This is a genomic window from Streptomyces sp. NPDC051207 (assembly GCF_040682395.1).
In the GTDB taxonomy this organism is placed as follows: domain Bacteria; phylum Actinomycetota; class Actinomycetes; order Streptomycetales; family Streptomycetaceae; genus Streptomyces.
In genome coordinates this window covers 55525-111934 of record NZ_JBFBAX010000017.1, presented here as the reverse complement: position 1 = coordinate 111934, position 56410 = coordinate 55525, and the positions used below count along the sequence as shown (strand labels likewise).

At 73.5% G+C, this 56410-nt stretch carries 52 protein-coding genes and 1 pseudogene (2 of these 53 running past the window's edge); 24 read left to right on the top strand and 29 right to left on the bottom strand.

What is annotated here, in order from left to right; genetic code table 11:
* Both AB0M97_RS18580 and AB0M97_RS18575 read right to left on the bottom strand, forming a co-directional pair.
* Nucleotides 1–1162, bottom strand: partial view of an aromatic acid exporter family protein gene (locus tag AB0M97_RS18580; RefSeq protein WP_365961947.1) — the 5' portion only. 74 nt of this gene lie to the left of the window's left edge; only the first 1162 of its 1236 coding nucleotides appear in the window; the start codon lies at nt 1160–1162; its stop codon lies off the left edge, out of view.
* Between the two features lie 97 nt (nt 1163–1259).
* Nucleotides 1260–1754, bottom strand: coding sequence for an FBP domain-containing protein (locus AB0M97_RS18575; protein WP_365961946.1), 495 nt, complete (start codon nt 1752–1754; stop codon nt 1260–1262).
* 224 nt (nt 1755–1978) lie between these two features.
* Between AB0M97_RS18575 and AB0M97_RS18570 the strand changes: the two genes are divergently transcribed.
* Both AB0M97_RS18570 and AB0M97_RS18565 read left to right on the top strand, forming a co-directional pair.
* Complete coding sequence (locus AB0M97_RS18570) at nt 1979–3268, top strand: ROK family transcriptional regulator (protein WP_365961945.1); 1290 nt, start codon at nt 1979–1981, stop codon at nt 3266–3268.
* Nucleotides 3269–3327: 59 nt separating this feature from the next.
* A complete protein-coding gene (locus AB0M97_RS18565; RefSeq protein WP_365961944.1) occupies nt 3328–3591 on the top strand; it encodes a hypothetical protein in 264 nt (87 codons plus the stop codon).
* A 64-nt stretch (nt 3592–3655) separates the two neighbouring features.
* Here the strand turns inward: AB0M97_RS18565 and AB0M97_RS18560 are convergent, their stop codons facing one another.
* From AB0M97_RS18560 to AB0M97_RS18545, 4 genes are all read right to left on the bottom strand, one after another.
* Nucleotides 3656–4684 carry an SDR family oxidoreductase gene (locus tag AB0M97_RS18560; RefSeq protein ID WP_365961943.1) on the bottom strand — a complete coding sequence of 343 codons (1029 nt, stop codon included), beginning with the start codon at nt 4682–4684 and terminating at the stop codon, nt 3656–3658.
* Nucleotides 4685–5005: 321 nt separating this feature from the next.
* A complete protein-coding gene (locus AB0M97_RS18555; protein ID WP_365961942.1) occupies nt 5006–6166 on the bottom strand; it encodes an aromatic acid exporter family protein in 1161 nt (386 codons plus the stop codon).
* 31 nt (nt 6167–6197) lie between these two features.
* Nucleotides 6198–6857 carry an HAD family hydrolase gene (locus tag AB0M97_RS18550; protein WP_365961941.1) on the bottom strand — a complete coding sequence of 220 codons (660 nt, stop codon included), beginning with the start codon at nt 6855–6857 and terminating at the stop codon, nt 6198–6200.
* 38 nt (nt 6858–6895) lie between these two features.
* Nucleotides 6896–7933 carry a PHP domain-containing protein gene (locus AB0M97_RS18545; RefSeq protein ID WP_365961986.1) on the bottom strand — a complete coding sequence of 346 codons (1038 nt, stop codon included), beginning with the start codon at nt 7931–7933 and terminating at the stop codon, nt 6896–6898.
* 136 nt (nt 7934–8069) lie between these two features.
* Here AB0M97_RS18545 and AB0M97_RS18540 point away from each other — a divergent pair, with 136 nt between their 5' ends.
* Together AB0M97_RS18540 and AB0M97_RS18535 are read left to right on the top strand one after the other, a co-directional pair.
* Nucleotides 8070–8870 carry an SDR family oxidoreductase gene (locus tag AB0M97_RS18540; RefSeq protein WP_365961940.1) on the top strand — a complete coding sequence of 267 codons (801 nt, stop codon included), beginning with the start codon at nt 8070–8072 and terminating at the stop codon, nt 8868–8870.
* Nucleotides 8871–8954: 84 nt separating this feature from the next.
* Nucleotides 8955–9191 (top strand): hypothetical protein, encoded by a 237-nt coding sequence (locus tag AB0M97_RS18535; protein WP_365961939.1) that lies wholly within the window; start codon nt 8955–8957, stop codon nt 9189–9191.
* Between the two features lie 52 nt (nt 9192–9243).
* Here AB0M97_RS18535 and AB0M97_RS18530 read toward each other — a convergent pair whose 3' ends face one another.
* From AB0M97_RS18530 to AB0M97_RS18515, 4 genes are all read right to left on the bottom strand, one after another.
* On the bottom strand, nt 9244–9801 hold the full coding sequence (locus tag AB0M97_RS18530; RefSeq protein ID WP_365961938.1) for a VanZ family protein: 558 nt from the start codon (nt 9799–9801) through the stop codon (nt 9244–9246).
* Nucleotides 9802–9848: 47 nt separating this feature from the next.
* Entirely contained in the window at nt 9849–10499 is a 651-nt protein-coding gene (locus tag AB0M97_RS18525) for a DUF4230 domain-containing protein (RefSeq protein WP_365961937.1), read from the bottom strand.
* 147 nt (nt 10500–10646) lie between these two features.
* Entirely contained in the window at nt 10647–11027 is a 381-nt protein-coding gene (locus AB0M97_RS18520; RefSeq protein ID WP_365961936.1) for an anti-sigma factor antagonist, read from the bottom strand.
* A 224-nt stretch (nt 11028–11251) separates the two neighbouring features.
* Nucleotides 11252–12202, bottom strand: a complete 951-nt coding sequence (locus AB0M97_RS18515; protein ID WP_365961935.1) for an NADP-dependent oxidoreductase — start codon at nt 12200–12202, stop codon at nt 11252–11254.
* A 94-nt stretch (nt 12203–12296) separates the two neighbouring features.
* Here AB0M97_RS18515 and AB0M97_RS18510 point away from each other — a divergent pair, with 94 nt between their 5' ends.
* On the top strand, nt 12297–13253 hold the full coding sequence (locus tag AB0M97_RS18510) for a helix-turn-helix domain-containing protein (protein ID WP_365961934.1): 957 nt from the start codon (nt 12297–12299) through the stop codon (nt 13251–13253).
* Nucleotides 13254–13474: 221 nt separating this feature from the next.
* Nucleotides 13475–13867, top strand: coding sequence for a VOC family protein (locus AB0M97_RS18505; RefSeq protein WP_365961933.1), 393 nt, complete (start codon nt 13475–13477; stop codon nt 13865–13867).
* A 43-nt stretch (nt 13868–13910) separates the two neighbouring features.
* Here AB0M97_RS18505 and AB0M97_RS18500 read toward each other — a convergent pair whose 3' ends face one another.
* The gene (locus AB0M97_RS18500; RefSeq protein ID WP_365961932.1) at nt 13911–14222 is read right to left on the bottom strand and encodes a DUF4235 domain-containing protein; all 312 of its coding nucleotides are present in this window, start codon (nt 14220–14222) and stop codon (nt 13911–13913) included.
* A 110-nt stretch (nt 14223–14332) separates the two neighbouring features.
* Entirely contained in the window at nt 14333–15382 is a 1050-nt protein-coding gene (locus AB0M97_RS18495; RefSeq protein ID WP_365961931.1) for a glutathione S-transferase C-terminal domain-containing protein, read from the bottom strand.
* A 187-nt stretch (nt 15383–15569) separates the two neighbouring features.
* On the opposite strand from AB0M97_RS18495, the gene AB0M97_RS18490 reads away from it, so the two are divergent.
* Nucleotides 15570–16541 (top strand): cation diffusion facilitator family transporter, encoded by a 972-nt coding sequence (locus AB0M97_RS18490; protein ID WP_365961929.1) that lies wholly within the window; start codon nt 15570–15572, stop codon nt 16539–16541.
* 60 nt (nt 16542–16601) lie between these two features.
* Here the strand turns inward: AB0M97_RS18490 and AB0M97_RS18485 are convergent, their stop codons facing one another.
* Nucleotides 16602–17051 (bottom strand): nitroreductase family deazaflavin-dependent oxidoreductase, encoded by a 450-nt coding sequence (locus AB0M97_RS18485; protein ID WP_365961928.1) that lies wholly within the window; start codon nt 17049–17051, stop codon nt 16602–16604.
* A gap of 245 nt (nt 17052–17296) precedes the next feature.
* On the opposite strand from AB0M97_RS18485, the gene AB0M97_RS18480 reads away from it, so the two are divergent.
* Nucleotides 17297–18265 (top strand): aldo/keto reductase, encoded by a 969-nt coding sequence (locus AB0M97_RS18480; RefSeq protein WP_365961927.1) that lies wholly within the window; start codon nt 17297–17299, stop codon nt 18263–18265.
* Nucleotides 18266–18340: 75 nt separating this feature from the next.
* On the opposite strand, the gene AB0M97_RS18475 is transcribed toward AB0M97_RS18480, so the two are convergent.
* Nucleotides 18341–19168 (bottom strand): phytanoyl-CoA dioxygenase family protein, encoded by an 828-nt coding sequence (locus tag AB0M97_RS18475; RefSeq protein WP_365961926.1) that lies wholly within the window; start codon nt 19166–19168, stop codon nt 18341–18343.
* 63 nt (nt 19169–19231) lie between these two features.
* Here AB0M97_RS18475 and AB0M97_RS18470 point away from each other — a divergent pair, with 63 nt between their 5' ends.
* Complete coding sequence (locus AB0M97_RS18470; RefSeq protein ID WP_365961925.1) at nt 19232–20167, top strand: helix-turn-helix domain-containing protein; 936 nt, start codon at nt 19232–19234, stop codon at nt 20165–20167.
* A 91-nt stretch (nt 20168–20258) separates the two neighbouring features.
* Here AB0M97_RS18470 and AB0M97_RS18465 read toward each other — a convergent pair whose 3' ends face one another.
* Both AB0M97_RS18465 and AB0M97_RS18460 read right to left on the bottom strand, forming a co-directional pair.
* Complete coding sequence (locus AB0M97_RS18465) at nt 20259–20960, bottom strand: DUF4232 domain-containing protein (protein WP_365961924.1); 702 nt, start codon at nt 20958–20960, stop codon at nt 20259–20261.
* A 92-nt stretch (nt 20961–21052) separates the two neighbouring features.
* Nucleotides 21053–23434 carry a SpoIIE family protein phosphatase gene (locus tag AB0M97_RS18460; RefSeq protein ID WP_365961923.1) on the bottom strand — a complete coding sequence of 794 codons (2382 nt, stop codon included), beginning with the start codon at nt 23432–23434 and terminating at the stop codon, nt 21053–21055.
* Between the two features lie 431 nt (nt 23435–23865).
* On the opposite strand from AB0M97_RS18460, the gene AB0M97_RS18455 reads away from it, so the two are divergent.
* The 4 genes from AB0M97_RS18455 (at nt 23866) to AB0M97_RS18440 (ending at nt 28729) form a co-directional block, all read left to right on the top strand.
* Entirely contained in the window at nt 23866–26109 is a 2244-nt protein-coding gene (locus AB0M97_RS18455; RefSeq protein WP_365961922.1) for a glycoside hydrolase family 9 protein, read from the top strand.
* A 152-nt stretch (nt 26110–26261) separates the two neighbouring features.
* The gene (locus AB0M97_RS18450) at nt 26262–26510 is read left to right on the top strand and encodes a hypothetical protein (protein WP_365961921.1); all 249 of its coding nucleotides are present in this window, start codon (nt 26262–26264) and stop codon (nt 26508–26510) included.
* A 3-nt stretch (nt 26511–26513) separates the two neighbouring features.
* On the top strand, nt 26514–26891 hold the full coding sequence (locus tag AB0M97_RS18445) for a toxin Doc (RefSeq protein WP_365961920.1): 378 nt from the start codon (nt 26514–26516) through the stop codon (nt 26889–26891).
* Between the two features lie 227 nt (nt 26892–27118).
* Nucleotides 27119–28729, top strand: a complete 1611-nt coding sequence (locus tag AB0M97_RS18440) for an RICIN domain-containing protein (RefSeq protein WP_365961919.1) — start codon at nt 27119–27121, stop codon at nt 28727–28729.
* 217 nt (nt 28730–28946) lie between these two features.
* On the opposite strand, the gene AB0M97_RS18435 is transcribed toward AB0M97_RS18440, so the two are convergent.
* On the bottom strand, nt 28947–30116 hold the full coding sequence (locus AB0M97_RS18435) for an alpha-hydroxy-acid oxidizing protein (protein WP_365961918.1): 1170 nt from the start codon (nt 30114–30116) through the stop codon (nt 28947–28949).
* A 370-nt stretch (nt 30117–30486) separates the two neighbouring features.
* Between AB0M97_RS18435 and AB0M97_RS18430 the strand changes: the two genes are divergently transcribed.
* A complete protein-coding gene (locus AB0M97_RS18430; RefSeq protein WP_365961917.1) occupies nt 30487–30921 on the top strand; it encodes a subtilase-type protease inhibitor in 435 nt (144 codons plus the stop codon).
* Between the two features lie 264 nt (nt 30922–31185).
* Here the strand turns inward: AB0M97_RS18430 and AB0M97_RS18425 are convergent, their stop codons facing one another.
* The 9 genes from AB0M97_RS18425 to AB0M97_RS18385 all read right to left on the bottom strand — a co-directional run bounded on the left by AB0M97_RS18425 (nt 31186) and on the right by AB0M97_RS18385 (nt 40858).
* Entirely contained in the window at nt 31186–31437 is a 252-nt protein-coding gene (locus AB0M97_RS18425; RefSeq protein WP_365961916.1) for a CDGSH iron-sulfur domain-containing protein, read from the bottom strand.
* A complete protein-coding gene (locus tag AB0M97_RS18420; protein WP_365961915.1) occupies nt 31418–32041 on the bottom strand; it encodes a HemK2/MTQ2 family protein methyltransferase in 624 nt (207 codons plus the stop codon). Before AB0M97_RS18420 ends, AB0M97_RS18425 begins: the two co-directional genes overlap by 20 nt.
* Before the next feature lie 64 nt (nt 32042–32105).
* Entirely contained in the window at nt 32106–33113 is a 1008-nt protein-coding gene (locus AB0M97_RS18415; protein ID WP_365961914.1) for an iron-containing redox enzyme family protein, read from the bottom strand.
* A gap of 80 nt (nt 33114–33193) precedes the next feature.
* Complete coding sequence (locus tag AB0M97_RS18410; RefSeq protein WP_365961913.1) at nt 33194–33379, bottom strand: hypothetical protein; 186 nt, start codon at nt 33377–33379, stop codon at nt 33194–33196.
* A 70-nt stretch (nt 33380–33449) separates the two neighbouring features.
* The gene (locus AB0M97_RS18405) at nt 33450–34457 is read right to left on the bottom strand and encodes a Ppx/GppA family phosphatase (RefSeq protein WP_365961912.1); all 1008 of its coding nucleotides are present in this window, start codon (nt 34455–34457) and stop codon (nt 33450–33452) included.
* A gap of 213 nt (nt 34458–34670) precedes the next feature.
* Nucleotides 34671–37487: an NHLP bacteriocin export ABC transporter permease/ATPase subunit gene (locus AB0M97_RS18400; protein ID WP_365961911.1), complete on the bottom strand. Its 2817-nt coding sequence runs from the start codon at nt 37485–37487 to the stop codon at nt 34671–34673.
* A 1-nt stretch (nt 37488) separates the two neighbouring features.
* The gene (locus AB0M97_RS18395) at nt 37489–39711 is read right to left on the bottom strand and encodes an NHLP family bacteriocin export ABC transporter peptidase/permease/ATPase subunit (RefSeq protein WP_365961910.1); all 2223 of its coding nucleotides are present in this window, start codon (nt 39709–39711) and stop codon (nt 37489–37491) included.
* Nucleotides 39708–40514 carry an HlyD family efflux transporter periplasmic adaptor subunit gene (locus tag AB0M97_RS18390; RefSeq protein ID WP_365961909.1) on the bottom strand — a complete coding sequence of 269 codons (807 nt, stop codon included), beginning with the start codon at nt 40512–40514 and terminating at the stop codon, nt 39708–39710. The genes AB0M97_RS18395 and AB0M97_RS18390 overlap by 4 nt, the downstream gene beginning before the upstream one ends.
* Before the next feature lie 104 nt (nt 40515–40618).
* Nucleotides 40619–40858 (bottom strand): type A2 lantipeptide, encoded by a 240-nt coding sequence (locus tag AB0M97_RS18385; protein WP_365961908.1) that lies wholly within the window; start codon nt 40856–40858, stop codon nt 40619–40621.
* Nucleotides 40859–41390: 532 nt separating this feature from the next.
* Here AB0M97_RS18385 and AB0M97_RS18380 point away from each other — a divergent pair.
* A pseudogene (locus AB0M97_RS18380) lies at nt 41391–41754 on the top strand (alpha-lytic protease prodomain-containing protein); the annotation flags it as partial.
* A gap of 146 nt (nt 41755–41900) precedes the next feature.
* Here AB0M97_RS18380 and AB0M97_RS18375 read toward each other — a convergent pair.
* Nucleotides 41901–44051, bottom strand: coding sequence for a SpoIIE family protein phosphatase (locus AB0M97_RS18375; protein ID WP_365961985.1), 2151 nt, complete (start codon nt 44049–44051; stop codon nt 41901–41903).
* 258 nt (nt 44052–44309) lie between these two features.
* Between AB0M97_RS18375 and AB0M97_RS18370 the strand changes: the two genes are divergently transcribed.
* The 7 genes from AB0M97_RS18370 (at nt 44310) to AB0M97_RS18340 (ending at nt 51354) form a co-directional block, all read left to right on the top strand.
* The gene (locus AB0M97_RS18370) at nt 44310–46712 is read left to right on the top strand and encodes a SpoIIE family protein phosphatase (RefSeq protein WP_365961983.1); all 2403 of its coding nucleotides are present in this window, start codon (nt 44310–44312) and stop codon (nt 46710–46712) included.
* A gap of 127 nt (nt 46713–46839) precedes the next feature.
* A complete protein-coding gene (locus AB0M97_RS18365) occupies nt 46840–47262 on the top strand; it encodes a CBS domain-containing protein (RefSeq protein WP_365961906.1) in 423 nt (140 codons plus the stop codon).
* Between the two features lie 85 nt (nt 47263–47347).
* Nucleotides 47348–47530 (top strand): hypothetical protein, encoded by a 183-nt coding sequence (locus AB0M97_RS18360; RefSeq protein ID WP_365961905.1) that lies wholly within the window; start codon nt 47348–47350, stop codon nt 47528–47530.
* 105 nt (nt 47531–47635) lie between these two features.
* Entirely contained in the window at nt 47636–48703 is a 1068-nt protein-coding gene (locus tag AB0M97_RS18355) for a glucose-1-phosphate thymidylyltransferase (RefSeq protein ID WP_365961904.1), read from the top strand.
* Nucleotides 48700–49680: a dTDP-glucose 4,6-dehydratase gene (rfbB, locus tag AB0M97_RS18350; RefSeq protein ID WP_365961903.1), complete on the top strand. Its 981-nt coding sequence runs from the start codon at nt 48700–48702 to the stop codon at nt 49678–49680. The genes AB0M97_RS18355 and rfbB overlap by 4 nt, the downstream gene beginning before the upstream one ends.
* Nucleotides 49677–50564 carry a dTDP-4-dehydrorhamnose reductase gene (rfbD, locus tag AB0M97_RS18345; protein ID WP_365961902.1) on the top strand — a complete coding sequence of 296 codons (888 nt, stop codon included), beginning with the start codon at nt 49677–49679 and terminating at the stop codon, nt 50562–50564. The genes rfbB and rfbD overlap by 4 nt, the downstream gene beginning before the upstream one ends.
* Nucleotides 50551–51354, top strand: a complete 804-nt coding sequence (locus tag AB0M97_RS18340) for a class I SAM-dependent methyltransferase (protein WP_365961900.1) — start codon at nt 50551–50553, stop codon at nt 51352–51354. The genes rfbD and AB0M97_RS18340 overlap by 14 nt, the downstream gene beginning before the upstream one ends.
* 12 nt (nt 51355–51366) lie before the next feature.
* Here AB0M97_RS18340 and rfbC read toward each other — a convergent pair whose 3' ends face one another.
* Together rfbC and AB0M97_RS18330 are read right to left on the bottom strand one after the other, a co-directional pair.
* On the bottom strand, nt 51367–51975 hold the full coding sequence (gene rfbC / locus AB0M97_RS18335; RefSeq protein WP_365961899.1) for a dTDP-4-dehydrorhamnose 3,5-epimerase: 609 nt from the start codon (nt 51973–51975) through the stop codon (nt 51367–51369).
* A 1-nt stretch (nt 51976) separates the two neighbouring features.
* Nucleotides 51977–53917 carry a glycosyltransferase family 2 protein gene (locus AB0M97_RS18330; protein ID WP_365961898.1) on the bottom strand — a complete coding sequence of 647 codons (1941 nt, stop codon included), beginning with the start codon at nt 53915–53917 and terminating at the stop codon, nt 51977–51979.
* Between the two features lie 187 nt (nt 53918–54104).
* On the opposite strand from AB0M97_RS18330, the gene AB0M97_RS18325 reads away from it, so the two are divergent.
* Complete coding sequence (locus AB0M97_RS18325) at nt 54105–54611, top strand: metallophosphoesterase (RefSeq protein WP_365961897.1); 507 nt, start codon at nt 54105–54107, stop codon at nt 54609–54611.
* A gap of 136 nt (nt 54612–54747) precedes the next feature.
* Nucleotides 54748–56410, top strand: partial view of a translation factor GTPase family protein gene (locus AB0M97_RS18320; RefSeq protein WP_365961896.1) — the 5' portion only. Its footprint extends 317 nt past the window's final position; the window shows 1663 of its 1980 coding nt (coding positions 1–1663); the start codon lies at nt 54748–54750; its stop codon lies off the right edge, out of view.

Below are 56410 nucleotides of genomic sequence, written 5' to 3'. Positions count from 1 at the left end.
TCTCGCGCTGCTCGCGCGCGTTGCGGTCCAGCTCCTCCAGCAGCCGCTGCGACCGGTGCTCGGTGTCCATCTCGTCGAGGATGCGGTTCACCTCGGTCAGCACCGCGCCGTGCAGCTGCCAGTGGCGGGCGTCGCGCCGCACCTCCTCCAGCAGCAGCCGGGCGAGCCTGTCGCGGGTCGCCGCGGCCTGCCGCAGCTCGGTGGCGAGGCGTTCCTCGGCGGACTCCGCGTTCGAGCTGGCGCTGGTGGTGACCAGCACCGCGAAACTCACCACCGCGTCCGCGACCTCGGAGAGCAACTGCTCCACCGCCGCGCCCGTCTCGGGCGGGAACAGCGGGTCGGGTTCGCGTTCCTTGGCGAGGTCGGTGAGGGTGCGGGCCAGCACCCGCAGGACGACCGTGCAGATCTCCAGCGTGTCCAGGCCGGTGCGCAGCACCACCCGGTGCAGCAGGCCCTCACGCACGCGTGGATTGAGCCGCAGGCTGTCCTCGGCCTGCCGGAGGGCGGCGTCCACCTCCACGATGTCGTGGTCGAGGCGGCGTGCCTCGTGCAGCCGCGCCGCCGCCCGGTCCACCGGGGTACGGCCTGCTGCCTCCTCACCCATCCGCAGCATCAGCTGCCGCAGCCGGCGCGCCAGCCCTTCGATGGACGCGCCCGCCTCCTCCACCCACACGGGCGGCGCGAGCAGCAGATTGCAGGCGAGCCCGACGAACGCGCCGATCAGCGTCTCCACCACCCGGGCCCACGCCGTGTCGCCGTGGGCGGTGACGCCGAGGACGAGCATCGCGCTGATCGCCACCTCGGGCACGAACTCGTCCACCCGCACGATCCGCCCGACGACCAGCGAGGCCACGATCAACAGCCCGAGGCTCCACCAGGTCAGACCCACCAGCAGGCTGAAGGCGATCGCCACCAGGACACCGGTGACCACCGAGTTCACGCGGCGGAAGCCGGTGGTGAGCGTGGCGTACAGGGTGACCTGGACGACCAGCAGCGCGGTCAGCGGCGCGGTCAGCGGGGCGGCCTCGGGACTGAGCCGCAGCGCGATCACGTACGAGACCGTCGCCGCGAAGGCCGACCGCAGGGTCTGGTCCACCACGGGGTCGCGACGCCGCTTCACGAACTCCAGGACGCGCGTTGTCCACTCACGTACCACTTGCATCCTGTGGGCTGTTCCCCGCCGACCGGCACGTCGAACGTATTCGGCCAGGACGGCAGCCGTCCGCGCGGGGCCTTCCCCCGGCGGGCGGGCGGAGCGGTCAGGCGGTCAGCTTGTCGAGGAACGCGCACAGGTTGCCGGTCGTGCGGGCGATTCGCTCGTCCAGGGTGAGGCTCTCCTCGAAGCGGGCGCCGGTCTCCGGGACCTTCCGGCCGCGCAGGTACAGCGAACAGGCCAGGTCGGTGCACATGTAGGCGCCGACCGAGTTGCCCTCGCGGCCGGCCGGGCCCGCCTTGCGCGCGGTCATCAGGGCGACGCCGCCGCGCGGATGGGTGGTCAGGCACAGTGAGCACATGCTGCGGTGCAGGAAGCCGCGCTGCGCCGGCTGAAAACGCATGGCCACGCCGACGAGGCGTTCGTCGCGTTCCACGACGAGGTAGCTCCGGTCGGGCGCCCCGGGGTCGCGCCAGCCGAGGAAGTCGAGGTCGTCCCAGGGCAGCTCACCGAGGTCGCGCGGCACGGCGAGACGCCTGGCCTCCCCCTTCGAGCAGTTGATGAAGGAAGTGCGGACGTCCTGCTCGGTGAGGGCTCTCACGGGGTGGCTCCTGAGGATGCGTGAAACGAAACCTAGGGGTCCTAGGTTCCCTTCAGGGTAGAGAGCCCGGACCGGGCGGGCCACTGAATTTCCCCGGCACGCGGCGGCGTGGGAGCAGGGGTCTTCCCTGCTAAGTTCACGTCGTGAATTAAGGGGGTGGAGAAAGTCGCGCCGAGGCGCCCCGCAAGGGTATGTTGCAGGTCGGGCAGGGTGGAAGGAGCCACATGGCGGGGCGGAACGGACGCACGGTACGCGACCTGAGACGGGCCAACCGCACGGTGGTGCTGCAACGGCTCTACTTCGACGGTCCCCTCAGCCGCTTCGAACTGGGCCCGGCCACCGGACTGAGCTCCGGCTCCGTCAGCAACGTCGTCGCCGACCTGGTCGCCGACGGCCTGGTCGAGGAGGCCGGCAGCGTCGACTCGGACGGCGGCCGGCCCCGCACCCTGCTGCGCGTGGCGCCCGGCAGCGGCCACATGATCGGCGTCGACGTCGGCGAGACCCGCGTCCGCGTCGAACTCTTCGACCTGGCCCTCAACGAACTCGCCCGCGCCGAACGCCCCCTCACCCCGCAGCGCTACGACGTCGAGGTCATCGTCGACCACATCCGCGCCGGCATCGCCGAGGTCCTCACCAGCGCGGACATCGCCCCCGACCGGCTCCTCGGCGTCGGCATCGGCGTACCCGGCATCGTGGAGCGCACCGCCGACCGGGGCGCCGTCGTGCACGGCCAGACCATCGGCTGGGACGCCGTGCCGCTGGAGGCGCTGCTGCGCACCGGCTCCCACCTGCCCGGCACCGTCCCGTACTTCATCGACAACGGCGCCAAGACCCTCGGCCAGGCCGAGATGTGGTTCGGCGCCGGGCGCGGCGCCCGCAACGCGCTCGTGGTCCTCTTCGGCTCCGGCGTCGGCGCCTGCCTCGTCACCCCCGAGGCGGAGTACGGCCGGGCCGTCGAATGGGGCCACCTGACGGTGCGGGTCAGGGGCCGGCGCTGCCGGTGCGGCGCGCTCGGCTGCCTGGAGGCGTACGCGGGCGCCGAGTCCCTGCTCGCCCGCTGGGGCGAGGAGGGCGGACGCCCGCCCGCCGACACCGACGAGGAGACCGCGCTCACCGCCATGCTCGCCGCCGCCTACCCGGCCGGGGGAGAGAAGGCCGACCCCGTCGCGCTCGCCGTCCTGGAGGAGACCGCCGAGTACCTCGGCGCCGGACTGTCCGACCTGATCAACCTCTTCCAGCCCGAGCGCATCCTCATAGGCGGCTGGGCGGGCCTCCAGCTCGGCACCCGCTTCCTGCCCGCCGTACGCCGCCACGCCATGTCCTACGCACTGCGGCACCCGGCCGAGAAGGTCACCATCGACCTCGGCCGGCTGGGCCCCGACGCGGTCACCGTCGGCGCCGCCGTCCTGCCGCTCGCCGACTTCTTCGCCCGGGGCGGGCGCCGCGCCGAGCCGGTCCCGGAGGGCCCGCCGCCCGCGTGGCGCACCGCGCTGGCCGAGCGCGCGCCGCAGTGAGGTTTCGCGGCCGGACGCGGCGGTACCCGCCGGTGATCGCACGACGGAAGGAGCGCGCTGTGGCCGACCGCCACGAGACGGCCGCGACCGGTGAGCCCATTCCGCGGGACATGCCGGATCAGCAGGCCGACGCCGACGAGGACCCCTGGGAGGTGCCCGCCGGGCCCCCCGGGCACACCGCCGCCGACAAGGCCGACGAGGGCGAGGAGACGTCCTCCGGGGACGTCCCCGACACCGACGAGGCGGGCACGGGCCGGGAGGGCACCCCGCAGCAGTCGGGAAGCAACCCGGAACAGCCCGTTCCGGACGAGCCCTCGGCCTGACCGCACCACCACTCGCCCGCCGCCCCGCCATCGCCGGGGCGGCGGGCTTCTTCCGCTGTCGCGGTCAGCCGACCTTGCGGCCCCGCAACGGTTCCGTCCGCGCACCCGCGCCCTGCCGCATACCGCGCAGGAACTCCTCCAGCACCTCGGTGGACGTGCGCACCGGACGCCAGCCGAGTTCGGCACGCGCACGCGTGCAGTCCATCAGCGGCAGTCGCAGCACCGCGTCGAACAGGTGGGGCGAGGCCGGCAGCAGATGCAGCCCCCACGCGGCGGCGATCGCCGACCGGGCCGCCGAACGCGGCAGCCGCACCCGGCGCGTGCCCAGCATCTCGCCCAGCAGCTCCGCGTCCACCGGCGGATCGGCCGCCAGATTGAACGCACCCCGCACGTCCGAGTGCACCGCCAGGCGGTACGCGTTCGCGGCGTCGTCGGTGTGCAGCGCCTGCACCCGCAGTCCCGGGATGTCCGGCAGGAACGGCAGCAGCTCGGGACGGGCCAGCGGCCCCGGCAGGAACCGGCCGCCGAAGATCCGCCGCTGCTCGCTCGCCGACTCCCGCTTGAAGAGGAACGCCGGCCGCATCCGCACCACCCGGATCTCGGGGTGCTGCCCTTCGAAGGCGTCCAGGGCACGCTCCAGATACGCCTTCTCCCGGCAGTACGCGGCGTCCGGCCAGCCGTGTGTCGGCCACGACTCGTCGACCGCGTGGTCCTTGGGCCCCGGCGAGTACGCGCCGACCGACGACGCGTGCACCAGCGCCGGCACGCCCGCCTCCGCGACCGCCTCGAACACCCGGATGGACCCGAGGACGTTGGTGCGCCAGGTCGCCGCCGGGTCGTGCGTGGGCTGGAACGCCCACGCCAGATGCACCACGGCGTCCGCGCCCGCGAACTCCGGGGTGAGATCGGCGTGCTGGGAGGAGAGGTCGACCGCCGCCCACTCCGTCTTCGGGGGCGACCAGTCGGGTATCCGCCGGGCCAGGCCCAGGACGGAGCCCACCGCCGGATCCTCCGACAGCAGCCGCACCACACTGGTGCCCACGTTGCCGGTCGCACCCGTGACCACGATCCTGCTGCCCGCTGCGCTGCTCACCTTGCGCTCCTCTCGGCCGCCGACTGCGGGGAGCTGCCCGGGTACCCGCGGGCCGGGATGTCACCCGGCGGACCGTGCGGGCCCGGTCCCGGAAAGAGCCGGTCCCGGAATGAGTCCGGCCCCGGAAAGGAGGAAGCCCCGGCCGTGACGGGGGAATCACGGCCGGGGCGGCTCAGTGGTGGACACGGATGCCGGTCACCGGTGGCGGTCACGGTACCCACGGTTTGTTCAACGTGCAATTACCGACGGGTGTTCCTGGACCTGCCACCGTGCGCGGTGATCCGTGTCACCCGACACCCGCTCGTGATCCGCCGACCCGCCTCAGCCGGGCTGACGCTCCCGCCGCCCCTCCGGCACGGCCTCCGCCCAGATGTTCTCCGCCTGGAGCAGCAGCGTCCCGAGGACGGCCGTGCGGCCGGCCCCCTGACCGGCGTGGTCGCGCAGACTGCGCTGGAGCCGCTCGTGCAGCTCGTCCATCTCCGCCACGGCCACCCGGTCGTCGGCCGGGTCGATCCACGTGTCGGGCAACTGCTCGCTCGCCAGGCGGCAGGCGTCGCCGATCAGCTCCAGCAGCCGGGCGTACGTGCGCAGCGCCTCCTCCTCGGGCGGCGCGGGCGTCCGGCTGTCGTCGGCGGCCACCGCGAGGGTCCGCACCAGTGCCCTGATGTGCCCGGTGATGTGGCTCCACCGCTCGTCCTCGGCCTCGTCCGGCAGTGATGCCGGCGCCCGGTGCACCAGGTGCAGCCAGCGCTTGGTCAGCCGCAGGCTCTCCCGGCTCCAGCCGCGTGCCGAGCGCAGCCCTTCCAGGCGGCGCTCCAGCCGGGCCGCGGCGTGCAGCCAGTCGGCCGCCGTCGACGTGTCCCACTCGCCGTGCCGCAGATCGGCGGCCACCGCGTGCAGCACGTCCCCGGCCTGCCGTGCCAGCCCCTTCAGGTTCTCCCGGACGTCGCGCAGGTGGACCGGCGGCAGCACCAGCGCGTTCACGGCCACCCCGATCACCGCGCCGAGCGCCGCCTGCCCCAGCCGGTGGGCGACCGCGGCGCCGCTCACGGTGCCCGAGGCGAGGGTGAACACGGCGGTGGTCGCGGCGTAGACGCCCTGGTCGCCGAAGCGGGGCCAGTTCGCCAGGAGCATCAGCGCCGGGACGGAGAGCGCCAGCGCGACCAGGGTGTCCCCGGTGAGCAGCTGCGCCCCCGAGGCCAGCAGTGCCCCGACGCACATCGCCGCGAACTGCTGCCCGGCCTGCCGCAGCGAGCTGTAGACGGTGGCCTGGACGAGCACCAGCGCGACCCACGGCGCCATCAGCGCCATCGGGTCGCCCAGCCACTCGTCCGCGATCACCCAGGCGAGCAGGGCCGCCCCGGCCGCCTTGAGGGACTGCACCAGCAGGTCCCGCTCCCGGCCGGGGCCGCGCAGCACGGCACGCCCCGCCTCGATCAGGGTCTCGGTCTCCCTGCGTACCGTTTCCGTCACTCGCGTCATACGGGAGCGGGTAACCGGATCACCGGCCGGCTCACGCCAGCGGGCTGTCGGCCAGGGATTCCAGCAGGTGCGCGGGATCGTCGTAGACGGCGTCGGCGCCGGCCTCCACCAGGTCGGCGCGCGGAATGCCGCCGCACAGCACGGCCACACAGCGCACCCCGGCGCGGCTGCCCGCCCGCATGTCCCACACGGTGTCGCCGACGAACACGGCCCGCTCGGCGGGCACGTCGGCCAGTTCCAGGGCATGCTCGACGGGTTCGGGAGCGGGCTTGCCCTCGGTGACGTCCTCCGCGCTCGCGGTCGCCGTGATCGCGTCGTCCGCGTCGAGGGCGCGCCGCAGCGCCGACAGCTCCGGTCCGCTCGCCGACGTGGCGAGCACGACGCGCCAGCCGTCGCCGGCCAGCCGCTTCAGCAGCCGCCCCGCGTCGTCCAGCGCGGGCAGCCGGTCGAAGTACTGCCCGTAGAGCGTCTTGTGCGCGGCGCTGATCCCGTCGTCGCGGTCCTTGTCCCGGTCCTCGCCGAGCACCCGGGCGATCAGGTCGGTGGAGGGCAGCCCGACCGCGCGGTGGACGGTGTGCATCGGCACCCGGTGCCCGGCCTGCCGGAAGGCCTCCCACCAGGCGGTGACGTGCAGGTGGTTGGTGTCGACGAGGGTGCCGTCGACGTCGAACACGGCGGCGCGTGCGTGCATGTGTTCGTTCTCCTCTCGTGGCGGGGCCGGGTACCACGTCAGGGTCCGGCCACGCCGTCCGGCAGCCGCCGCTCCCGGGCCCAGGCCAGCAGGTCGTCCGCGGACCACGTGGTCACCACGCGCCGCGGGGGCACCCCGCACTCCTCCGCCCGGGCGCATCCGAGGATCTGCCAGTCCAGCTGGCCGGGGGCGTGCGCGTCGGTGTCGACGGAGAACAGCACGCCCGCGTCCACCGCCCGCCGCAGCAGCCGGCGCGGCGGGTCCAGCCGCTCGGGCCTGCTGTTGATCTCCACGGCGGTGCCGGTCTCGGCGCACGCCGCGAACACCTCGTCCGCGTCGAACTGCGACTCGGGCCGCCCCCGCCCGGTCACCAGCCGCCCGGTGCAGTGCCCCAGCACGTCGGAGTGCGGATCGCGTACGGCGGCCACCATGCGGCGGGTCATCGCGCGGGCGTCCATGCGCAGCTTGGAGTGGACCGACACGACCACCACGTCGAGCCGGTCCAGCAGCTCGGGTTCCTGGTCGAGGGAGCCGTCGTCGAGGATGTCGCACTCGATGCCGGTCAGCAGCCGGAACGGCGCCCAGGTCCCGTTCAGCTCCGCCACCACGTCGAGCTGCTCCCGCAGCCGCTCGGCCGACAGGCCCCGGGCGACCGTCAGACGGGGGGAGTGGTCGGTGAGCACCGCCCACTCGTGGCCGAGGCGGGCCGCCGCCCGGCCCATCTCCTCGATGGGGCTGCCGCCGTCGGACCAGTCGGAGTGCAGATGGCAGTCGCCGCGCAGCAGGGCGCGCAGCCCGTCACCGGCCCGGGGGCCCTGCCCGGCCGCCTCGGCCTCCAGCTTCCGCAGGTAGCCGGGCACTTCCCCGGCCAGCGCCTCGCGCACCACCTGCGCGGTCTTCGGGCCGACGCCCTTCAGTGACTCCAGCGACCCGGCCGCGGCCCGCTCCCGGACCTGCTCCTCGCCCAGCGCGGCCAGCGTCCGGGCCGCGGTGCGGAACGCGCGGACGCGGTACGTCGGCGCCAGGGACCGCTCCAGCAGGAAGGCGATCCGGTCCAGCGCCTCCACGGGGTCCATCGCCACGCGGTCACCTCCTGGGTCCAGGGTTGCCCACCGCCTCCGGGGCCGCACGACGGACGGGCCGGTTTGCCGGGTACCCGTCCGGGTACTGCGATGCGCTGTCGCCCGCCGTCCTGCCGACAAGGAGCCCGCCATGACCGTTTCCGCCGGCCGAGTGGCCGTGATCACCGGTGCCGACTCCGGCATCGGCCGCGCCACCGCCGTACGCCTGGCCCGGGAGGGGCTGGACGTCGGCATCACCTGGCACGAGGACCTGGAGGGCGCCGAGGAGACCGCCGAGGAGATCCGTTCCCACGGCCGGCGCGCCGCCGTGGCCCGCATGGACCTCACCCGGCTGCCCGAGGCCGCCGACGCGGTCGACGAGCTGTGCGAGCAACTGGGGCGGCTGGACGTGCTGGTGAACAACGCCGGTACGGGCACCATGACGCCGTTCCTCGACCTGGAGCTGTCCACCGTCCGCGAGGTCCTGGACGTCGACCTGGTCGGACCCTTCCTGTGCGGGCAGCGGGCGGCGCGGCACATGATCCGGCAGGGCGGCGGGGGCCGCATCGTCAACGTGACGTCCGTGCACGAGCACCAGCCGCGGGTCGGCGCGGCGCCGTACTGCGCGGCCAAGGGCGGGCTCGGACTGCTCACCCAGGTCATGGCGCTGGAACTCGCCGAGCACGGCATCACCGTCAACGCGGTGGCGCCCGGCGAGATCGCCACGCCCATGACCGGCCAGGAGGACACCGACGTGCACACCGAGCGCCGTCCGGGCGTGCCGCTGGGACGTCCCGGCGACGCCCGGGAGGTGGCCGCCGTGATCGCCTTCCTCGCCGGCCCCGACGCGTCGTACGTCACGGGCGCCTCGTGGAGCGTGGACGGCGGGATGCTCCGGATGGGGCCGCAGGCCGGTTCGCACCTGACCGGCGACGAGTGGCGCCGTCCCTGACACGGCGCACGGCCCCTCCGGAGACGGACCTTCCGGAAGAATCCGGTCATTCATGGACGAAGGATGCGTTTTACCCTCTATGACATGACCGAGAGCGAGAGCCCCTACATCTCCCACCCGCGGATCATGGTGCACAGGGTGCAGCCCGGCACACCGCCGTTCCGGATCGTGGAGATCGACGGCCAGGTGGTCGGTGAGGCCAAGGCCGTCGTCGACGTCCTCCAGGCCGCCGCCGCGTTCGGGATCACGGTGCACGACCTGGACGACCCGGACGTGGTCCGCTGGGTGGGAGGCGACAAGTTCACCTGGACCCGGCGCTGAGGCCCGCCCCCGTGACGGCCGGTCCACGCCGGGTGGCCGCGCGGCAGGCGGGTCACGCGCGCTTCTCGCGCGCGTGCACGGCCCGGCTCAGCCGGCGTCCCACGAGCAGGTAACCGATCAGCGCGCCCGTGGTGTTGAGGATCACGTCGTCGATGTCGAAGGCGCGCCCGGTCACCACCGCCCCCTGCGCGAACTCGACCAGCAGCATGACGACGGCGGTCAGCAGCATGACCCGCAGCAGCCCCCGGGTGCGCGGTGCGACGACCGGCACCAGCACCCCGAAGGGCACGCCCAGCAGCACGTTTCCCCCGATCTGGCGTACGGCGTCGCGCAGTTCGGGCTGGTCCAGATAGGCGCTCAGGGACCGGCCCGGGTGCAGGTTGCTGTGCGTCAGCGCCTCCGAGGCGGGGGAGGGCTGCAGGGTCAGCCGGGCCAGCACGGCCGCGAACGCCACCATGAACGCGAACGCGCACAGCATCGCCAGCAGCCGCAGCGGCAGCGGCAGCGGGCGCCGCTCCGGCTCGGGTCCGGGCTCGGGCTTGGCGGGGCGGCGCCGTGCCAGGCCGCCCCGCAGGGACAAGGCACGCGGGCGCGCGCCTGATCGGTTCATGAATCCTCCAGTCGCTCCGTCGCTCCAGTGGCCGGCATTCCGGCGGGTCAGCTGCCGTACGTCACGCGCACCTCCTTGAAGCCGAGGGAGCGCAGCAGGCCCTGGAGCATCCTGGTGGTGTTGGTCTCGGCGCGTTCGGTCAGGCCGCTGTCCTTCGCCGCCTCGCCGATGTGCCGTACGGCGAGCTTCTGGACGGCCTGTTCGCCGTTCGGGTTGCCGGAGAACAGGTCGCCGAGCCGGTCGAGCAGCCCGCGCTGCTTGGAGACGGCGTAGGACCGGTCCGGGTCGAGGGCCGGGGTGCCGAGCGCGGCGTGCGGCAGCCTGATCGTCGCCGAGGTGCGGTCGTCGTCGACCCTCACGTCGCCCTTGCGGATCTTCCCGAGGTCGACATGGGCGTCGACGGTGCCGGCCCCGACGTACAGGGTGCGGGTGCCGCGGACCGCGTCGGGCAGATAGGCGGCGTCCTTCTCCAGGTCCACGACGACCTGGAAGTTCCCGGAGGCGGCCTCGTAGCGGCTCATGTCCCGGATGGACTCGAGCAGCGCGGGGCCGGAGCGGTCGTGGGTCTCGGTGCCGAACAGGTCCTTCAGTCCCGGCAGTACGGTCAGCCGGAGCCCGGCGAACAGCACGGCGAGCACGACGACGACCGCGCCCAGCACCTTCGCCCAGCCGGGCACGCGTCCGATGGATGTCGTCATGGCGGCGGCCCTCCCTCCTCCTCTCCGGGTGCCCGCCGCTTGCCTTGCCAGACAGGGAAGTTGATTTCCCTTGCGAGACAGGGAAGTTGGCGGGAATGCGCCGCACGGGAGCGGTCGGGGAGCCCAGAGGGGGGGAGAGGGGGGCCGTCACACCGAGCCGGACGTGGCCTCCGGGCAGGCGAGGGCGGCCTCCAGGGTGGGCTGCGGGGGAAGCAGGCGGGACATGCCTGTGACGCGCAGCACGCGCAGGGTCAGCGGGTGGGCGCAGACGAGCAGCAGATGCCCGTGCCGGTCCACGACCCGCCGCCGGGCCCGGTACAGCAGCCGCAGCCCGGAGCAGTCGAAGAACTCCACCCGGCTGAGGTCGATCACGACGCGAGGCGTGGCGCCGCCGGTCACCTCGTCCAGGTGCGGGGCGATCTCCGCCGCCGCGGCGATGTCGATCTCGCCCCGGAACTCCAGCACCGTGTGGCCCCGGTCCTGATGGACGCGCAGATACCGGGTGAACGGCGCAGGCTCCTGCTGCACGACGACACCGCCTCCAACTCTCCGAGCGCCGGCAGGGAAGCGGCCCAACACCGCCTCCCTGCCCGCAAGTTACCCCCGAACGATGGAATTGGAGCATGTTCGATTGACATATGTCTTCGAATTGCGGCCGAGTTCTTTCGCTGCACGTTCAGGCGCACGTGCAGCGGCACGTTCGAGGGTTTTCGGCGGGTCGTCCGGGCCTGCCGGAGGCCTGTCGGCCGAGGTCAGTCGGCCAGCAGGACCAGCTTCCCGGTGGTGCGGCCGGTGCCGCCGAGCGCGTGCGCCCGAGCCGCCTCGGCCAGCGGGAAGGTCCGCTCGATCTCCGGACGCAGCCGGCCCGCCTCGACCAGCTCCGCGACGGCGCGCATCCCGCTGTGGGACGCGTCCACGAGCATCCGCACCGCGCGCATGCCGAGCCGTTCGGCCTCCCGCGGGAACTCGTCCGAGCCGCCCGGCAGGATCGACACCACGATCCCGCCGGGGCGCAGCACCCGCAGCGAACGGACGGGCGTGTCCTCACCGAGGGTGTCCAGGACCACGTCCACGTCCTTCACCGCCGAGGCGAAGTCCGTCGTCCGGTAGTCGATCGCCTCGTCCACGCCGATGCCGCGCAGGAAGTCGTGCTTGCCCGCGCTCGCGGTGCCGATCACGTGGGCGCCGCGCGCCTTGGCGATCTGCACGGCCACGTGCCCGACGCCGCCGGCCGCCGCGTGGATCAGCACCCGCTGCCCCTCGCGCACGTCCGCCGTCTCGACCAGCGCCTGCCAGGCCGTCAGGGACACCAGCGGGAGCGCGCCCGCCTGCGCGTGGTCGATCGAGGCGGGCTTGTGCGCGAAGGCGCGGGCCGGGCCGGTCACGTACTCGGCGTGCGAGCCGTGCCCGAACGGGTAGGGCAGCATCCCGAACACCTCGTCGCCCACCTGGAACCGGGCGACGCCGACACCCACGGCCTCCACCACGCCGGACACGTCCCAGCCCAGCACGAAGGGCGGCTCGCCCAGGAAGCCGCCGTGTTCGCGGTGCTTCCAGTCGGTCGGGTTGACGCCGGCCGCCCTGACCCGGACCAGTACCTCGTTCGGCCGCGGCGCGGGCCGTTCCACCTCCACCGTCTTGAGGACCTCGGGTCCGCCGAGGACGTCCTGGCTGATGGCCTTCATCGTGTTCACAGTGCTCATGGTGAACCAGCCTGCCGGTCGCCGCCCGGCAGGGAAATGGCATGATGGCCAACATTCGACACGATCGTGCCAACGAGGGCGTAGAGTCGTGGCCATGCGGCACACCAAGCGCCCGGAACGCGTCGTCGTCCTCGCCCTGGACGGCGTCTACCCCTTCGAACTGGGCATCCCGAGCCGGATCCTCGGCGCGGCCGACGACCGGTACGAGGTCCTGACCTGCACCGTCGACGGCCGACCGGTGCGCACCAACGCGGACTTCGGCATCACCGTCGAGCACGGCCCCGAGGCGCTCGCCACCGCCGGCACGGTGGTGATCGCGCCCGTCGCGCCCGCCCTGATCACCCCCGAACTCCCCGCCGACGTGGCGGACGCCCTCGCCCTGATCCCGCCCGACGCGCGGATCGTCTCCATCTGCACCGGCGCCTTCGTACTCGCCGCCGCCGGACTCCTCGACGGCCGCCGCGCCACCACGCACTGGCGGCTCGCCGACCACTTCCGCCGGCTGTTCCCGCACGTCGGCCTCGACCCGGACGTGCTCTTCGTCCACGACGGCCGGATCCTCACCTCCGCGGGCGCCGCCTCCGGCGTCGACGTCTGCCTGCACCTCCTCCGCGAGGACCACGGCAGCGAACTCGCCAACACCGTCGCCCGCCGCTGCGTGGTCCCGCCGTTCCGCGACGGCGGCCAGGCCCAGTACATCGAGCAGCCGGTCCCCGAGCAGGGCGCCGCCGGCACGGCGGCCACCCGGGCGTGGGCCCTGGAACACCTCGACCGGCCCCTGTCCCTGGCCGACCTCGCCGCGCACGCCCGGATGAGCCGGCGCACCTTCGTCCGCCGCTTCAACGAGGAGGTCGGCCTCAGCCCGGGCCGCTGGCTCATCCAGCAGCGCGTCGCCCGCGCCCGGCACCTGCTGGAGTCCAGCGACCTGTCCGTGGACCAGATCGCCGGCCGGGTCGGCTTCGCCACCGGCGCCTCACTGCGCCAGCACCTGCACGCGGCCATCGGGGTGTCGCCGCAGACCTACCGGCGCACGTTCCAGACGACCCGCTGACCCTCTCGCCGGACCACGCGACGGACCCGGCGCCCCGCGTCCCCATGGGCCCGGCCCGCCCATGACGTCCGGTCAGAACGGCGCGCGGCCGAAAACGGGCGGCTGCTCGTGTCCGGACGACCGCGGACCGTGGCCGGCGGCCGACTGAATCCGGCGGGCCGGGATAACCGCAAAGGACCGGGCGCGGTGCCGCACCGCGCCCCGGAACCAACGGAGGAAACATGGCACTGGTCAACGCGGGCGTCGTGGTGCTCGACTGCTCCGAGCCCGAGAAACTCGCCGTCTTCTACCGGGAGTTCCTGGACGCCGAGGACACGGACGTGGCCGCCAACCGGGTGGAGATCCGCAGCCCCGACGGCACCCGGCTGGCGTTCCGGCGCGACGCGAACGCCACCCCGCCGAGCTGGCCGCGCCCGGAGAACGCGCTCCAGGCCCACCTGGAGTTCATGGTGGACGACCTGGACGCCGCCGAGCGCAAGGTGGTCGAACTCGGCGGACGGCCCCTGGAGGCGAAGGACGCGCACGGCCCCTACGAGGAGCGCGGCTTCGCCGATCCGGCGGGCCACTCCTTCACCCTGCGCCGTGTCGCGCCCCTCGCCCCCAAACGCGGCTGACGGACCGCACCCCACCGGGGTGACGGTCCGTCAGTCCCACCCGTCAGTCCCGGCCGCTCTTGTCCGAGGCCGGCCACACCCCCGTACGGCGCTCGATGGCCTTCGCGCCGGCGCGGTCCACCGCGCTGCGCACCGCGGCGAAGATGGCGCCCTGGATCGCGGAGGCCAGCAGGATCTCGCCCCAGCGGCGGTCCGGGTCGAGTGCGTCGGGCGCGTCGTCCTCCTTCCGGATGGCCTTCCACACCTGGCGGAAGGCCATCCCCGCGAGCGCGCCGCCGGCCCAGCTCAGCGCGAACCCCACCGGCTTGTAGGCGGCGGGAAGCCTCTTCTTCATCTTGCTGCTGCTCTTGGCCACGTGGGTCCTCTCAGTTCTCCGACGGCTCCCGGTGTCGTCGGCGCTGTCGGTCTCGTCGTTGTCGTCGGTCTCGTTCGGTGTGGATCCGGGGTGCTCGCGCCCCGGTCGTGTCAGGGCCGTCCTGCCGCCGGCACCTCCTCGCCCGAGGGCACCGGCCCCGGCGGCGTCCCGTCGCCGAACGGCCGCCCGCCCAGCTCCTCACGGTGGTGCGGGGTGAGCCAGCCGGACAGGTCCGGGCCGATCGGCACGATGCCGACCGGGTTGATGCCGGTGTGCACCCGGTAGTAATGGCGCTTGATGTGGTCGAAGTCCACCGTGTCGCCGAACCCGGGCGTCTGGTACAGATCGCGGGCGTACGCCCACAGCACCGGGTGCTCCGCCAGCTTCCACCGGTTGCACTTGAAGTGGCCGTGGTAAACGCCGTCGAACCGCACCAGCGTCGTGAACAGCCGGATGTCCGCCTCGGTGATCGTGTCCCCGACGAGATAGCGCTGCCGCTCCAGCCGCCCCGCCACCAGCTCCAGACGGCGGAACACACCCGCGCACGCGGCCTCGTACTCCTCCTGCCCGGTGGCGAAACCCGCCCGGTACACGCCGTTGTTGACGTCCTCGTAGACGTCCTCCATCACCTCGTCGATCTCGTCCCGCAGCGCCTCGGGGTACAGGTCCGGCGCGCCGTCGCGGTGCAGGGCCGTCCACTCGGTCGCGAAGTCCAGGGTGATCTGCTGGTAGTCGTTGGTGACCAGCTTGCCGCTGGGCACGTCCACCACCGCCGGCACGCTCACCCCGCCCGGATGGCCGCTCTCCCGCCGGTCGTAGGCCTCGCTGAGGAAGCGGATGCCGAGGACCGGGTCGCGGCCGTCCGGGTCGAGGGTGAACCGCCAGCCGCGGTCGTCCTGGATCGGGTCGGCGACGGCCAGCGACACGGCGTCCTCCAGGCCCAGCAGCCGCCGGGAGACCAGCGCGCGGCTCGCCCACGGGCAGGCCCGGCTGACCACCAGCCGGTAGCGGCCGGACTCGACGGGCCAGCCGTCCCGGCCGTCGGCGGTGATCCGGTCCGCGAAGTGCGCCTTGGACCGCTTGAACGCCTTCCTGCCGTACGCGCTGTTGCCGTCCGGGCCGGCGTCTGCGTCCTGCCCGGCTCCGCGGTCGCCGCTCATGGCCGCTCTCCTCACGTCCGTATGCGTTGCCGTACGCACTGGCGTACGTCCTGCCGTAACTGCCGTATCCACTGCCGGGTCGCGTATGCCCCCACACACGCGTTCCCCGAAATCGGCCGACGGCACGGTGTGAGCTGGGCCGACCGGGGCAATCGGCGAACGTGGACGCGAGAGCGACGGAGCACAGGTGAGCAAGACACCCCCGGAGAGCAGAACGGAACGAAGGACCCGCGTCACCGTCCTGGTGGCGCTCGCGGCCAACCTGGTGATCGCGGTGGCCAAGGCCGTCGGCGGGCTCGTGGCGGGCTCGCCCGCGCTGCTGTCGGAGGCCGCGCACTCCGTGGCGGACAGCCTGAACGAGGTCTTCCTGCTGGCCGCGCTGCGCCGCAGCAGGCGCCCCCCGGACCGGCGTCACCCGTTCGGCTACGGCAAGGAGCGGTACTTCTGGTCGCTGCTGGCCGCCGTCGGCATCTTCGTGATGGGCGGCTGCTTCTCCTTCTTCCAGGGCTTCGAGGCCCTGAGCGGCGACGCCGAGGAGAAGTTCTCCGGATACGTCGCCGGTCTCGTCGTGCTGGTCGTCGCCCTCCTCGCCGAGGCCGCCTCACTGATGCGCGCCCTGTACCAGGTGCGCCGGCAGGGCGGCGGAGTGGACGGGCTGCGCGACCCGGCGCTGCGCACGGTGGTCGCCGAGGACGGCACGGCGGTGCTCGGCGTCAGCCTCGCCATCACCGGAATGGCCCTGCACATGGTCACCGGGCAGGCCGTGTGGGAGGCGTCGGCGTCGCTCGCGATCGGCGCCCTGCTCGTGTTCGTCGCCTACCGGCTCGGCCGCGAGGCCCGCGACCAGCTCATAGGGGAGGCCGCCGACCCGCGGGCGAGCGGCCGCATCCGTGCGCTGCTGGAGGCACAGCCCGAGATCGACAGCGTGGAGGCGCTGCTCACCATGAAGACGGGCCTGGACTCGGCCCTGGTGGCCGCCCGCGTGGACCTGGTGCCCGGCCTGGACAGCGAACGGGTCGAGGAGGTCGCCGTGCGCATCAAGCGGTCGATCTACAGCACCGTCCCGGAGGCCACCGAGGTGTTCCTCGACGTGACCGACCGGCTCGCGCGCCGGGCACATGAAAGCCCCGCCGCGACGGGGGAACGCGGCGGGGCCTGACACACGGGTGCCCGGCCGTCACCGGAACATGCGCGTCCGGTGAAACTTTTTTCCGGGAGGTCAGTTCCCGTCCACGGGGTCCAGGACGAACACCGGAATCTCACGGTCCGTCTTCTGCTGGTACTCGGCGTACGGCGGGAACGCCGCGACGGCGCGCTCCCACCACTCGGCCTTCTCCGCGCCGGTGACCTCACGGGCCGTCATGTCCCGCTTCACCGGCCCGTCCTGGAGTTCCACACGCGGGTGGGTCTTGAGGTTGTAGTACCAGACGGGGTGCTTCGGGGCCCCGCCGAGGGAGGCGACCACGGCGTACCGGCCCCCGTGCTCGACGCGCATCACCGGCGTCTTGCGCAGCTTGCCGGACCTGGCGCCCCGGCTCGTCAGCACGACCACCGGCAGGCCCGTGTCCCGCAGGGTCGTCCCCTGCGTGCCGCCGGAACTCTCGTACAGCTCCACCTGCTCGCGCACCCACTGCTCCGGACTCGGTTCGTACTCGCCCTCCAGAGGCATGGCATCCGTCCCATCGTCACGTTCGGCTCTGTTTGTCCGAGTCCAACATCCACACGGACAAGATTCAACCGCGACGGCGCGTCCGCTCCCATGCCGGGCCGTCCCCTGCGGGCAGCGGCGGCGGCGCCCCGTCCGGCCGGTGCCCGGTCCCGGCCTTCGAGCGCGCACGAAGACGTACGCTCGCCTCTGGTACCCCCGATCAGACACCCCCGGTCCGGCGTCCTCCGAAGGCAGGAGCAGCAACGATGCAGTACGTGAAGCTCGGTTCGACGGGTCTCGACGTGTCGCGGATCTGTCTGGGCTGCATGACCTACGGACTTCCCGACCGCGGCGTGCACGAGTGGACCCTCGACGAGGCGGCCTCACGCCCGCTGATCCGGCAGGCGCTGGACGCCGGCATCACCTTCTTCGACACCGCGAACGTCTACTCCGACGGCACCAGTGAGGAGATCGTCGGCCGGGCGCTGCGCGACTTCGCGCGCCGCGACGAGATCGTGCTCGCCACGAAGGTGCACGGCCGGATGCGGCCCGGGCCGAACGGCGGCGGCCTGTCCCGCAAGGCGATCATGACCGAGATCGACCACAGCCTCGACCGCCTCGGCACCGACTACGTCGACCTCTACCAGATCCACCGCTGGGACCCGCACACGCCCGTCGAGGAGACGATGGAGGCCCTGCACGACCTGGTGAAGGTGGGCAAGGTGCGCTACCTCGGGGCGAGTTCGATGTACGCGTGGCAGTTCTCCAAGGCCCAGTACACCGCCCGCATGAACGGCTGGACGCCCTTCGTGTCCATGCAGAACCACTACAACCTCATGTACCGCGAGGAGGAGCGCGAGATGCTGCCGCTCTGCGCGGACCAGGGCGTCGGCGTCCTGCCCTGGAGCCCGCTGGCCCGGGGCAGGCTCACCCGGGACTGGGACACCACCACCGAGCGCAGCGCCACCGACCGGTTCGGCAGCACCCTCTACCAGGAGGGCGACCGCGCCGTCGTCGAGGCCGTCGCCCGCATCGCCGGTGAGCGGGGCGTGCCGCGCGCCCGGGTCGCCCTGGCCTGGTTGCTGCACCAGGACACGGTGACCGCCCCGGTTGTCGGCGCGGCGAAGCCGCAGCACATCGAGGACGCGGTGGCCGCGGTCGGCCTCGAACTCACGGACAAGGAGATCGAGGAACTGGAGCAGCCCTACGTTCCGCACCCGATCGCCGGCCACTGAGAGCACCCCGTGAAGGGGCGCGGGGAACCGCGCGACAAGCCACGGCGAACCCACGCCCGGCAAGGACGCGAACGCCTAGTGCGGCTCCCGCGGGGCGAACTCCGTGCCGCAGGGCCCCGCCCCCTCACTCCCCGGCAGCGCGACCCGTTCGCCGTCCATCGTCAGCGTCCGGTAGAAGTCGCCGATCCGTTCGGCCGAACGGCCCACGTAGTGCCCGATGAACGACCTGCGGAACCGGCCGGCGCTGCGGTTGGGCCCCGAGCCGTGCACCAGGCTGCCGTTGAAGAACAGGACGTCCCCCGGCGCCATGTCGACCGGCACGGCCCGCAGACCGGGCGGCGGCGGCACGTACTCCCGCGCGAACGACACCTCGGCGTCCGCCTCCTGAGGGCAGAACAGGTCCATGCGGTGCGTGCCCGGCACCACCTCCAGGCCGCCGTTGTCCCGGTCGACGGCGTCGCAGGCCAGCCACGCCGCCACACAGGTGCCCGGCTCCACCCGCAGATAGAAGTTGTCCTGGTGCAGCGCCTGCCCCCGGGCGCCGGGCGGCTTGAAGTAGAACATGCTCTGCGCGGCCAGCACCTCCTCCCCGAACAGCGCCTCCAGCACCGCCCGCAGCCGCGCGTCCAGCAGCACGCTCCGCGCCACGCCGCTGATCTCGTGCGGATGCATCACGCGGGGATACGCGTCCAGCGGATCGCCGCCGGGCCCGGCGGCACGGGGCGTGAAATGCCCGGGGACCGGCCCGGCCGCGTGCAGCGCCGCGAACTCGGCGCACAACCGGTCCACCTCGTGCGCCCCGAACAGCCCGCGCACCACCGTGAAGCCGTCCTCCCGGTACCGCCGCAGCCCGTCCGGGGTGAGGATGGACATACCGGCCGCGCCCTTGCCCGTGACTGTCATGGGACCTCTCCTCCTCCGACCGCCCCCGCCCCGTCACGCTAGGCCGCCCGCCGCCGAGGGAGGATGCCCGTGCGTGCTGACGGACTGCCCGCGACTGCTGCGGCGGGCGACCCCGCCCCGCCACCGGGCCTGGTGGTCGTCGGCCGGTTCGACCAGCGGGCCGGCTACCGCGTCAGCCGGCCGCGCGGCGCCGACAGCTGGCTGTTCACCTGGACGACCGGCGGCCACGGCCGGCTGCGCCAGGGCACGTCCGGCGTCCTGGCGGGCCCCGGCCACCTGGTCGTCCTCGCCCCCGGCACCCCGCACGGCTACGGCGTCGCGCCCGGCGCCCCGCACTGGCGGTTCTGGTGGGCGCACTGCCAGGCCAGGCCCTCCTGGTCGCCCTGGCTGCGCCCGTACGGCACCGGCGACGGCATGTACGTCGTCGGCCCGGCGCCCGCCGCCCTGCACGGCCCCGTCGAGGCGGCGTTCCGCCGGATGCGGGCCGCCGCCCGCTGGACCGGAACCGGGACACCGCCCGTCGGCACCGCCGAGGACGACCGGGTCGCGGTCGCCCACGGCAGCGCCGCCCGTGAACTCGCCCTGTGCGCGCTGGAGGAGGCCGTCCTGCTCACCGCCGCGAACACCGGAAACCCGGGAGCGGGGCCCGGCGTCGACGCCCGGATCCGCCGGGCCGAGGCGCTCATCGCCGCCGACCCGGGCGCCCCGCACACCGTGCGCTCACTCGCCGCGGGCGTGGCACTGTCGCCGTCCCGGTTCGCGCACCTGTTCACCGAGCAGCTCGGCCGGTCACCGATGCGGGCGCTGCGTGAGGCCCGGCTGCGGCACGCCGCCCGGCTGCTGGAGAGCACCGACCTGTCCGTGGACCGCGTCGCCGCCGCGTCGGGCTTCGCCAGCCCGTTCCACTTCCACCGCGTCTTCCGCGAGCGCTACGGCACGCCGCCGGGCGCCTACCGCGCGGAGTACGGGGCCGGGGGAGCGGCGGCGCCGGGGAACTGATGCCACGTCGGACGGACCGGTGCGCGGGCACGGGGACCCGCCTCCGGACGGACCGACGCGCCCGGCAGCCCTGTCCTCCCACGCGGCAGCGTCAGGCCCCGCTGCCCGCGCCGAACACCGTGAGGAACACCGACGACGAGTTGCCGCCCACCGGCACCGCACCGGCCGTCCACGGCACCTTCAGGGAGGTCCGCTCGTCCGGCGGTGTCACCAGCAGCGCCGCCGGTGTGGCCGTCCGCGCGCCGCTGGTCTCCGGCGAGGCGAAGGACAGCCCCGCCCAGGCGGTGCCGCCCGGGGCCAGCGTCACGGTCGTGGGCCTGAAGCCGGGGCTGCGCTTCGGGTCGGGCCCGAGCTGCCTGCCGTCGGCGTCCACGAACGCGGCGCCCGGATAGCCGTACACCGTGCACGTGCGGGACGAGGTGTTCGTCAGGACGATCGGGAAGTTGCGCTGCCCGGCGCCCGGTTCGACGCGGCCGACGGAGGCGCGCAGCTCACTGGTGTGGCAGCGGCTTCTGCCGGCGCTGTCAGCGGCCCCGGGCGCGGACTTGGACGTGGGCCGGGACGCGGGCCCGGACGGGGACGCCGACTTCGCCGACGAGGCGGTCGTGTCGCCCGGTGCGGTCCTGGACGGGGTGCCGTTCGTGGGATGCGCGTCGGTACCGCTCGCGGCGGGCATGCGCTGGGGCGCTGTCGTGGTGCCGTCGGAGCCGCCGCAGGCGGTCAGCGTACCCAGCAGTGCCAGCGCACCGGCCAGCAGGGCGGCCCGGGAGACGGACGAGGACGTGTTCGCCATGGTTCTCCATTCCTGGAGGTTCCCTTACGCCGAGTGTCCCCCGTATGACGGGATCGACGCCCGACGGGTTCCCGGCAAGCGGAAGTTGGCGCTCACACGTCGTCGAACAGGCTCAGCTCCGCCCAGATCGTCTTGCCCTCCGGGGTGTGCCTGCTGCCCCAGCGCTGGGTGAGCTGCGCGACCAGCAGCAGCCCGCGGCCGCCCTCGTCCCACGTCTTGGCGCGGCGCAGGTGCGGCGCCGTCGGGCTGGTGTCGGACACCTCGCAGATCAGCGTCGTCGCGTCGTGGATCAGCCGCAGCCGGATCGGCGGGGCGCCGTACCGGATCGCGTTGGTGACCAGTTCGCTCACGACGAGTTCCGTGGTGAACGACGCCCCGTCCAGCTGCCAGACGGCGAGCTGGTCGAGGACCTGCTTGCGCACGGGCGCGACCAGCGACGGGTCGGCGGGAATGTCCCACGTGGCGACCTGCGAGGCGGGCAGGCCCCGGGTGCGGGCCAGCAGCAGCGCCACGTCGTCGGCGGCGCCGCCCGCCGGGAGAAGGGCGTGCAGCACCCGGTCGCACGCCTCCTCCAGGGAGCCGGAGGGCGACGCCAGGGACGCGCACAGGACGTCCCGGCCGGCGTCGGCGTCCCGGTCGCGGTGCTCGAGCAGCCCGTCGGTGTAGAACGCCAGCACGCTGCCCTCGCGCAGGCTCAGTACCGCCGACTCGAACGGCAGCCCGCCCAGGCCGAGCGGGGGACCGGCGGGCAGGTCGACCGGCCGGGGCGACCCGTCCGGCGGGATCAGGATCGGCGCCGGGTGCCCGGCCCGGGCCATCGTGCAGCGCCGCGACACCGGGTCGTACACCGCGTACAGGCAGGTCGCGCCGACCTCGCCGGTGCTGTCGTCGCCGCCGGACTCCGCGGACAGCCTGACGACCAGGTCGTCGAGGTGGGTGAGCAGCTCGTCCGGGGCCAGGTCGATGTCGGCGAGCGTACGCACGGCGGTCCGCAGCCGGCCCATGGTGGCCGAGGCCTGGATGCCGTGACCGACCACGTCGCCGACGACCATGGCGACCCGCAGCCCGGACAGCGGGATCACGTCGAACCAGTCGCCGCCCACCTCGGCGCGCGCGGCCGGCAGATAGCGGGACGCCGCCTGCACGGCGACGGTGCGCGGCAGCCACCGGGGCAGCAGGCTGCGCTGGAGGGTGAGGGTCGTCTCGCGCTCGCGGGAGTAGCGGCGGGCGTTGTCGATGCAGACGGCGGCGCGCGCCGTGACCTCCTCGGCGAGGAGGACGTCGTCGCCGGTGAACGGATCGGGGCGGCGGTGGCGGGTGAAGACGGCGACACCGAGGGTCGCGCCGCGCGCCTGGAGCGGCACCGACATCGTCGAGTGGACGCCCCGCTGCCGGAACCCCTCCGGCCGTTCCGCGTCCCGGGCCGGCCACGGGCCGAGGTCCCCGGACGGCACGGCAGCCACGACCGTACGGCCCCCGGTGAGGGAGTCGGCCTGCGGGGAGCCGGCCGGACAGACGTTCACCTGCCCCGGCTCGGACAGCGCGTCGGGGCCGTCCGGGTCGACCGACCGGTGGGCCGTCCGGCGCAGCCGGACCGGCGCCGTCAGCGGACCGGCGGGCTCGGCGCCGTCCGGCGTGTCGAGCAGGTCGACGCTGACGGAGTCGGCCAGCGCGGGCACGCACACGCCCGCCAGCTCCCGGGCGGTGCGGGCCACGTCCAGGGTGGTGCCGATCCGGACGCTCGCCTCGTTGACGAGTTGGAGCCGCTCCCGGGCGCGGAACTGCTCGGTGAAGTCGTGCGCGGTCACGCACACGCCCCGCACCCGGCCCCCGGCGTCGGTGAGGGGTGCGATCCGGGCCAGCCAGGCGTGCGCGCGCCTCTCCGAGCCGGCCTTGAGATGCGTGTGCATGTCGTAGCGGCGGCCGGTGGCGAGCACCTGGCGCATGTGGCGTTCGAGTTCGACGCTCTGCGGCCGGTCGTTGATGTCGGTGGCGCGCAGGCCCCGGATGCGGGCGGCGGGCAGGCCGATCAGTTCCGTCATGGCGTCATTGGCGCCGCGCAGCCGCAGCCGCTCGTCGTAGATCATCGTGGCGCACGGCGACTGCGTGAGGGCCGCTCTGACCAGCGGATCGTCCCCCCGTCCGGGGCTCGCGTCGGGCAGCGGGGCGACCGCGAACCAGTGTCCCGGACCGCCGTCCTCCGGGATGCGGTGGTGCGCCAGGACCCACACGGGCACGCTGTGGCCGTCGCGGTGCCGCAGCACCAGGGTGCCGTTCCAGCGGGCCTGGCCGGGGCCGGGCGGTGCGGGTGCCGCGCCGTCGGCGAGCAGGTCGGCGGCGGGGCGTCCGACCACGTCGGCGGCCGGATGGCCGAGCAGCAGGCGGGCGCCCTCGTTCCACTCCCGCAGGGTGCCGGTCGCGTCGGCGACGGCCCGTGCCGCGTCGGCATCGTCGAACGGGTTGACCGGACTCATCGTCGCCACTCCATCGCGGACACTCACAGTGAACAGGCGGCGTCACCTGGGTGCCAGCCTAGTGCGTGGACGCCCCGCGCGGCTCCGGACGAGCGCCGCCGGGGCAACCCCGGGGGGCGGCCCCGGACCGGGAAAGCGGGGCTTTCCGAAACGCTTCGAGGAGTCACCGAGACGCTTTTCGAGGGGGCGCCGGAACGATGTGCGAAGGTCGCCGGAACGTGTGCCGAGAGGGGGCCGGAACGTTCTTCGCGGGCCGCCGCCGTTCGCCGTCGGGGGCGCCGCGCCGGGCGGTCCCGACGGAGTGGAGAAAAAAGTCAGTCCGGTCCTGACCGTTGACGTGGGTCACACCTGCCACAACTATGGCCTCCGACTGCCGCTGGGAGCGCTCCCACGGCGAGCGCATCCCCGCACCTCCGATGAGGAGCCCAGACGTGAACAAACGCAGAACCGCCCTGTTGTCCCTGACGGCCCTGCTGGCGACCGCGCTCACCGCGCTGCCCGCCGGGCCGGCCGGGGCCGACGAGGTCGAGCAGGTCAAGAACGGCACCTTCGACACCACGACCGCCCCCTGGTGGACCACCAGCAACCTGACCGCGGGCCTGTCCGACGGCCGGCTCTGCGCCGACGTCCCCGGCGGCACCACCAACCGCTGGGACGCCGCCGTCGGCCAGAACGACATCACCCTCGTCAAGGGCGAGTCGTACCGCTTCAGCTTCAGCGCGACCGGCTCGCCCGAGGGCCACACGGTGCGGGCGGTCGTCGGCCTGTCGGTGGCGCCCTACGACACGTACTACGAGGTCAGCCCGCAGCTGAGCGTCTCCGGGAACTCGTACACGTACACCTTCACCTCGCCCGTCGACACCGCCCAGGCGCAGGTCGGCTTCCAGGTCGGTGGCGGCGCGGACGCGTGGCGCTTCTGCATGGACGACGTGTCCCTGCTGGGCGGCGTGCCGCCGGAGGTGTACAAGCCGGACACCGGGCCGCGGGTCCGGGTCAACCAGGTCGCCTACCTGCCGAGCGGCCCGAAGAACGCCACCTTGGTCACCGACGCCACCGAGAGCCTGCCCTGGCAGCTCAAGAGCGCCGGCGGCACGGTCGTGGCGCGCGGCTCGACCGTGCCGCGCGGCGAGGACGGCTCCTCCGGGCAGAACGTCCACTCGATCGACTTCGGCGCCTACCGCACGGCGGGCCGGGGCCTCACCCTGACCGCCGACGGCCAGACCAGCCGGCCGTTCGACATCGGCACCGGCGCGTACGACAAGCTGCGCCTGGACGCCGCGAAGTACTACTACACGCAGCGCAGCGGCGTCGCCATACGCGACGACCTGCGGCCCGGGTACGGCCGCGCCGCCGGGCACGTCGACGTGGCGCCCAACCAGGGCGACGGCAAGGTGCCCTGCCAGCCGGGCGTGTGCGACTACACCCTCGACGTCACCGGCGGCTGGTACGACGCGGGCGACCACGGCAAGTACGTCGTCAACGGCGGCATCTCGACGTGGGAGCTGCTGAGCACCTACGAGCGGGAGATGTACGCGCGCACCGGCGAGGTGGAGAAGCTCGGCGACGGCTCGCTGCGCATCCCGGAGAGCGGCAACAGGGTCCCGGACATCCTGGACGAGGTCCGCTGGGAGCTGGAGTTCCTGCTGAAGATGCAGGTGCCGGACGGCAAGCCGCTGGCGGGCATGGCCCACCACAAGATCCACGACGAGCAGTGGACGGGCCTGCCGCTGATGCCGAGCGACGACCCGCAGAAGCGGGAACTGCACCCGCCGACCACCGCGGCCACGCTGAACCTGGCGGCGACCGCGGCCCAGGCGGCCCGCGTGTACCGGCCCTACGACCGGCAGTTCGCGGCGACCGCGCTCGCCGCGGCCCGCAAGGCGTGGGAGGCGGCCCTCGCCCACCCGGACGTGCTGGCGTCCGAGTCCGACGGGATCGGCGGCGGCACCTACGCCGACTCCGACGTGTCCGACGAGTTCTACTGGGCGGCCGCCCAGCTGTACCTGACCACGGGTGAGCAGAAGTTCCAGGACCACGTGCTGAAGTCGCCGGTCCACACGGCCGACATCTTCGGCCCGACCGGCTTCGACTGGGCACGGACCGCCGCCGCCGGACGCCTCGACCTGGCGCTGGTGCCCAACCGGCTGCCCGGCCGGGACAAGGTCCGCCAGTCCGTGGTCCGGGGCGCCGACCGCTACCTGGCGACGCTCAAGGCCCACCCGTACGGCCTGCCGTACGCGCCCGAGGGCAACAAGTACGACTGGGGTTCCAGCCACCAGGTGCTGAACAACGCGGTCGTCCTCGCCACCGCCTACGACATCACCGGCAGCGCCAAGTACCGCGACGGGGCCGTGCAGAGCATGGACTACATCCTCGGCCGCAACGCGCTGAACATGTCGTACGTCACCGGCTACGGCGAGGTCAACGCGCACAACCAGCACAGCCGCTGGTACGCCAAGCAGCTCGACCCGAACCTGCCGAGCCCGCCCGACGGCACGCTCTCCGGCGGTCCGAACTCGAGCATCCAGGACCCGTTCGCGCAGAGCAAACTCCAGGGCTGCGTCGGCCAGTTCTGCTTCATCGACGACATCCAGTCCTGGTCGACCAACGAGCACACCATCAACTGGAACGCCGCGCTCGCCCGCGTCGCCGCCTTCGTGGCCGGCCAGAGCTAGCGCTTCCCATCGCACCACCACCGGGCGGCTGCCGCCCCGCGACCCGCGGGGCGGCAGTCGCCCAGGGCTGTATGCCGTCCGGTGGTACCGTCCGATCGATGCGCTGACCTGCGGGTATTTACGGAACAGTACCCGAGCGGTACCGTGAGGGCATGCCAGCTCTCAACGTGGAGTTCAGCGACCGCGAGCTAGAGGACCTGCGGCAGATCGCCAAGGAACGCGGTACGTCGATGAAGGCCCTCGTACGGGAGGCCGCCGCGGCCGACATAGCGCGGCACCGGGCGCTGCAGGAAGGCGCGCAGGCGTTCCGCCGCTTCTTCGCGGCCCACGCCGACGAGTTCGCCGCCGCCTTCCCGGACGACGAACCGGCCGCCGCCAGGCGCGCGGGGCGGGGCGCCTGACCGATGGCACCGGTCGTCCACATCGACGTGCCCTGGCTCCTCCAGCGTCACGAGGAGGTGCTGCCCGACCAGCCCACGATCAACGACTTCTCCGCGCTGGTCGCCGCCGTGGCCCGGCACCGTGTCGACCCGCCCCGGCTCGGCGTGGACTCCGACCCGGCCTGGCGGGCCGCCGCGCTGCTGCACACCCTCGCTCTGCTGAAGCCGCTGCCGTCGGCCAACGCCCGCTTCGCCTGCGCGACCGCGGTGGCCTACATGTTCGTCAGCGGCGCCGGCATCGACCCGCCCTACGGCGCCCTCGTCGACCTCGCCCGCGATCTGATGTCCGGCAAGGCCGACATCTACGGCGCGGCCGACCGGCTGCGGTCCTGGCAGATCTGACGGATCCGGCGCCGGCCGCGGGTGCCCGGAGTGTCTTGTTGGGCCCGAGTGGGCTGTGCCAGAGTGAAGCCCCCGTGCGGGGGGAAGGCCGGCCGTCGTACCGGGGCCGGCCCCGGTACGACGCGCCGTCGGTGCACGCGCCTCCCGCTTCGTCGCCCAGAAGGCCGGCTCCGGCGTCCTTTCGGCGAGCTGAACTTCTGTGTCACGCGCGGGAAGGAAACAGCTCAGTGCCAGCCCTCCACCCCCCTCGTCCGCCTCGTCCGGCGCCCGGCGGCCATCCCGCGCAGTCCGACGAGGTGCTCGCCGCCCGGCGGAAGGGCCGCCTGGAGGACGAGTCCGACCGGGCCGCCGCCCTGCTGATGGCGCGGCACTGGCAGTCGGCGCACGACTACGCCGTGATCTGCCTGGCCTCACCGTCGCCCGTCGCCGCCATGGTCACCGCCGCCGCGTTCCGCCGGGCCCTGGACGGGACCGCCCCCGGCGCGGAGCCGGCCGCGCTGCGCCCCCGGCTCCTGGTGGCCGTGCGGGAGACGGTCCGCGCATGGGCCGCCGACGACCGCCTGTCCGGCGTCCTGCCCCCCTTGCGGAAACCCGCCGGCGGTCGCGGCATGCACACGGCGAAGTCGCTGACGCCGGACAACCGGGCACTGGCCGAACGGTCGTTCCAGTCCCTTCCGGCCGCCGCGCGCTGTGTGCTGTGGCACACCGAGGTCGAGGCCGAGCCCCTGTCCGTGCCGGCTGGCCTGCTGGGCATGGACACCGGCACCGCGTCGGCCGTACTCGAACAGGCCCGGGAGAAGTTCCGGGAGGGCTGTGTCCGCGCCCATCGGGAACTCGCGCCGACCAGGGACTGCCGCCTTCACAACCGGCTCCTCGACGTGCCGATCCGGCGCGGCGGTGACCTGCTGCCGGACGTCCGCGAGCATCTCGCCGAGTGCCGCCACTGCCGCTTCGCCGCCGAACAACTCAGCCGGTGCGAAAGCGGCGTGGGCCTCCTGCTCGCCGAAGCCGTGCTCGGCTGGGGCGCGCGGCGCTACCTCGACTCGCGGCCCGCCCGGACGGCATCCCGTCGCGCGCGGGGCGCCGCGCGACGCAGCCGCCGGACGCTCACCGGACGGGCCGCCCCGGGCCGCTGGACGCCGCCCCTCCCGCGCTCCCCGCGCACACTGCTCTCCGGTCTCGGAACGGTCTCGGCCGCTGTGCTGGCCACCGTCCTGATCGCCAACGTCTGGTCCTACGGCGGCGACACCGGCGCGGCGCCCTCCACCGGCGCCGCCAGGGCACCCGGGGCCGCCTCGCCCGCCCCGCCCGACTCGGCCGGGCTGCCCACGGCGCCCGGGCGGACACGGCTGCGCAGCGTCGCCGCCGGCCTGTGCCTCGACGTGCGTGGCCCGGCGGAGGCCGGGGCGGGCGTCGGCCTGGCGGCCTGCTCACCGGCGTGGACCCAGCAGTGGACGTACGAGGAGGGCCTGCTGCGCAGCGCCGCCGACCCCGGGCTGTGCCTGGACTCCCGTGCCGACGCCGGGATCGTCGTCCTCGGCACCTGCACCGAACGGCACGACCGGCGAGCCGATGACGTCCGCTACGACCTCACCGTGCGGGGCGAGCTGCTGCCGCGCTGGGAGAAGCAGCTGGCCCTGGCCGTCACCACGCCCGACGCGAACGCCGACATCGTCGTCGCAGTGCGGGACGGCTCCGGCGCCCAGCGCTGGCGCACCGATCCCGTCCCGGTGGCCGAGGGCTCCCTGTCCGCCGCGGACACGGACGCCCCGGCCGCCCGCGCGGCCGGGGCGAGCGGCGGGCGCTGGGGCCTGTCGTTGGGATCAGCCTGGCCGTGACGCGCTGTGCCTCCGGGCCGATCCGAGCGGGGTCTGGTGCGTGCAACTGCTAGGCGGAGGAGGGAGTCGACGCGATGGGGGTCCCTCCCGCGCGAGTGAAGCCGAGCGTGGGGGAGTCGGCGAGTGACGACAACGCCGCAGATGTGCGCACCAGACCCCGCGACGCCGGGGTGATCCAAACGACAGGCGCTAGGCGGACCGGAAGCCGGCGCGGGCGTCAGGCGGGGTCCGTGACCAGGTCGGCCGCGGTGAGCGTGGCCGGTGTGGCGTGTCCCGACAGGGCGAGGGTGAGGTCCAGCTCGGCGAGCAGGCAGCGGATCACGTGCTCGACGCCCGCCTGGCCGTCCAGCCCGAGCCCGTACACGTACGGCCGTCCGACGAGGACCGCCCGCGCGCCGAGCGCCAGCGCCTTGAACACGTCGTCGCCGGTACGGACACCGCTGTCGAACAGCACGGTGAGCCGGTCGCCGACCGCCTCGACCACCCCGGGCAGCGCGTCGGCCGCCGCCACGGCCCCGGCCACCTGACGGCCGCCGTGGTTGGACACGATCACGCCGTCCATCCCGGCGTCGGCGGCCAGCCGGGCGTCGTCGGGGTGCAGCACGCCCTTCAGGACGATCGGGCCGTCCCAGTTCTCCCTCAGGAAGGCGAGGTCGGGCCACGTCTTGGCAGGGTCGGCGAACATGCCGACGAAGTGCATCACGGCCGCGTTCGGGTCCTCGTGCACCGGCTTGGCCAGGCCCGCCCGGAACGCCGGGTCGGAGAAGTAGTTGGCGGTGCCCACCCCGTGCAGGAACGGCAGATACGCCTGGTCGAGGTCGCGCGGGCGCCAGGACAGCAGGGGAGTGTCCAGCGTGACGACGAGCGCGCTGCACCCGGACCGGCGCGCGCGGTTCAGGAAGCTCCGGGCGACCTCGCGGTCCTTCGGCCAGTACAGCTGGAACCAGCGCTCGCCGTCGCCCATCGCCCCGGCGACCTCCTCCATGGGGGTGCTGGACGCGGACGACAGGACGAACGGCACGCCGTGCGCGGCGGCGGCCCGCGCGGCGGCCGGCTCGGCGTCCGGATGCATGATCGACAGCACGCCGACCGGGGCCAGCGCCAGCGGGGCGGGCAGGGCGCGGCCGAGCACCTCCACCGACAGGTCGCGGTCGTGCACGTCGCGCAGCATGCGCGGCACGATCCGGCGCCGGGCGAGCGCCGCCCGGTTGGCGCGGGCCGTGCTGCCGTCGCCCGCGCTGCCCGCCACGTAGCCGACGGGGCCGGGGCCGAGGCGCTGCTCGGTGAGTTCCTCCAGCCGGGTCAGATCGGTGGGCAGCCGGGGCACCGCACCCGTCATGCCGTTGAGGTAGATCTCGTACTGGAAGTCCGCCCAGGCCCTGCCCATGAGAAGAAGTCCCGTCTCTCGTCGCTGAGAACGCGCCGCCCCAGACGATACCCACGGGTAACGGAGCGTGACCCGGCCCGTGGGGTCCGGCGCGGGTGCCGGACCGGTCCCCATCGGGATGTTTCAGGCCTATTCGAGAACGAACAAAATGCGCCAGTTGGCTGCTTCAGGCGATCAGGATGGGCGCTGTAGAAGGGCTGGAACGTTCGAACTCCGTAACTTCGCGCCACTGATTCAATACGCAAGGTTACTGAAACGCATGGGGTCGATGTGTGTTTCACCGACGGACTCGGCAGACTCGCGCTCGTCGGTCCGACACCCAACGGGCACGGTCCGGCACTCCTCGTAATCGAGCGGAAGGAAGCACACAATGCGGAACACCGCGCGCTGGGCGACGATTCTGGGTCTGACGGCCACCGCCGTCTGCGGACCCCTCGCCGGGGCCGGTCTCGCCGCCCCGAACACCGCGCCCGCCTCGCTCTACGCCCCGTCGGCCCTGGTCCTGACCGCGGGCCACGGCGAGAACCCGGCCACCGCCACCCCGGAACGTGCGGTCACCTTGAGCTGCACCCCGCGCCCCGCCGGCACGCATCCCGCCGCGCGGGAGGCCTGCGCCGAGCTGCGCCAGGCGGACGGCGACGTCAGCGCCCTCGCGGTCGAGAGCAGCGATGCGCTGTGCACGCGGGAGTACGAACCCGTCGTCGTCACGGTCGACGGCGTGTGGGAGGGCCGCCGGGTCTCCTACGAGCGCACCTTCTCCAACGAGTGCGTGAAGAGCGCCGCCACGAGCCTCTTCGCGTTCTGAGGGACCGGGATCGCGCGGTCCAGGCGCACATGAGGGACTCGTGGCTGGGGAGCGCGAGTCGCCGTGCGCGGGCCGGTGATCCCGTACCGGGGGACCGGCGGGCGGAGTGGGGCCGCCCGAGGGTCCACCGGTCGTGCCGGGGCGGGACGCCACCGTTGTGGGGACGGCGGCGCCCGCCCCGGCGTACATGTGCCGAGGCCCGGCCCCGCACCGGGGGCCGGGCCTCGCGTCGAGGGGCCGGGGCTCACACCGGGAGCCGGGGTTTCAGTCGTCCCGGTGCTCCTGAGGGGAGTCGTCGGGGCGGTCCTTCGCCTTCGCCGGGGTCCTGGCCCGGTGACTGGTGTCGCACCACGGGTAGCGGCGGCTGCGGCGGCAGGTGCACAGGGCCACCCGGAAGCGGTCGGAGGACACGGTGGTGCCGTCCTCCAGTTCCACCTCCACCGGGCCCTCCACGAGCAACGGCCCCCGGCGCTGGACGGTGATCCTGCGGGGCGGGTCAGACGGGGAGTTCGGCACGGACCACCACCAGCTCTTCCTTGTTCTCGGTCGCGTCGAGCAGACCCTGCTCCCGCAGCCAGCGTTCCCGGCCGCGCAGCACCGGGCCGAACTCCACCCGGCGCCGCCGGGTCACGGCGGCCTTGAGCCCCGCGGCGCGCAGTTGCCCGAGCGTCCGGTCGGGTGCGCTGAGCGAGGACTGCACGAGCAGCAGCACACCGCCGGGGCGCAGCATCGCGGGCGCCTCCCGGCAGATCTCGTCGAGGACGAGCCGCCCGTCGCGGCCCGCGTCCCAGGCCCGGGCCGCGCCGCGCGGGCCGTCACCGGGCGCCGGCACGTACGGCGGGTTCGCCAGCACGAGGTCGAAGGTCTCGCCCCGCACCGGCTCGAACAGGTGCCCGTGCCGGACCCGGAGCCGCACTCCGGCCAGCAGGGCGTTGACGCGGGCGGCGCACACCGCGCGCCGCGACGCGTCCACGGCGGTCACCCGCAGCCCGCGCCGCGCGGCGGCCAGGGCCAGCGCGCCGCTTCCGGTGCCGACGTCGAGGACGTCGGCACCGGGCGGGACCGGCTCGTCGTAGAGGGCCCCGGTCAGCAACCGGGTGTCGTCCTGAGGGGCGTACACGCCCGGTAGTACCAGTGGATTCACATCGCCCCGGGTACCCCGGGGTCCAGGAGATATGAGAGGTTCACGACGCGACGGGTTCCTGGAGTGGCGTACGGAGCGCCGAGCGGCCGGCCTGCCAGTCCGCCAGCAGCCGGGCGCCGAAACGGTCCTCGACGTGGCCCGTGGCGTCGATGCCGAAAGCCACGTCCGCGGCGAGGTGCGGCTCCTGCTCCAGCAGACCGCCGATGACCTCGTGCCGCACCACCTGCTCGTGCACGGCGTCGGCCTCCACGTGCTCGTCGTAGAAGTGCTCGGCGGCCGGGCCCGCACCCGTGCGGCGCATCGCCTCGGCCAGCCGCCGGGAACCCGGCGACGAGGTGATCTCGACGGCCGCGAAGTGCCCGACGAGCGCGCCGCGCAGCTCCCGGTGCAGGCCGAACAGGGACATCATGTTCACGGTGACCAGCATCTCGGCGTTCGCCGCGTCGAGATGACGCCCGTACGTGGTGTCCAGGCCGAGGTCGGTCATGAGGTCCGCGAACAGCTGGGCGTGCACCCGGTCGGCCCGGCCGCCGCCGAACTCGTCGAACTCCACCGCCGCCATCGCCGCCTTGGCCCGGCCCGACAGGCGCGGCAGCACCCAGGCGTGCGGGTCGGCCTCCTTGAGGTGGTACAGGGAGCGCAGCGCCGCGTACTCCCGCAGGTGCCACAGCTCGCCCTTGTCGCGCAGGAAGTACGAGACGCCGGTGCCGTCCACGGGCTCGACCAGGAGGTCCGCGATCGCGTCCGCCACGCTGTCGTGGACCGGCGTGTCCGCGCGCAGGGCGGTCAGGAAGCGGTCCTCCAGCGCGGCCCGGGTGCGCAGCAGGTCCGGGTCCCATTCGAGGCCGGCGGGCACGCCCGCGAAACCGCGGTAGTGCAGCTCGTAGCACAGGTAGAGGGCGAGCTGGAGGTCGTCGCCGTACGGGTCCGCGTCCGCCGCCTCCTCGGGGGCGGGCAGCGGTCCCGCACCGCGGAGGTACCGCGCGACGGCCGTGGAGAGCGGGCCCCGGGCCGTCGGCAGTCGTGGTTCTTCACTTTGGTGCGCCATGCTCTCCGGGTACCCGGAGCGGGCCCCGGCATCCGCGCGCGGGGCGCACCGGCCGAGGCAGTGGTACTCCGCCGGGCCGCTCAGTCGTCGCCCGAGGACTGCTCCTGGGCGCCCGTGTTCGGGGTGATGGCCTCCCCGGCCTCACCCCGGCGGCGCCGCTGCCGGTCGGAGTCGACGGTGCGGCGCTCGGCGTCCTCCACCTCGGCGAGGACCTCCTCGAGGGCCGTCTTCGGCTGCTCCTCGGCCTGCTTGCGGTCGTCCGTCACGGTGTCTCCTCGTTGCGTCGTTACGTCGGTCGGTCGCTCAGCGGGTCGGCGAGGCCGGTGGGCCGGCGGCTCAGTGCGTCGCCGTCGCGATCCGCAGGGGTACCGGGCCCGGGGGAGCGGGCTCCTCCGCGAGCCGGGTGACCTCCGCCCACCAGGACGGGCCGTCCTCGATGTGGCGCAGCAGGATGCCCTCGCGGATCGCCCAGGGGCACACCGTCAGCGTCCGCAGGCCGGTCAGCTTCATCGCCGTGTGGGCCACCACCGCGCCGGCCAGGCTCTGCGCGGCTCTCGGCGCGGATATCCCGGGCAGCCGGGCGCGCTCGGCTGCGGGCAGCGCGGCCAGCTGTTCGACGGCCGCCCGGAGGTCGGAGCAGTGCAGCCGGCGCTCCACGAACGGTCCGTGCCGCCCGGGCGGGGCACCGCACAGCCGGCCCAGCTGCTGGAAGGTGCGGGAGGTGGCGACCGCCGTCCGGGGGCCCTCCCAGCGGATTCTTCCGGCGACGTCTCTGAGCTGGTGCCGCACCGTGCGGCGCAGCGCCCGCACCTGCTCGGGCGCCGGGGGGTCGGCGTGCGCGAAGAACTCGTGGGTGAGCCGCCCCGCGCCCAGCAGCAGCGACGCCGCGAAGTCCGGCAGCCGGCCCCGGCCGAACGCCACCTCCAGGGAACCGCCGCCGATGTCGAGCAGGGCGAGCGGCCCGGAGCGCCAGCCCATCCAGCGCCGGGCGGCGAGGAACGTCAGCTCGGCCTCGACCTCGCCCGGCAGGGTGCACAGGGCGACGCCCGTCCGGTCCCGGACGACACGCAGCACGTCGTGGCTGTTGGGCGCGGCACGCACCACGGCGGTGGCGAAGGCCAGCGGCGCGGCGGCCCCCCACCGCTCGGCGGTCCTGGCCGCCGCGGCCACGGCGTCGACGAGCCGCTCGACGGCCTCCTCCGGCACCGGGCCGCCCGGGACCACCTGCTGCGACAGTCGCAGCCGCCACTTGGCGGTGTGCACCGGGAGCGGAACCCCGCCCTGCGCGTCCGCCACCACGAGCCGGACGGTGTTCGACCCCACATCCACGACGCTGATTCGCATGGACGACGTGTACCCGCTGACGCCCCCGAGCAACGGTCACAGGCGGGCGAAGTCCAGGAGAAGACGGAGAGAAGGCCGGAAGAAGACCTCGGGAATTTCCGGGAGATGACCACCTACGGTCGATGCGGCATATTCCTCGACGGGAATATGCCGCTGGCGCGCTCACCAGGACCCTCGCCACTGGACGACCGGACCACCGGCCGTCGCCGGCCGTCACGCCATCTGCCGCCGCACCAGCTCGTGCAGCCGCCCGCCCGTGTCGGCGAGCAGGTGTGCGGGCGGCCCCTGCTGGACGACCTTGCCGTCCTCCATGACGATCACCCGGTCCGCGTCCAGCACCGTCGACAGGCGGTGTGCGATGACGATCCGGGTGGCGTCGAGGGCTTTGGTGCTCTCGATGACCGTGCGCTGCGTCTCGTTGTCGAGGGCGCTGGTCGCCTCGTCGAAGAACAGGATGCGCGGGCGGCGGATCAGGGCCTGCGCGATCATCAGCCGCTGCCGCTGGCCGCCCGAGACGGCACCGCTGCCCGAGACGATGGTGTGCAGCCCCATCGGCATCCGCCGGACGTCCTCGGCGAGGCCCGCCATCTCGGCCGCCGCCATCGCCTCCTCCGGCGTGTAGGGCTCGCTGCCGCGGATGACGTCCAGGATCGAGCCGGTGAACGGCTGCGCGTGCTGGAGGACCACCCCGCACTGGCGGCGCACCGCCGACTGGTCGAGGGCCGCCAGGTCCTGACCGTCGTAGAGCACACTGCCCGACACCGGCCGGTCGAAGCCGATCAGCAGCCGCAGCAGCGTGGACTTGCCGCAGCCGCTGGGGCCGACGATCGCCACGAACTCGCCCGGCCGCACCGCGAACGACACGTCGTCCAGGACGAGGGGACCGTCGTCGGTGTACCGGAACGACAGCCGCCGCGCCTCGATCGCCCCGGTCAGCGGGCCCGGCCGGGTGCTCGCGGCGCGCACTTCGGGGGTCGCCTCCAGCACCGGCCGGATCTCCTCGAACAGCGGCAGCGCCGCCACCGCGGAGACGAACGCGCCGGTCAGCTGCGTGACCGAGGCGAGCAGCATCGTCACCGACGTGTGGAAGGTGAGGAACGCCGCCGCCGACATCGTGCCGCGTGCCGGGCCCGCCAGCAGCATGAACATCAGCAGCGTGCACAGCGGCAGGTACACCGCGCCGAGCACCGTCGTGAGGTTCTTGATGCGGCCGACCCGCTGCTGGAGCTCACGACTGCGCGCGAACTGCGACGCCCACGCCGCGTACGCGTAGTTCTCGGCCGCCGCGACCCGCAGCTTCGGCAGGCCGCGCAGCGTCTGGAACGCCTGGTTGTTCAGCTGGTTGGTGAGCACCACGAGCCGCCGCTGCCAGCGCACCTGCCACAGCCCGAGCCCCAGGAACACGCCCGCGATCACCACGAGCAGGACCATCGCCGCCAGTGCCATCGGCACGCTGAACCACAGCAGCAGACCCAGGTTCATCGCGCCGACCGTGACCGACTGCGCGACCGTCGGACCGACGCCCGCCAGCAGCCTGCGGATCGCGCTGATGCCCATGGCGGCGCTCGCCAGCTCGCCCGTGGACCGCTCGGTGAAGAACGCCGTCGGCAGCCGCAGCAGCCGGTCCCACACCGCCGGTTGCAGCGTCGCCTCGACCCGGCCCTCAAGGCGCAGGATCGTCAGGTTCTGCAGCAGCATGAACACCGCCGCGACCACGCTGCTGAGTATCACCGCCACGCAGACCTGCACGATGAGGTCCGTCTGCGCCCTCGGCACGAACTCGCCGAGCACCTTGCCCGTGGCGACCGGCACCAGCGCCCCGATCGCCACCGTCACCAGGCCGCTGACCAGCAGGCGGGTGAGGTCGCCGCGGGTGCCCCGCATGCAGAACCGCAGCAGCCCGGCCGGGCCCAGCCGCTTCTCCGGCAGCGGGCGGTAGAACATCACCGCGCGCGGCTCGAACTCCTCGGCGTTGGCCTCCCCGACCCGTGTCTCCCGCCCGGTCGACGGATGCACCGCCACGTATCCGCCGCGCCGCCACAGCAGCGCGACCGGCGCCCCCGACAGGGCCCGGTGCCCGACCAGCGGCCCCACGTCGTCCCGCCACCACGGCCCGTCCAGCCGTACGGCCCGGGTGCGGACCCGGGACGCCACGGCGATCCGCTCCACCGGGTCCAGCCGGTCGCCGCCCGTGCCGCCGTGCGCGGGCTCGGCCAGCGTGATCCCCGACGCGCGGGCGACCAGCCTGCACGCCGCGTACGTGGCGTCGGCGTCGGCCGCCGTGGCCCGCCGGTCCGACCGCCCGCCGATGGAGGCCAGCAGCGTGCGGTCCGCCTGGACGCGCACCGCCTCACCGGCCTCGATGCCGGCGGCCGTGCGCGTCTCGTGGGTGCGCTCCAGCTGCTCGATCCAGCGGTCCAGCGTGGTCAGCAGCCGGTACTGCTGATCGACCATGCTCTGCCACAGCGCCGGGTCCACCAGCAGGTCGGCCGCCGCCTCCGCGCCGTACAGCGAGCCGTACTGCACGCTGCCCGGCGGCACCTGCATCCAGAACACGTCGTCGTCGGCGGGCGCCGCGCCCCCGTCGCCGGCCATCGGCGCCTGGAACAGGATCGACAGGCTGCGGCCCACGCCGAGGGCGAGCGCGTACTCCAGCGGGCTCGTCGTCGGCGGCACGTACTGCGGGTTGCCGTACTCGTCGTACGACCAGGTCGGGGTCTCGGCCGTCTGGTACAGCTCGCGCAGCCCGATGCGGTGTACGACGCAGTCGCGCAGCGGGCGCGCGACCAGCGTGTGCTGGGGTCCGGCCACCGGGCCGAGCAGCAGCGAGCCCGCCTCCAGCCGGCCGAGGTGGTGCCAGTGGCCCTGCTGCCCGGCGTCCACCGCGAACAGGTCGACCGCGCCCGACGCGACCAGCCACAGCACCTGCGGCCCTTCGAGGTCGAGGCGGCCGAAACCCGCGCAGTCCAGCGGCGTGCCCAGCGCGCCGAGCGCCCCGAGCACCAGGTCGCCTTCGTGGCCGGTCGTCATCTCACCGCTCCCTGACCAGCGCCGCGTACGCCCCGCCGCGCGCCACCAGCTCGTCGTGCCGTCCGCGCTCCACGATCGTGCCGTGCTGGAGTACGACGATCTCGTCGCTGTCGCGCACCGTGCTGAGCCGGTGCGCGATCACCACGCAGGCGCAGCCCCCCTTGCGCAGGTTATCCATCACGACCAGCTCGGTCTCCGCGTCGAGCGCGCTCGTCACCTCGTCCAGCACCAGGATGCTCGGCCGCCGCACCAGCGCCCGGGCGATCTCCAGGCGCTGCCGCTGCCCGCCGGAGAAGTTCCGGCCGTCCTGCTCCACCCGGGAGTGGATCCCGCCCGGCCGGCGCACGATCACGTCGTACAGCGCGGCGTCCCGGAGCGCCTCCACGATCGCGTCGTCCGGGATCGACGGGTCCCACAGCGCCACGTTGTCGCGGACGCTGCCCTCGAACAGGAACACCTCCTGGTCCACGAAGGACACGGACGCGGCCAGCGCGCCGCGCGGGATGTCCTCGATGCGCTGCCCGTCGATGCGGATCACGCCCTCCCACGGGGTGTAGAGCCCCGCGATCAGCCGGGACACCGTGGACTTGCCGCTGCCGGACCCGCCGACCAGGGCGACCTGCTGCCCGGGCCCGACGGTCAGGTCGAAGCCGGTGAGCAGCGGCTTGTCCAGCGGGTTGTAGCCGAAGGTGATGTTCTGAAGCTCGACGTGCCCGTGCAGGCGGCGCGTGGGGTCGCCGGTGCCGGGACGGCCGTAGAGCGGGTCGGCCTTGAAGTTCTCCACGTCCTTCAGCCGTGCCACGTCCGCCGCGAAGTCCTGGATGCGGCCCGCGACGCCGTTCAGCCGGGTGAGCGGGGCGGTGAAGCGGGTGACCAGCGCCTGGAAGGCGACCAGCAGCCCGATCGAGATGTGGCCCTCGACCGCCCGCATGCCGCCGATCCACAGGATCAGCGCGCTGTTCAGCGTGGCGAGCGTCGGCGCGACCACCCCGAGCCAGGCGCTCGGCACACCGAGCCGCTGCTGCTCCTCCAGCGTGGTGGCGTGCTGCCCGGCCCACTTGCGGAAGTAGCCGTCCTCACCGCCGGTCGCCTTCAGCGTCTCGATCAGCTGAAGGCCGGTGTAGGCGGTGTTGGTCAGCCGCGCGGTGTCCGCGCGGAGCTTGGCGGTCCGGGTGGCGCGCAGCCGCACGACGACCCGCATCGCCACGACGTTCAGCAGCGCCACGCCGATCCCGACGACGGTGAGCTGCGGATCGTACGTGTACAGCAGCAGCGCGTAGAGCACCACCACCACGGCGTCCACGCCCGCCGCGGCGAGGTCGCGGGCCAGCGTCTCCGCCACGGCGTCGTTGGACTGCAGCCGCTGCACCAGGTCGGCCGGGCTGCGCTGCGAGAAGAACGTCACCGGCAGCCGCAGCAGATGCCGCAGGAAGCGGGCGCTGGACAGCGTGGAGGAGATGATGCGGCCGTGCAGCAGGTTGGCCTGCTGCAACCACGTCAGCACCACCGTCAGCAGCACGCAGGCCGCCATCGACGCGAACAGCACCCCCAGCAGCGAGGTCTGACCACCGATCAGGAACATGTCGATGTACGTGCGGCTCAGCGCCGGCACCGCGGCCCCGACCAGCACCAGCAGCAGGCTCGCCAGCACGGCGGTGGGCAGCGTGCCCGCGGTGCCGCGCAGCCGGGCCGGCATCGCGCCCAGCACGCCCGGCTTGCGGCCGCCCCGGGTGAAGCCCTCACCGGGCTCCATCACCAGCACGACGCCGGTGAAGCTGCCGTCGAAGTCCTCCATGGGGACGAACCGGCGGCCCTTGCCCGGGTCGTTGATGTGGACGCCGCGGCGGCCGAAGCGCCGGCCCATGCCGTCGTAGACGACGTAGTGGTTGAACTCCCAGAACAGGATGGCCGGAGCCGCCACCTCGGCGAGGGCCGCGGTGTCCATCTGCATGCCCTTGGCGGTCAGGCCGTAACTGCGCGCCGCCTTCAGCAGGTTGCCGGCGCGCGAGCCGTCCCGGGACACGCCGCAGGCGATGCGCAGCTCCTCCAGCGGGACGTGCCGGCCGTAGTGGCCCAGCACCATCGCCAGGGAGGCCGCGCCGCATTCCACGGCTTCCATCTGGAGCACGGTCGGCGTGCGGACCGTCTTCACCCGGCCCGTGGGGACCCTGCGTCCGGGCGGGGCGGCCCGCCGCCGCGAGCGGGTGGCCCGCGCGGCGCTCACGGCAGCAGCCAGTCGACGGGACGCTGGTCGGCCAGCTTGATGGAACCGGTGGCCAGTGTCATGGAGGTCAGGGCGAACGGCGGGCCGTCGGCGGACGACCAGGCGTACCCGCTTTTCGTATCGGGCGACGTGTGGAGGCGGACGGTCACGGCCACCGGCCTGCCCTTCTTCGTGAACTGCTCGCCGAGCTGGCTGTCACCGAGGAACGCCGCGATCTGCTGCGCCGACTGGGCGGTGCGGTCCACGGACTTCACCTCGCCGCGCAGCACGCCGTACTCCTGGCTGGGCACCGACTGCACCGTCAGGTCGACGGGGGCGCGCGCCGGGATCGAGGCGGCGTTCTCGGCGGGCACGTACACCGTCGCGTACAGCGGGTCCTTCGGGTGGGCGACCTTCTCCACGGCGGCGACGTTCGCGCCGGTCCGGATGATCTGGCCGACCGTGGCGGCGACGGCGCTGACCCGTCCGGCGTCGACCGTGCGGACGACGCTCTCGCCCTGGGGTGTACGGACCTTGAGGACGGGGGAGCCGGCGGGCAGCAGTTGCCCCTGCTCGGCGAGGACTGCGGTGACCTGGCCCGCGACGGGACTCTGCAGGAGGTAGCTGCCCCGGCCGTGGGTGAGGACAGCGGGCGCGCCGACCGTGGAGGCCACCGAGCCGGTCGTCGCCCACACGGAGGCCGCCGCCATGGCGACCAGCGTCACGGACAGCACGAGCCAGCCCTGCGGCCGGGCGAAGCGCACCGGGAGGTCGAGCTCCTCGGGCGACTGGAGCTTGGCGAGGGCCTGTTGGCGGAACTGCACGGGCTTTTCCTCACGGCCGGGCGACAAGCCGGACTGGACGACGGCAACGGAGAATCCCGGAACCGCCGGCTGCGGCTCCGGGACTCAGACGCACAGGGGCGCGGTCAGAGACCGGCGACCAGGCCCTGGACCGGGGCGACGTTCAGGCCGGTGACACCCTCGACCGTGCCGACCACCGTGTCGACGGTCTGGGAGACCGGGGCAACGCCGTTCAGGGCACCGGTGGCGCTGTTCAGGGTGTTCACGGACAGGCCGCCGGAAACGTTGTCCAGCTCGGCGTCGGAAATCTCAACGGTCTCAACCTGGGGGGTGTTCATAACGGAACTTTCCCTTCGTATGGACATTCACAAGGGGGAGCGGCCCCCTCTGGGGACAGACGGACGGCCGCCACCGCGGGCACCGGGCACCCGTCTCCGGGAAACCCGAACGGCTCCCGCGGCGCGATGGATCAAAACACGCAGCGCGTCCGGGCTTCCAATCAAGCAAACGTCCCGGCAGGCGATGTGACGCGCCGTCGGACCGAACGGTGCAGACCCCTGCACGACGCGGCGGCGACTTCTTCACATGCCTCACGGCCTGGGTCAGCCGAACCCCTTGCGCCTCTGGTGTCGAATCCGGCACTCCCGTACCAATGGCGTGCCCCGGCTCCAGCGCGTGTGCAGATCCGCCGACCGCGGTGACCGCGTTGGGCATTCGGTGTGCAGATTTGCTGAAGCCAAGGTTCCGTTCTTGGCCGGGAACGACTGTTGCCGGTCGGTCGCGTTCCGTGTGGGTCGCGCGCCGGGACGATTCCGTGTGCCGTCCGCGCCACGGACACCGGGGCGCGCGAACGGAACTGAACGCCCCGCCCGGCCTGCGACGGCGAAGCCGGCGGCGGTCCAGGCGAGGAAGGCGGACGCGGCCGTTCGCGAGGTCGGCAACAGCACTGCCTAACTGCGGTCGGCGGCCCGGACGTTGGGGTCCCAGGCGACCGTCCCCGGCACCGCGTGGGCCGTCGACCCGCGCACCAACAGGATCCTGGTGACCGCCGACAGCACCGTCACCGGCGCCGCCTGGGACAAGGCTCACGTCCACGGTCGACGGCCTCGGCCCCGGCATGGCGACCGTCAGGAAATCCTCCGGCACCTTCAGGACCTTCGCGTCGGGCGGCGACGCCGTGTTCGGCGGCGGAGCGCGCTGCTCCCTCGGCTTCAACGTCACCGCGGGCGACGGCTCGCCCGCCTTCCTGACGGCCGGTCACCACGGCCCTGGAGGCGGTCGGCGCGACCCTCGGCGACGGCGAAGCCGGCGGCGGTCCCGAAGCCCGCGGCGATGCCGGACCCGGCAGCGAGGGCGTGGACACCAAGGAAGAACCCGCCCTTCCTCCCCACACCGCCCCAACCCGCTTCACCCCCCACCCCGGGCCCGCAGCAGCAACAAGGCGGTGTCGTCCAGCCGCTCCCCCTCCTGCCCCTCCCCACGCACGAGACTGTCGGCGAGTTCGTCCAGGGGCAGGTCCCCGGCGTCGGACAGGCGGCGGCCCAGCGCCGCGAGCGCGTCCTCGAAGTCGACGCCGGGGGACTCGACCAGCCCGTCGGTGTAGAGGGCCAGCAGACTGCCGGGGGAGAGGACGACCTCCGTCGTCGGGTACGCGGCCGACTCGTCGATGCCCAGCAGCGGGCCACCGGCCAGGTCCAGCACCCGCACCCGCCCGTCCGGGCGGCGCAGCAGCGGCGGCGGATGCCCCGCGCGGGCCATCACGGCCCGCCCCCGCCCCGGATCGAGCCGCAGGTACAGACAGCTCGCGAAGAGGTCGGAACCGAGGTCGATCAGCAGCCGGTTGGTACTGCTCATGACCTCCTGCGGGGCCTGCCCCACGGCCGTGTACGCCCGTACCGCCGTACGGAGCTGCCCCATCAGCCCCGCCGCCGTCACGTTGTGCCCCTGCACGTCCCCGATGACCGCGGCGGCCATCCCGCCCACCGGAACCACGTCGTAGAAGTCGCCCCCGATGTCCATGCCCCGCGTGGCCGGCAGATAGCGGGCCGCCGTCTCGAAGCCGGGCAGCGGTGCCAGCGAGTGCGGCAGCAGCGCCGCCTGCAGGCCGTGCGCCAACCGGTTCTTCGCGTCGTACAGCAGAGCCCGCTCCAGGGCCTGCGCGATCATGCCGCCCAGGCTCGTCAGCACCGCCCGCTCGTCCGCCGGGAACGGATGCGGCTCGGCGTACGCCAGCACCAGGGTGCCCACCGGCCGTCCGGAGGCGATCAGCGGCAGATAGGCCCACGCCGCGTTCCCGTCGGGTGTCTCGCACCGCGCCGGATACAGGCGCTCCAGCTCCTCCTGCGACTCCAGGAAGGCCGGCACGCCCGTCTTCAGAACCTGCGCGCCGGGCGTCCGCTCGGTGAGCAGCATCCCGTCGAACCGCTCCACGATCCGCGGATCGGGATACCCGCGGTGCCCCAGCACGTGCATGCGGCCCGCCCGCGAGCCGAGCACGACCAACGCCCTGCTGCCCACGGCCGGGGCGATGTCGTCCGCCACCAGCTGCACCACGTCCTGCGCGCTCACCGCCTCCGTCAGCGCGCTCGCCAGTGTCAGCACCTGCGTGATGGTGACCAGCCGGGACGGCTCGGCGCGGCGCTGCTCCGTCTGGTTCAGCTCCGTCACCGCCCGGGCCCGGCTGATGCGCACGCTGAGCCCCGTGGTGCTCGGGTACAGCCGGAACGACAGCCAGTCGCCGGGCGGCCTCAGCGCCACGAACGCCGTCGTGCGCTGGCTGAACAGCGCCGCCCGGTACCGGTCCTCGTACACCGGGTCGTTGAGCCACGGCACCGACACCCACAGATGCGTGCCGAGCAGCTCGCTGACCTCCACCCCCATCAGCTCCGCCGCCGCCGGGTTGGCGAACGACACCCGCCCGTGCAGATCCAGCGAGCACAGCCCGTACGGCAGCCGCGACACCATCCGCGCCGCCTCCACCGAGCCGAGCGTGTGGGCCGCGCCCCGCAGTGCCGGCTCGGCCGGCAGATCGGGCTCGGCGTGCACCGGGCGGTGCTCCCGCGCGGCCCGCTCCAGGCGCAGCGCGAGCCGTTCGCAGCCCGCGCGCAGATGCTTCCGCTCCCGGTCGGACAGCTCCGGCGGATGCGAACCGGGCCAGGTGAAGAACACCGAGCCGTACGCCCGGGAAGAGGTCGCCACCGGTAGCGCGGCCAGCGCGAAGGGGTAGGGCAGCACCATGGCGATGCGCGGGTAGCGGCGCGCCATCTCCTCCTCGCCGCCCACCCACACCAGCCGCCGCTCGCGCAGCGCCTCGGCGACCGGGACCGGCGCGCCCAGCCCCACCCGTTGCCACGGCGCCGCGAACACCCGGGGCAGTCCCGCCATCACGGCCATCTCCAGCACCGGCTCGTCCGGCGCCAGCAGGTACACCGCGCCCGAGTGGGCGTGCACCTCCTCCATCATCGAGGCCAGCGCGAGGGACAGCAGCGGGCGGCCGAGCGCCGCCCCCGTGTCCGCGGGGGTCCGTGCCGGTGACGGCTCGTCCGACACGCCGACCACCTCCTCGCCCGGCCACGCGACGGTCCCAGGCCTCAAATCTCCCTCTCCGCCCGCCGTCCCGCACCACGAGCGGATGGCCGCCCGCGCGGCGCCATGGGGGGCGGGGGTATGAACGCCGTCCGTGCCCTCGCGTACGCCGTGCCCGCGGCCAGAGCCGGACCCGGCCGCCGCAGACCGTCCGCAGGGGCTGCGCGGGCGCCGCTTAAGCGCTGTAATGACGGCGTGGCCAGTGAGGACGCGGCGGGACGCGGAGCGACGATGCTGCGCGCCGAGACGGCCCTCAGGACCCTCACCGCCGCCCCGGCCTCACCCGACCGGACGCGCCGCGTCCTGGAACAGGCGCTGGTCTTCGCCGGGGCCGCGTTCGCCGGCGTCTACGCGCCCGGCGAGGACCGCGAGCTGCTGTGCCTGGTGGAGTCCGTCGGCGTGCCGAGGACCCTGTACGGCATCCGCGACAGCTATCCGCTCGCCGGGCACTCGCCGGTCGCCGACGCGCACCGCGCCGGGCAGGCCGTGTGGCTGTGCCCCGCCGAACTCGCCGATTCGGCCGAATCCCGTCGGGTGCCGTCCCGGGAGTTCTTCGTGGGGGCGCTGCCCCTGCGCGGGGAGCGGGCCGGCGGCCTGCTCGCCGTCAGCGAGACCCCCGACGGGTTCGACCCCGACGAACGCAAGTGCCTGGAGCTCATCGCCGAGGCCGTCGTCTGGTCCGCCCCGGCCGCGGCGGAAGAGGGCGAGGAACTGCCGTCCAACGCCTTCAGCCTCGCCATGGACAGCGGCCGGGTCGAGGTCGGCGACGACATCCTCGACCTGTTCGGCATGGCCCGCGCCCGCTTCGACGGCCGGGTCGAGACCCTCCTCGGCCTGACCGTGCCCGAGGACCTGCCGTCGCTGATGTCGGTGGTGGAGGCCGACCACATGTCCATCGGCGAGCGCGAGCTGGAGTTCCGCGTCCTCCAGCCGGACGGCCCGCCGAGGTGGCTGCGGCTGCGCGGCCGGCTGGTGCCCGGCGGCGACGGCCGGTCGGCACGCCTCGTCGGCACCGTCGTCGACGCCTCCAAGACGCGCTCCGACGTCACCGACGTGGCCCGCGTGCAGCGCCTGGCCGCCGCGCTGGCCACCGCGGGCACCGTCCGCGACGTCAGCCAGGCCGTCGTGTCCGCGCTGCGCGGCCCGCTGAACGCCGACCGCATCGCCCTCGCCGAACTGGAGGGCGACCGGCTCGTCGTCACCGTCCTGGACCCGCCCGAACCCGAGTCGTGGCCCGAGCTGTGGCGCCTGGAGTGGCGCACCGAGTGGCCCGACGCGCCGGTGCGCGCCATGCCCACCCTCGCCGCCGCGCTGCGCGACGGCCGCGCCGCGATCTGGCCCGCGGGCACCGCCCTGGAGCCCGCCCTCGCCGAGGTCGGCCCCGGCGGCCTCGCCGTCCTGCCGCTGCCCGCCGGGGGCCGCATGGCCGGCGCCTGCCTGATCGGCTGGGACAGCCCGCACGACTTCGGCCCCGACGAGCGCGCCCTGCTCACCGCCTCCGCCGGGCTCGCCGGGCAGGCCCTGCTGCGGGCCCACGCCTTCGACGCCGAGCACGAACTGGTCGGCATGCTGCAACGCCAGCTGCTGCCGCGCCGCCTGCCCACACTCCCCGGCGCGGTCGCCGTCGCCCGCTACCTGCCCAGCACCGCGGGCCTGGAACTCGGGGGCGACTGGTACGACGTCATCCCGCTCGTCGACAACCACGTGGCCCTCGTGATCGGCGACGTGCAGGGCCACAGCGCCGCCGCGGCCACCCTGATGGGCCAGATGCGCACCGCGCTGCGCGCCTACGCCACCGAGGGCCACCCACCGGACGTGGTGGTCTCCCACGCCAACCGCCTCCTGACGGAGATGGAGACCGACCTCTTCGCCACCTGCGCCTACGTCGACATCGACCTGGAGGAGGGCACCGCCTGGTGCGTGCGCGCCGGGCACCTGCCGCCGGTACTGCGCCACCCCGGCGGCGAGACGGAGATCGCGGAGGCGGAGGGCGGCCCGCCGCTCGGCGTGACCGCGCGGGCCGACTTCCCGATGAGCCCGCTCAGGCTGCGCCGCGGCACGGTGATCGCCCTGGCCACGGACGGGCTGGTCGAGACACCCGAGACCGACATCGACAGCGGCATGGACCGGCTCGCCCACGAGCTGGCCGTCTCCGACCCCGCCCACCTCGGCCTCGTCGCCGACGCCCTGCTCGGCAACGCCGGCCGCGGCGACGACGTCGCCCTGCTCCTGGTGCGCTACGACGGCATGGCCCGCCGCCCGCTGCGCGAGAGCTGGACGGTGTGGCGTGTCCCCGAGGCCGTGCGGCACGCGCGCCGCTTCACCCGCCGCACCCTGCGCGCCTGGGGCGTGACGCGGGAGATCGACACCATCCTCCTGGTGGTCTCCGAGCTGGTCACCAACGCCCTCGCGCACACCGGCGGCCAGGTCCGCCTCGACCTCACCCTGGTGAACGGCCGGGTGCGCGTCGCCGTCGCCGACACCTCGCCCCGCACCCCGGTCAAGCCGACCAGCATCGGCTGGGAGGCGACGGGCGGACGCGGCATCCTGCTGGTGGAGGCCATGTCGGCGGCGTGGGGGACCGTGCCCGTCAGCGGCGGCAAGCAGGTGTGGAGCGAGATAGCCGTCAGATGACACCGCGCGGCGGCGGCCCGCCGAGGTGCGTACGGCACGATCCCGGGTACCCGCGTCCGTGACGGCCGCCACGGCGATCCCCCCGGTGATCGGACGGCCGGACGCGAAGCAGGACGGTGAGACACCCATGACGCAGCACGTGCGCGACATCATGACCGGCGCACCGGTGACCGTGGAACCGCAGGCGTCCGTCGCGGCGGTGGCCCGCACCATGCGCGACCAGGACCTCGGCGCCGTCCTCGTCACGGACGGCGACCGGCTGCGCGGCCTGGTCACCGACCGTGACCTGGGGGTGAGGTCCCTCGCCGAGGGCGGCGACCCGGAACGCACCAGCGTGGCGGGCGCCTGCAGCGACACCGAGCTGGTGACGGTGTCGCCGGACGACGATCTGGACCACGTGGTGGAGCTGATGCGGCGGCACACCGTGCGCCGCGTGCCCGTCGTCGAGGACGGCCGCCCGGTCGGGATCGTCTCCCTCGGCGACCTCGCCATGGAGCGCGACCCCGAGTCGGCGCTCGGCGACATCAGCGTGGCCCGGCCCAACACCTGAGGCGGGCCGCCCCGCACACCCGGGGACCCCAACACCCGCACCCCGCCCCACCAGATGACGGAAGCAGAAGGGAAGTCGAGGCGCCGTGATCGCCCAGTCGCAACCGAGGACAACCGTCGCACGCCGACCCGAGACCGGCTGGTCCAGGGCCCGCCGCCTGCGGGGCACGAACGCCCTGCGCACCTGGATTCCCGCCGTCGCCGACCGCGACACGGCACGCGGGACCGGCAGGGCCGCGGAGGGCAACATCGTGCTGGGCGAGGACTGATCCGGCGACGGCAACCAGCGCCACCAGGAATTCAGCCGAACGGTTCTCGCAGGAAACCGGCCGGCTCCCGGTACTTCACCCGGGATCGCGGCTAAGGTGAACCGAATGAAGGCTCTCGTACTGTCCGGTGGCGCCGGAACGCGATTGAGGCCGATCACGCACACGTCGGCCAAACAGCTCGTACCGGTCGCCAACAAGGCGGTGCTCTTCTACGGGCTGGAATCCATCGCCGAGGCGGGGATCACCGACGTCGGGATGATCGTCGGCGACACGGCCGCGGAGATCGAAGAAGCGGTCGGCGACGGATCGAAGTTCGGCCTGAAGATCACCTACATCCCCCAGGAACGCCCGCTCGGCCTGGCGCACGCCGTGCTGATCGCCCGTGAGTACCTGGGCGACGACGACTTCGTGATGTACCTCGGCGACAACTTCATCGTCGGCGGCATCACCGACCTCGTCGACGAGTTCCGCGCCCACCGCCCCGACGCGCAGATCCTCCTCACCCGCGTCGCCGACCCCCGTGCCTTCGGCGTCGCCGAGCTGGACGACGCCGGGCAGGTGATCGGTCTGGAGGAGAAGCCCGAGAACCCCAAGAGCGACCTCGCGCTGGTCGGCGTGTACCTGTTCACGCCCGTCATCCACGAGGCCGTGCGGGCCATCGAACCGTCCTGGCGCGGCGAACTGGAGATCACCCACGCCATCCAGCACCTGATCGACCGCAGGGCCGACGTGCGCTGCACGGTCATCCAGGGCTACTGGAAGGACACCGGCAACGTCGTCGACATGCTCGAGGTCAACCGCACGGTCCTGGAGGGCATGGACCGCCGCATCGACGGTGAGGTGGACGCCGGCTCCGAGACCATCGGACGGGTGATCGTCGAAGAGGGCGCGCGGATCGTCAACTCGCGCATCGTCGGCCCCGTCGTGATCGGCGCCGGAACCGTCGTCAGCGACTCCTACGTCGGCCCCTTCACCTCCATCGCGGAGAACTGCCGCATCACCGACAGCGAGGTGGAGTTCTCCATCGTGCTGCGGGACTCCTCGATCCACGGGGTGGGCCGGATCGAGTCCTCGCTGATCGGCCGGCACGTCGAAGTGACCCCGGCGCCCAGCGTGCCCAGCGCCCACCGTTTCGTCCTCGGCGACCACAGCAAGGTGCAGATTCACACATGAACCTCCTCGTCACCGGCGCCGCCGGCTTCATCGGCTCGCGCTACGTCCGCACCCTCCTCGACTCCGACGCGCCCGACGCGCCGCGGATCACCGTGCTGGACAAGCTCACCTACGCCGGCACCCTCGACAACCTCGAACTGGACCACCCCCGCCTGGAGTTCGTCCAGGGCGACATCCGCGACGCCGAACTGGTCGACAAGCTGATGGCGCAGGCGGACCAGGTGGTGCACTTCGCGGCCGAGTCCCACGTGGACCGCTCCATCCTCACCGCCGCCGACTTCGTCCTCACCAACGTCGTCGGCACCCAGACCCTCCTCGACGCCGCCCTGCGGCACCGCGTCGAGCCGTTCGTGCACGTCTCCACGGACGAGGTCTACGGCTCCATCGAGACCGGCTCGGCGACCGAGGAGTACCCCCTCAACCCCAGCTCCCCGTACTCCGCGTCGAAGGCCTCCTCCGACCTGTTCGCCCTGGCCTACCACCACACCCACGGCCTGGACGTGCGGGTCACCCGCTGCTCCAACAACTACGGCCCGCACCAGTTCCCCGAGAAGGTCATCCCCCTGTTCGTCACGAACCTCCTCGACGGCAAGAAGGTGCCGCTGTACGGCGACGGCTCGAACGTCCGCGACTGGCTGTACGTCGACGACCACTGCCTCGGCGTCGACCTGGTGCGCACCAAGGGCCGCCCCGGCGAGGTCTACAACATCGGCGGCGGCACCGAACTGACCAACAAGGAACTCACCGGCCTGCTCCTGGCGGCCTGCGGCGCCGACTGGGACAGCGTCGAGTACGTCACCGACCGCAAGGGCCACGACCTGCGCTACTCCGTGGACTGGAGCAAGGCCCGCGACGAACTCGGCTACCGCCCCCGGCACGACTTCGCCACCGGCCTGGAGGCGACCGTCGCCTGGTACCGCGACAACCGCGCCTGGTGGGAGCCGCTCAAGCGGCGCGTCGCCGAGGAGCGCGCATGAGGTGGCTGGTCACCGGCGCGGGCGGCATGCTCGGCCACGACGTCGTCGCCGAACTCACCGCACGCGGCGAGGACGTCACCGGCCTGGACCGCGCCGCCCTGGACATCACCCGCCCCGACGCCCTCGACGCCGCGCTCGCCGGGCACCGCCCCGATCTCGTCGTGAACTGCGCCGCGTACACCGCCGTGGACGACGCCGAGACCGACGAGGCACGGGCGCTGCTGGTCAACGGCGAGGGGCCGCGGCTGCTCGCCCGGGCCTGCGCCGCGCACGGCGCGCGGCTGATCCACGTCTCCACCGACTACGTCTTCTCCGGAGACACCCGCACCACCCCCTACCCGGAGGACCACCCGACCGCCCCGCGCACCGCCTACGGCCGCACCAAACTCGCCGGTGAACAGGCCGTCCTGGAGGAGCTGCCCGGGGCGTGCGCCGTCGTGCGCACCGCGTGGCTCTACGGCGTCCACGGCCGCAGCTTCGTCCGCACGATGATCGACCTGGAGGCCTCCCGGCCCACCGTCGACGTGGTGGACGACCAGCGCGGACAACCGACCTGGAGCGCGGACGTCGCCGCCCGCATCGCCGACCTCGGCCCCCGGCTGGACGGCGGGACGAGCGGCGTCTTCCACGCCACCAGCTCGGGCGAGGCGACCTGGTACGAACTGGCCCGGGAGGTGTTCCGCCTCATAGGCGCGGACCCGGACCGGGTGCGTCCGACCACCGGCGCGGCCTTCCCCCGGCCCGCGCCGCGCCCCGCCTACAGCGCGCTCGCGCACGGCCGCTGGCAGGAGATCGGCCTGCCCGCGCCGCGCGACTGGCGCGCCGCCCTGCATGAAGCACTGCCCAGGATCCGCAAGGAGAGTCCCCTTCGTGAAACGCCATGAGTTCCTCCGGGAACTGCACAAGGTCAGCGCCAACCGCAACTACCTGGAGATCGGCGTCAACGACGGCCGCAGCCTGCGTCTGTCCCGCGTGCCCAGCATCGCGGTCGACCCCGCCTTCAAGGTGGTGTCGGAGATCAAGTGCGACGTCCATCTGGTGAAGGCCACCAGTGACGACTTCTTCGCTCGCGACAACCCGCTGCAGCACCTCAAGGGCGGCCGTCACCCGCTGCGCAACCTGCGCCGCGGCCGCAGCCCCCTCGGACACTGGCGGCGCACCACGCTCGACCTGTCCTTCATCGACGGCATGCACCTGTTCGAGTTCGCGCTGCGCGACTTCATCAACATCGAGAAGCACTCGGACTGGGGCAGCGTCATCGTCTTCGACGACATGCTGCCGCGCAATGTCGACGAGGCGGCCCGTGACCGGCACACCGGCGCGTGGACCGGCGACGTCTACAAGATCATCGAGATTCTCTCCCGTCACCGGCCCGACCTGGTGACCGTGCAGGTCGACACCCAGCCGACCGGCCAGCTCGTGGTGTTCGGCGCCGACCCGACCAACACGGTGCTCAAGGACAAGTACGACGAGATCCTCGAGGAGTACCTCGTCCCCGACCCGCAGAAGGTGCCCGAGGCGATCCTGGAGCGGGTCGGGGCGGTGCCGCCGCAGGCGCTGCTGGAGGCGAACTTCTGGGGCCGTCTGGTGCGGGCCCGCAACATGGGCCTGCCGCGCTCCCGCGGCTGGGAGCCGCTGCGGCAGGCCCTGGAACAGGTCGGCGTCAGCCGCTGACCCGGCTGCTTCTCAGTCCTCGAGGGGCCTGCCGCGCAGGTGCGCATACCAGGTGCGGCAGGCCTCGTACGAGGGCAGCAGCCCGGTCCGCCGGGCCTCGGCCAGCGTCGGCGCCGCGGCGTCCTTCGGGGACAGCACCGGCGTGATCCCCTCGGGCCACTCGATGCCCAGCTCCGCGTCCAGCGGGTGCAGGCCGTGCTCGCGCTCGGGCGCGTAGCCGGTGGAGCACAGGTAGACCACGGTGGCGTCGTCGGTGAGCGCCAGGAACGCGTGCCCGAGCCCTTCCGCGAGGAACACCGCGTGCCGTGTGTGGTCGTCCAGCCGCACGGCCTCCCACCGCCCGAAGTCCGGGGAGCCGACCCGGATGTCGATCACCACGTCCAGCACGGCCCCGCGTACGCACGTGACGTACTTGGCCTGCCCGGGCGGCACGTCGGCGAAGTGCACCCCGCGCAGCACGCCACGGCGGGACACCGAGCAGTTGGCCTGCATCAGGCCCAGGTCGTATCCGGTGGCCTCGCGGAACTCCTCGCCCCGGTACCACTCGTGGAAGCTGCCCCGGTCGTCGGGGAAGACCTTCGGCTCCAGGACCCAGGCGCCTTCGATCCCCAGCGGTCGCATGTCACACCCTCCCGGCCTTGACGCGGGCCACCATTCTGCCGCGCGCGGCACGCAGCACGCGCCGTGCCTTGCGCGCCAGCCGCAGCAGCAGGCCGGGGCGCGGCGGCGCCACCGTCTCGACCCCTCCGGGCCCGACACGCACGGCGAGCGGCAGCCGGTGGTAGCGGCGCTGGGCGGCGTCCGGGGCGAGACACACCGCGATCCGCCACAGCGCCCCGCCCGCCAGCTCGTCGGCGGGCAGTTCGGCCTCGACGACCGCGCCCTCGGCGGTGGGAGCGACGGTGCCGGCCACCTCCAGGGAGCGCCCCGGGCAGGCGAGCAGCAGCGGCACGTCGGCGGGCGCGGGCACGTGCAGCGCGACGGCGGCGGTCAGCCGTCCGCCGGCCACGCCGACCCGCGCCCGGTTAAGGCCGAGCCACTTGCCGCCCGCGCCCACGTCCAGCGAGAGGTTGCGGTGCGGCTCCGTCCAGTACGGCCGGACGGCACGGCCGCCGACGAGGGCCGCCGGACCGGCGGCGGGCCCGGGACTGGCCGCGCGGGACACGGGGCCGAGGCGGACCTCCTTGGTCCAGCCGCCGAGCTTCACCCGGGCCACCGCGTCCCACACCCCGTCGTCGGGCAGGGCCGCCGGGTCGACGGTCGCCGTCGCCCTCAGCTGGAGCCGCACCCGGCCGTCCTCGCCGGCCGGCACGGACTCGCGGGTGAACGTCACGGGCTGGAAGTACTGGGCGGCACTCGAGCGTTCCTTCAGCAGCAGGTCGGCGGTGGCCTGCCCGAACCGGGCGGCGGTCTGGGCGCCCACCCACGCGATCGCGTCCCCGACGTCCTTCGGCGTGTCCTCCAGCGCCGCGGACTCGGCCCGCGCGGGGAACGTCATCGGCTCGCGCCCGCACGCGTATTCGGCGGTGAACGACACGCGCAGCGCGCCGTCGCGCCACTCGATCGTGCCGGGCACCGTCAAGGGCTTGACGGTGGCCTCCCACTGGGCGAACGCCACGACGTCGTCGTACCGGTCGGCCGCCGCCAGCGCCGCCACCACCTGCTGCGTCGGCTGCAGCCCGACGGCGACACCGGGACCGAAGCGTTCGACGACGACCTGGTGGATCTCCCGGAACAGCTCCCTGCGGTAGTCGTCGGGCAGCTTCAAGAAGCGCCGGGCGCGCAGCCGCTCGACCATCTCCACGCGCAGCCAGCGCCGGAACAGCCGGTCGCGCACCGGGCCCGGCTCGGTGTACTTCTCCACGACGTCGAGGGCCTCGCGGAGGTTCTTGAAGTAGCCGACGGGGTCGAACCGTTCGAAGCCCGCGTTGGAGCCGTCGTCGCGCCTGAGGTGGTAGTAGCAGACGTAGTCGCTGAGCACCGAGACGTTGTCCGCGCGCAGGTACGCCTCGGTGACGAAGACGTGGTCCTCCAGGCGCCGCCGGCCTTCCGGGAAGCGCAGGCCGGTGCGCTCCAGGAAGGCGCGGCGGATCATCTTGTGCGGGGTCAGACTGTCGATCAGCGGCGCGCTCTCGACGGTGGCGCGCGGGTGGTTGCGGCGGAACAGCTCCACCGGCACACCGCGGCCCTGACCGGCCATCTTGCCGACGATCACATCGGCGCCGTTGGCGACGCCGTAGTCGTACATCCGCTCCAGGGCCTCGTCGCCGAGGTAGTCGTCGTTGTCGACGAACATCACGAACTCGCCCCGCGCGGCGTCGATTCCGACGTTGCGCGGCTTGCCCGACCAGCCGGAGTTCTCCTGGTGGATGACCCGCATCCGGGGGTCCTCGGCGGCGAGCGCGTCGAGCCGGGTGGGGGTGGCGTCGGTGGAGCCGTCGTCGACGAAGATCACTTCGTACTCGTCGGGCGGCAGGGATTGCCTCTGCAACGAGCTGATGCAGTCCTCGATGTACGTGCCCGGATTGTAGACCGGGACGATGACGCTGACCTTGACCGGCATCGGGCTTCGGGCCCCCCTGGGTAGCTTGCCGAAAACATGCGGGTTTGGTGCGGTGGCCTGAATGCTAACCCCAACAGGCGTTGTCCTTATGGATCACCGGGGCCGACGCCGGTGTCGTCGTCGCGCCGTCCGGGTCCACGCGCAGCGGTCCTCCGGGAACGGGTGCCCCGGCGGCTACGCTGTGCACGTGCGCCTGCTGCTCATGTCGGACACTCATCTTCCCAAACGTGCCAGGGAACTGCCCGCGCCGCTGCTGGCCGAGCTGCCGCACGCCGACGTCGTGTTCCACGCCGGGGACTGGGTCGACACCGCCACCCTCGACCTGCTGGAGAGCCGTTGCCGCAGGCTGGTCGGCGTGTACGGCAACAACGACGGACCCGCGTTGCGCGCCCGGCTGCCCGAGATCGCGTACACCGAGCTGGACGGCCTGCGCTTCGGCACCGTCCACGAGACGGGACCCGCACAGGGCCGGGAGGCCCGCTGCGCGGCGCGCTTCCCCGACCTCGACGTCCTCGTCTTCGGCCACAGCCACATCCCCTGGGACACCACCGCCCCCAACGGGCTGCGGCTGCTGAACCCCGGCTCCCCGACCGACCGCCGCCGCCAGCCCCACTGCACGTACATGACCGCCACGATCACCGCCGGCCGTCTGACGGACGTGGAACTGCACCGGCTGCCGCGCCGCCAGGCGTAAATCGGTTGAGTCCCCGGCCGGGGTCTGCTGCACTGCACGGACCCCGACAACGCCGGTTCGAAGGAGCGAGAAATGCGCGGATCGTTCATGTCCCCCCAGGAAGGAACACCCCACTCTCCGAAGGACATGACGCTTCGTGCACTTGCTCAACCTGGGAATCCTCGCGCACGTCGACGCGGGTAAGACGAGCCTGACCGAACGGCTGCTGCACACCGTCGGCGCGATCGACGAGATCGGCAGCGTCGACGCCGGCAACACCCGGACCGACACCCTCGCGCTGGAGCGCCGACGCGGCATCACCATCAAGTCCGCCGTCGTCTCCTTCCCGCTCGACGGCCGGACGGTCAACCTCATCGACACCCCCGGCCACCCGGACTTCATCGCCGAGGTGGAACGGGTGCTCGGCGTCCTCGACGGCGTCGTGCTGGTCGTCTCCGCCGTCGAGGGCGTGCAGGCGCAGACCCGCGTCCTGATGCGGACCCTGCGCCGGCTGCGCATCCCGACGCTGATCTTCGTCAACAAGATCGACCGGCGCGGGGCGCGCCGCGACGAGGTGCTGCGAGCCATCGGCGACCGCCTCACCCCGGCGATCGTGCCGATGGGCACCACCAGCGGCCTCGGCACCCGCGCCGCCCGCTTCACGCCCGGCCTGGGCCCGGCCGCGCTGGACGTCCTCGCCGGCCACGACGACGCCCTGCTGTCGGCGTACCTGGACGACCCCGGCCTGGGCGCCCAGGACGACCGGCTCCGCGCCGCCCTCGCCGGCCAGACCCGGCGCGCCCTGGTCCATCCGGTGTACTTCGGCTCGGCCATCACGGGCGCCGGCACCGACGCGCTGCTGTCCGGCGTCAGGGACCTGCTGCCCACCGCCGACGGCGACCCCGGCGGGCCCGTCTGCGGCACCGTCTTCAAGGTGGAGCGGGGCCCGGCGGGGGAGAAGGTGGCGTACGCGCGGATGTTCTCCGGCACGCTCCGCGTCCGCGACCGGGTGCCGTACGGCGACGCCCGGAGCGAGGGCCGGGTCACCGCGATCAGCGTCTTCGACAACGGCACGGACGTGCGCGCCGACGCCGTACCGGCCGGGCGCATCGCCAGGCTGTGGGGCCTGACGGACATCCGGATCGGCGACGCCGTCGGCGTACCCCGCGCGGGAGGGGAACGCTTCTTCGCCCCACCCACCCTGGAGACCGTCGTCGTCCCCGCACCGGGCACCGACCGGCGCGCCCTCCACCTGGCGCTCACCCAGCTCGCCGAGCAGGACCCGCTGATCGACCTGCGCCACGACGAGGTGCGGCAGGAGACGTCCGTGTCCCTGTACGGCGAGGTGCAGAAGGAGGTCGTGCAGGCCACGCTCGCCGACGAGTACGGACTGGACGTCACCTTCCGCGAGACCACCCCGCTGTGCATCGAGCGGCCGGCCGGCACCGGAGCGGCCGTGGAGTTCAACAAGAAGGACGCCAACCCGTTCCTCGCCACGGTCGGGCTGCGCGTCGACCCGGCGCCCGCCGGCTCGGGCGTGGACTTCCGCCTGGAGGTGGAGCTCGGCGCCATGCCGTACGCCTTCTTCAAGGCCGTCGAGGACAGCGTGCGCGAGACCCTCGGGCAGGGCCTGTACGGCTGGCAGGTCACCGACTGCGCGGTCACCATGACGCACAGCGGCTACTCGCCCCGGCAGAGCCACGCCCACCAGGGCTTCGACAAGAGCATGTCCAGCACCGGCGCCGACTTCCGCGGGCTCACCCCGCTCGTGCTGATCGAGGCGCTGCGCCGCGCCGGAACCGTGGTGCACGAGCCGCTGC

Excerpts from the sequence above, each read along its gene's own strand:
- AB0M97_RS18570 (WP_365961945.1), top strand. The coding sequence starts at position 1,979 with ATGGCGGGGCGGAACGGACGCACGGTACGCGACCTGAGACGGGCCAAC.
- AB0M97_RS18555 (WP_365961942.1), bottom strand. The coding sequence starts at position 6,166 with ATGACGCGAGTGACGGAAACGGTACGCAGGGAGACCGAGACCCTGATC.
- AB0M97_RS18550 (WP_365961941.1), bottom strand. The coding sequence starts at position 6,857 with ATGCACGCACGCGCCGCCGTGTTCGACGTCGACGGCACCCTCGTCGAC.
- AB0M97_RS18545 (WP_365961986.1), bottom strand. The coding sequence starts at position 7,933 with ATGGACCCCGTGGAGGCGCTGGACCGGATCGCCTTCCTGCTGGAGCGG.
- AB0M97_RS18540 (WP_365961940.1), top strand. The coding sequence starts at position 8,070 with ATGACCGTTTCCGCCGGCCGAGTGGCCGTGATCACCGGTGCCGACTCC.
- AB0M97_RS18535 (WP_365961939.1), top strand. The coding sequence starts at position 8,955 with ATGACCGAGAGCGAGAGCCCCTACATCTCCCACCCGCGGATCATGGTG.
- AB0M97_RS18530 (WP_365961938.1), bottom strand. The coding sequence starts at position 9,801 with ATGAACCGATCAGGCGCGCGCCCGCGTGCCTTGTCCCTGCGGGGCGGC.
- AB0M97_RS18525 (WP_365961937.1), bottom strand. The coding sequence starts at position 10,499 with ATGACGACATCCATCGGACGCGTGCCCGGCTGGGCGAAGGTGCTGGGC.
- AB0M97_RS18515 (WP_365961935.1), bottom strand. The coding sequence starts at position 12,202 with ATGAGCACTGTGAACACGATGAAGGCCATCAGCCAGGACGTCCTCGGC.
- AB0M97_RS18510 (WP_365961934.1), top strand. The coding sequence starts at position 12,297 with ATGCGGCACACCAAGCGCCCGGAACGCGTCGTCGTCCTCGCCCTGGAC.
- AB0M97_RS18505 (WP_365961933.1), top strand. The coding sequence starts at position 13,475 with ATGGCACTGGTCAACGCGGGCGTCGTGGTGCTCGACTGCTCCGAGCCC.
- AB0M97_RS18495 (WP_365961931.1), bottom strand. The coding sequence starts at position 15,382 with ATGAGCGGCGACCGCGGAGCCGGGCAGGACGCAGACGCCGGCCCGGAC.
- AB0M97_RS18485 (WP_365961928.1), bottom strand. The coding sequence starts at position 17,051 with ATGCCTCTGGAGGGCGAGTACGAACCGAGTCCGGAGCAGTGGGTGCGC.
- AB0M97_RS18480 (WP_365961927.1), top strand. The coding sequence starts at position 17,297 with ATGCAGTACGTGAAGCTCGGTTCGACGGGTCTCGACGTGTCGCGGATC.
- AB0M97_RS18475 (WP_365961926.1), bottom strand. The coding sequence starts at position 19,168 with ATGACAGTCACGGGCAAGGGCGCGGCCGGTATGTCCATCCTCACCCCG.
- AB0M97_RS18470 (WP_365961925.1), top strand. The coding sequence starts at position 19,232 with ATGCCCGTGCGTGCTGACGGACTGCCCGCGACTGCTGCGGCGGGCGAC.
- AB0M97_RS18465 (WP_365961924.1), bottom strand. The coding sequence starts at position 20,960 with ATGGCGAACACGTCCTCGTCCGTCTCCCGGGCCGCCCTGCTGGCCGGT.
- AB0M97_RS18460 (WP_365961923.1), bottom strand. The coding sequence starts at position 23,434 with ATGAGTCCGGTCAACCCGTTCGACGATGCCGACGCGGCACGGGCCGTC.
- AB0M97_RS18450 (WP_365961921.1), top strand. The coding sequence starts at position 26,262 with ATGCCAGCTCTCAACGTGGAGTTCAGCGACCGCGAGCTAGAGGACCTG.
- AB0M97_RS18445 (WP_365961920.1), top strand. The coding sequence starts at position 26,514 with ATGGCACCGGTCGTCCACATCGACGTGCCCTGGCTCCTCCAGCGTCAC.
- AB0M97_RS18435 (WP_365961918.1), bottom strand. The coding sequence starts at position 30,116 with ATGGGCAGGGCCTGGGCGGACTTCCAGTACGAGATCTACCTCAACGGC.
- AB0M97_RS18430 (WP_365961917.1), top strand. The coding sequence starts at position 30,487 with ATGCGGAACACCGCGCGCTGGGCGACGATTCTGGGTCTGACGGCCACC.
- AB0M97_RS18415 (WP_365961914.1), bottom strand. The coding sequence starts at position 33,113 with ATGGCGCACCAAAGTGAAGAACCACGACTGCCGACGGCCCGGGGCCCG.
- AB0M97_RS18405 (WP_365961912.1), bottom strand. The coding sequence starts at position 34,457 with ATGCGAATCAGCGTCGTGGATGTGGGGTCGAACACCGTCCGGCTCGTG.
- AB0M97_RS18400 (WP_365961911.1), bottom strand. The coding sequence starts at position 37,487 with ATGACGACCGGCCACGAAGGCGACCTGGTGCTCGGGGCGCTCGGCGCG.
- AB0M97_RS18385 (WP_365961908.1), bottom strand. The coding sequence starts at position 40,858 with ATGTCCATACGAAGGGAAAGTTCCGTTATGAACACCCCCCAGGTTGAG.
- AB0M97_RS18370 (WP_365961983.1), top strand. The coding sequence starts at position 44,310 with ATGCTGCGCGCCGAGACGGCCCTCAGGACCCTCACCGCCGCCCCGGCC.
- AB0M97_RS18365 (WP_365961906.1), top strand. The coding sequence starts at position 46,840 with ATGACGCAGCACGTGCGCGACATCATGACCGGCGCACCGGTGACCGTG.
- AB0M97_RS18355 (WP_365961904.1), top strand. The coding sequence starts at position 47,636 with ATGAAGGCTCTCGTACTGTCCGGTGGCGCCGGAACGCGATTGAGGCCG.
- rfbB (WP_365961903.1), top strand. The coding sequence starts at position 48,700 with ATGAACCTCCTCGTCACCGGCGCCGCCGGCTTCATCGGCTCGCGCTAC.
- rfbD (WP_365961902.1), top strand. The coding sequence starts at position 49,677 with ATGAGGTGGCTGGTCACCGGCGCGGGCGGCATGCTCGGCCACGACGTC.
- rfbC (WP_365961899.1), bottom strand. The coding sequence starts at position 51,975 with ATGCGACCGCTGGGGATCGAAGGCGCCTGGGTCCTGGAGCCGAAGGTC.
- AB0M97_RS18330 (WP_365961898.1), bottom strand. The coding sequence starts at position 53,917 with ATGCCGGTCAAGGTCAGCGTCATCGTCCCGGTCTACAATCCGGGCACG.